Consider the following 56,879-nt stretch of genomic DNA (forward strand, 5'->3'; position numbering starts at 1 on the left):
GCCTGACGGACGAGGGGGCCCGCACCCACCGCAGGCTGACCGTGCGCACCGCCCGGATGAACCAGGTCTTCCTCGCCCCGCTGACCGCCGACGAGCGGACGGTGTTCTTCGACCTGATCCGGCGGGTGGCGGACGCGGCCGAGGACCTTCGCCACCCCGAGGAGCCCCTGGCGGCACCCCGCTGAGGGCCCTCGGGCAGGTCAGGAGGCCTTGGCGTACACCACCCACACCTGGCCCCGCGCGAAGTTCACCGGGGAGCCGTCACCGGTGGTGAACGCCGTGCCGTCCGTGGCCTTCGGGCGCTTCCAGTCCACGTCCCAGGCCCGGCCGTCGCGCAGGACGGTCGCCCTGCCGGAGCCCACCGTCTCGGTGTACGGCGAGTTGTTGCCGAGGAAGTCCCGGAAGCCGGACTCTCTGATCCTCACGTACTGCACGACCACGGTCGCCGCCGCCATCCGCGCACCGTCGGCCTCCGTGGCGGGGGCTCCGTCCATGCCGACCAGCCACCGGTCGCGGGCGTCGGACCAGGTGAAGGTGAAGCGGGCCGCCGGGTAGCGCACGGTCCGTGAGGCCGTCGCCGTGCCGCCGGCCGGGGCGGGGCCGTAGCGGAAGCCGGTGGTCAGGGCGGCCCGGCCCGGCGCCTCGGGCGCGATCCGCCCGGGCCGCAGATAGAGGTTGTGCGGGGCGGCGCGGTCGCTGCCCCGGTAGAACGCGTCCGGGGCGTCGGAGGGCGTCACAGGGCGCAGCGGCGCCTCGTCGATCAGCGGCAGGAGCTTCTTCTGCGCGCCGGAGAAGACCAGCGTGGGCCGGTGGAACTGGCGCAGCAGCTCCAGGTCGGACTCGCGGGCGCTGCGCACCGGTCCCACGGTCTCCGGCACCCGCGTCGCGTACACCGCCATCAGCCGGCTCAACCCGCCCTCGACCTGCTCCACGTACACCACGTCCGCGGCGCCGACGCCCGTGTGCGGACGGGCGGAGCCCGCGTTGTCGAGCTTGACGGCGAGCGGGGAGGGACCGGCCCCCGAGGGCGAGGACCCCCGCTCCGAGGCGCTCGACGATCCCCGTCCGTCGTCGGGGGTGCCGCTGCCGCTCGTACACCCCGCCGCCAGGGCGGCCGTCACCGTGACGGCCAGCAGCGTCGCCGTCGTCGCGGCGCGCCGTCCGCGCCACCGTCGTCCCATGCCCACCGTCGCCACCGCGCCCCTGTCCTCGACGTGTCTTGATTGTGCGCTTATCTGACCATCTACGGCCAGAGTCGATCGTTTGGACGGGGCGGTGTCCCGGCCGCGTCCGTCGATCGGCGCAAAGGTTCAGCGCGGGGCGCTCGGGTACCCGGCCCCTGCCGACCGATGGACGCGCACGCCGACGGAGGGAGCGCGAAGCGATGAGGGCTGTGACCTGGCAGGGCAAGCGGGACGTGCGGGTGGAGAACGTGCCCGATCCGACCATCCAGGAACCCACCGACGCGATCATCCGCATCACCTCCAGTGGCCTGTGCGGATCCGACCTGCACCTGTACGAGGTGCTCACGCCGTTCATGACCCCAGGCGACATCCTCGGTCATGAACCCATGGGCATCGTCGAGGAGGTCGGCGCCGCCGTCCCGGACCTCCAGGTCGGGGACCGGGTCGTCGTCCCGTTCCAGATCGCCTGCGGCAACTGCTGGATGTGCCTGACCGGCCTGCCCACCCAGTGCGAGACCACGCAGGTCACCGGCGAGGGCATGGGCGCGGCCCTGTTCGGCTACACCCGCCTGTACGGCGCGGTGCCCGGCGCCCAGGCCGAGTACCTGCGCGTCCCGCAGGCCCAGTACGGCCCGATCAAGGTCCCCGAGGGCCCGCCCGACGACCGGTTCGTGTACCTCTCCGACGTGCTGCCCACCGCCTGGCAGGCCGTGGCCTACGCCGACGTCCCCCAGGGCGGCAGCATCGCCGTGCTGGGCCTCGGCCCGATCGGCGACATGGCCTGCCGGGTCGCCCAGGTCAAGGGCGCCGGGCGGGTGTTCGGCATCGACCTGGTCCCCGAGCGGCTGGCCCGGGCCAAGGCGCGCGGGGTGGAGACCTTCGACCTCAGGTCCTTCGAGGACGAGAAGGAACTCGTCGCCGCGATCCGCGACGAGACCGACGGCCGCGGCCCCGACGCCGTGATCGACGCCGTCGGCACCGAGGCCCACGGCAGCGCGGTGGCCCGCCTGGTGCAGAACACCGCCGCGCTGCTTCCGCGCAAGCTGAGCGGCCCGATGTCCGAGCGGTTCAGCGTCGACCGCCTCGCCGCCCTCTACACGGCCATCGACCTGGTGCGCCGCGGCGGCACCATCTCCCTGTCCGGCGTCTACGGCGGCATGGCCGACCCGATGCCGATGCTGACCCTGTTCGACAAGCAGGTCCAGATGCGGATGGGTCAGGCCAACGTGCGCCGCTGGAGCGACGACATCATCCCGTACCTGACCGACGAGGACCCGCTCGGTGTGGACGACTTCGCCACCCACCGCGTGCCCCTGTCCCAGGCGCCGCACGCGTACGAGATGTTCCAGCGCAAGCAGGACGGCGCGGTCAAGGTCCTGATGCAGCCCTGAGCGGGCCCGGGCACGGGGGCCGGGACGGCCCGAGCGGCGGCCCGGGGCCGCACGCGCCGGGATGGGCCGGGCGGCCCCGGCCTCACGCGCCGAGGATCTCCGCCAGGTCGTAGCGGACCGGCTCCTCCAGTTGCGCGTAGGTGCAGCTCTCGGGGGTCCGGTCCGGGCGCCAGCGGCGGAAACGGGCGGTGTGCCGGAAGCGCTGCCCGTTCTCCATGTGGTCGTACGCGACCTCGGCCACCCGCTCCGGCCTGAGCGGCACCCACGACAGGTCCTTCCGGCCCGACCAGCGGCTCGGTGCCCCCGGCAGCCGCGCCGACTCGTGGGCGGCCTCCTCGGACCAGGCCGCCCACGGATGCCCCGAGACGTCGTCCATGCGCAGCGGCTCCAGCTCCTCGACCAGCTCCGCCCGCCGCTTCATCGTGAAGGCCGCCGACACCCCCACGTGCTGCAGCGTGCCCCGGTCGTCGTACAGGCCGAGCAGCAACGAGCCCACGACCGGGCCGCTCTTGTGCAGCCGGTACCCGGCGACGACGACGTCCGCCGTCCGCTCGTGCTTGATCTTGAACATGGCCCGCTCGTCGGGGCGGTAGCGCCCGGCCGGCGGTTTGGCGACGACACCGTCCAGACCCGCTCCCTCGTACTGCTCGAACCACTGCCGCGCCACCTCGATGTCCGTCGTCGCCGGAGCCAGGTGCACCGGCGCCCTGACCCCGGACAGCGCCTCGGCCAGCCGCTCCCGCCGGCCGGTCAGCGGGGCGTTCATCAGCGACTCGTCCCCGAGGGCCAGCAGGTCGAACGCCACCAGGGAGGCCGGCGTCCGCTCGGCCAGGGTCCGCACCCGCGAGTCCGCCGGGTGGATCCGCTCGGTCAGCGCGTCGAAGTCCAGATGCCCCTCCCGCGCGATCACGATCTCCCCGTCCACCACGCACCGCTCGGGCAACCGCTCCCGCACGGCCGTCACGAGCTCGGGAAAGTACCTGGTCAGAGGCTTTCCGGTACGGCTGCCGAGCTCGACCTCGTCCCCGTCGCGGAACACGATGGCCCGGAACCCGTCCCACTTCGCCTCGTAGTGCATGCCCGCGGGGATCGCCGCCACGGACTTGGCGAGCATCGGCAGGACAGGGGGCATCACCGGCAGATCCATGGCTTGATTCTGCGCGCACCTCCGGCGATATGCCCGATGTGCGAGGTATGCGGGCTACGCCTACCGTGACGGACATGGGTGACGCGGTGGAACTGGAGGTGGACGGCCGGACCGTACGGCTGTCCAGTCCGGACAAGGTCTTCTTCCCCGAGCGCGGTTTCACCAAGCTGGACCTCGCCCGCTACTACATCGCCGTCGGCCCCGGCATCCTGCGCGCCCTGCGCGACCGGCCCACCACCCTGGAGCGCTACCCCGAGGGCGTGGCCGGCGAGAACTTCTTCCAGAAGCGGGCGCCGAAGAACATGCCCGACTGGATCCCGACCGCGCACATCACCTTCCCCAGCGGCCGCAGTGCCGACGAGATGTGCCCCACCGAGGTCGGCGCGGTGGTGTGGGCCGCCCAGTTCGGCACGCTCACCTTCCACCCCTGGCCGGTCCGCCGCGACGACGTCGACCGCCCCGACGAACTGCGCATCGACCTCGACCCGCAGCCCGGCACCGACTACGACGACGCCGCCCGCGCCGCCCACGAACTACGGGCCGTGCTGGACGAGTTCGGCGGACTGCGCGGCTTCCCCAAGACCTCCGGCGGCCGGGGCCTGCACGTGTTCGTGCCCATCGAGCCGCGCTGGACCTTCACCCAGGTCCGGCGCGCCGCCATCGCCGTCGGCCGGGAGATGGAACGGCGGATGCCCGAGCAGGTCACCATCAAGTGGTGGAAGGAGGAGCGCGGTGAGCGGATCTTCCTCGACTACAACCAGACGGCCCGCGACCGCACGATCGCCTCCGCCTACTCGGTGCGCCCCCGCCCGCACGCCCCCGTCTCCGCGCCCCTGCGCTGGGAGGAGGTCGGCGTCGCGCACCCGCAGGACTTCGACCTCGCGACCATGCCCGCGCGCTTCGCCGAACTCGGCGATGTGCACGCGGACATGGACGACCACCGCTATTCGCTGGAGGCCCTGCTCGACCTCGCCCGCCGTGACGAGCACGACCACGGTCTGGGCGACCTGCCGTACCCGCCCGAGTATCCGAAGATGCCGGGAGAGCCCAGACGGGTACAGCCGAGCAGGGCCCGCAAACAGGCGCCTCCTACAACTCCTTGATCCGGACGTCGCGGAACGAGACCACGTCCGTGGTGCCGTGGACCTGGAGCCCGATGTAGCCGGAGGCGAAGCGTCGCCCGTCCGTGCCCGGGTCGTCCGAGCGCGGGGGAGTGAACTCCTGGCCGCCGGTGTTGTCGAACTCGTTGATCAGCACGCCGTTGCGGAAGACCGAGTAGTGCTGGCCCTCCACCCGGATCTCGTAGTCGTTCCAGGTGCCCTTCTGCGTCACGCCCGCGCCGGCCAGGCCCACGCGGTCGAAACCGTAGACCGAGCCCGTCTTGTACATGTCGCCGTCGGGCCGGTCGAACACCTGCACCTCGTGCCCGTACTTGATGGCGACCCACTCCGGGCGCGACTCCTCCGGGTGGTCGTGGACCCAGGGGAAGCGGACGAAGACGCCCGAGTTGGTGTTGCCGGTGCCGGGCGCGTCGTCACGCCACTGCAGCTTCAGCGAGAAGTCGCCGTACTTGCGCTGCGGGAACCACAGCATGCCCATGCCCGGCGTGGTGGTGCTGGAGGTGATCGTCCCGTCCGGGTTCAGCCCGAACGAACCGCCGCCCACGTGCTGCCACTTGGCCAGGGACTCCGCGCTGCCGTCGAAGAGCGACCGGTAGCCTTCCGTCTGCCCCGGCTTGCCGATGCCCGACTGGCGGGCCGCCTTGCGGACGGCGTTGTACTCGCGCTGGTCGATCACGCCTTCCTTCAGCAGCGCGTCCAGGACGGACGTGACGTGCTTGAGGAACAGCGCGTGGGACGTCCACTCCTTCTCGTCCTCGATCAGCTCGCCGATCCGGCACCGGTTGTCGGTGACCCGGTTGCGCACCCCCGAGTCGACCGTGCCGACGAACACCGTCAGCCGCTCGTCGTACTCCGGGCAGTTCGGCGCCGGCACCCCGCCGGAGACGACCGTGAAGGTCACCGTGCGGGCCGCCGAGGTGTTGCCGGCCTTGTCGGTCGCCCGGTACGCCATGGTGTGCGCACCGGCCCGGTCCACCACGACCGGCGCCGAGTACGCCAGGTACGGTCCGCCGTCCAGCGAGTACTCGATCCGCTCGACGCCCGAACCGTGCGCGTCGGTCGCCGTGACGGTCACCCGGGCGCTGTTGACGTACGCCCCGTCGGAGTTCTTCGTGCCCTCCACGCTCACGCCCGTCACCGGCGGGGTCGTGTCCTGCGGCGGCGCCGCGACGACCGTGAACCGCACGTTCTTCTCCGCCGCCACGTTGCCCGCCTTGTCGGTGGCCCGGTAGCGGACGGTGTGCTCGCCCACCTGGTGCACCATCACGGGCGCCGTGTACGGCTGCCAGGCGCCGGAGCCGATGGCGTACTCGATCGTGTTGACCCCGGAGCCGGTGTCGGACGCGGAGACGGTGACCGTCGCCATGTCGACGTACGCCCCGTCCGCGTTCCGCTCGCCGGTCACCGTCGCCGAGGTCTCCGGCGCGGTGGTGTCGTCCGACTGCGGTGCCACGACCGTGAACGCGGTGCTCTTCTCGGCGGAGACGTTGCCCGCCTTGTCGAACGCCCGGTAGCGGACCGTGTGGTCACCGACCTGGTCGACCACGACCGGCGTGGTGTACGGCTGCCAGGCACCCGTGTCGCCGAGCGCGTACTCGATCCGGTCCAGACCCGAGCCGCCCTCGTCCGTGGCGTGCAGCGCCACGCTCGCGGAGCCGACGTACTGGCCCTGCGTGTTCTGCGTGCCGCTCACGTGCGCCGACGCCTCGGGCGCGGTGGTGTCCTCACCCGTGCCCTCGGTCACGGTGAGGATGCCCTGCATCTGGCCGTGGCCGGGGATGGTGCAGTGGTAGAAGTACCGGCCCGGTGTGAGCGTGACCTGGGCGGTGTGCTTGCCGCCCTGGGCGTCGTTGGGGTTGGCCAGGAGGTTGAGCTGCACGTCGCCGTTGAACTCGGGGTCGCTGGTCACGAACGTCAGCGTGTGCGGCATGCCCGTGGTGTTGCCGGTGGCCGCGCTGTTCTCGAAGACGATCGTGGCCTGGCCGGCGACCGCCGTCTTCGGCGCCGACAGGTACTTGTCGATGTCGTTGCCGGCCGTCCAGGTGAGCACCTGTTCGGCGGCCGGCGCCTGTGCCTGCCCGGCGGCGGGCATCGCCTGCACGCCGAGCATCACGAGCAGGGCGGCCAGCAGGGCGGCCCAGATTCTTCGGTGCCGGATCACTCGGTCCCCCTCGCCAGCTGACCGGCGGCCGGGGTCGGCCCGCCGCCCTTGTAGACGACCCGCCACAGGGCCGACTTGGAGTCGGAGGTGAAGAAGCCGCGCCCGTAGTCGAGGACGTACAGCGCGCCGTCCGGACCGAACTTCCAGTCCATCAGGTTCTTGATGCCGTCGTTGCCGATCGGCACGATCTTCTTCAGCGACTCCGAGTGCACCGGCAGGCCGCCGTCGCCTTGCGTCTTCGGGTCCATCAGCACCGCGTTGCGCGGCTGGTCGGCGTCGTAGAAGTCGCCGACGAACCACTTGCCGTCCCAGTAGGCCGGCCACTTGACGGTGCTGTCGGCCGCGACCGCGTCGGACCGATACACCGGCCCGTTCATCGCCGCCTGCCCGCCGCCCTTGAGCCAGGGCAGCCTGTATGTGGCCTCCTCCGGCTTGTACGACGGGATGCCGTTCGCGTCCCGCGGGTAGTCCGGCGCGCCGCCCGAGGGCGAGTACCAGATGTTGTTGCCGGTCACCGGCGGCAGGTTGACCAGGCCGTCGTTGTTCGGCGACTCGTTCTTCGGGTGGTCGCAGTCGTACCAGCCCAGCGGCTTGGACGGGTCCGGCAGGTTGCGGTCCCGGTAGGGCTGCTTGTTGCCCATGCAGTACGGCCAGCCGCGGTTGCCGGCCTTCGTGATGGCGGCGAACGTGTCGTACTTGGCCGGACCCCAGGTGGTCGAGGGCGAGCCCGCGTCCGGTCCCACCCAGCCCGCGTAGAGCACGTCGGTCGACTTGTCGACGAAGATGCGCGCCGGGTTGCGCACGCCCATCACATAGATCTCGCCGCGCGTCTTGCCGCCGCCCTCGTCGGTTTCCTTCCCGGTGAAGAGGTTGCCCTCGGGCAGCGTGTACGTGCCGTCCGGCTCCGGGTGGATGCGCAGGATCTTGCCGTTGAGGTTGTTGGTGTTGCCGGCGGTGCGGCGCGCGTCCGCGAAGGAGACGCCCTTGTAGTTCGGCTCCGGGTTGTTGCCGGAGTAACCGCCGCTGAAGCCGCTGGAGTTGTTGTCACCGGTGGCGATGTACAGGTTGCCCTTGGAGTCCCAGGCCAGCCCGCCGCCCGCGTGGCAGCAACTGTGGATCTGCACCGGCCACTTCAGCAGGACCTTCTCACTGGCGAGGTCCAGCTTGTTGGTGGCCTGGTCGAGCGTGAACCGGGAGACCCGCCGCTCCGCCATGCGCGTCTCGCGGTTGATCCGCTCGTGCGGCGTGTAGTGCAGGTACACCCACCCGTTCTGCGCGAACTTCGGGTCGAGTTCGATGCCGAGCAGGCCCTCCTCGACCTTGACCAGTTCGTCGCCGCCGCCCTTGTTGCCGAAGACGGTCAGCGCGCCGGCCAGGGTGACCTGCTTGGTCTTCGGGTCGTAGACGTGGATCTCGCCCTTGCCCTTGCCGATGTCGGGGTTGTTCCAGTCGGTGATCACCGGCTGCGAGGAGTCGGCCCCGCCGCGGCCGATGTAGAAGACGCGGCCGTCGGGTGCGGTGACCAGCCCGTGCGGCTCGCCGATCTGGTCGTTCTGCCCCGGCTGGTTGGGCTTGGTCAGCCGCTCCGCCGCGTAGTTGGCGTTGATGGCCGCCTTGCAGTCGGCCTGTTCCAGCCGGGTCGTCCACATCAGCGCGCCGCGCAGGTGGGCCCGGAAGTCGGTCTCGTCGTACGACGACACCGTGCCGCCCATGCCCGTGTAGAAGGAGCGGCCGCCGTCGTAGTCCCGGCACCAGCTGACCGGGTGGTCCCAGCCGTTGGCGCCCGCGCCCGGCTGGTACGTCGACTCCCGCACCCGGGCCACCGTGTGGACCTCACCGGAGGGGTTCTTCACCCAGTTCAGCCACTTGTCCGGGCGTTTCCACTGCACCGGCAGGTCCTTGGTCGCCGGGTGCCGGCGGTCGCCGACCTCCACGGTCGCCCGCTGCACGGCCGCGGGGCTCGACGCGGCCGGGCGGGCCCCGACCAGACCGGTGAACCAGTCCGAGTACGGTTCCGCGCGCGCCGCGTCGTGGATGCCGACGAACCCGCCGCCGGCCTCCATGTACGCCTCCAGGCCCGCCTCCTGCTCCGGGTCGAGGACGTCGCCCCCGCCGGTCAGGAACACGATCGCGTTGAAGCGGCCGAGCCTCGTGTCGTCGGTGAACACCGAGGCGTCGCCGGTGGCCTGCACCTTGAAGCGGCGGTTCGCCGGGCCGGTCAGCCCGATGTCCTCGATGGCCTCGATCGCGGCGTTCACGACCGGCGACTCCTCGCCGGCCGCGGAACCGTGGAAGACCAGCACCCGTACGTTGGCGCCGCCCGGCGGCGACTTGATCGACATCGTTGTCAGGGGTGGTTCCGGATAGGGACGCGCACTCGCGGCCGGTCCGGACAGCAGCCCGGCGGTCACGACGCCGGCGGCCACCGAGGCCGCCCAGACGCGTCTTTTCTTGCTCAGCCCTCGTAAGTGCATGGGCACCTCCTCGGTCACAGCAACACCGCCAAGGAAGCTAAACCCCTTTGCCCGTCCCGCCAATACCTATGACCGGGATGGCACCAACTTTGTCTTGAGTGTGGATAAACGGGAGCGCGACCGGTACCGTCTCACCGGTTCATCACAGGTACGCCTCCGTAAAAGCCTTACCAGGGTGGGGAGTTCCGCATGGACAGACGCAGCTTCAACCGGCGTGTGCTGCTGGGCGGCGCCGCCGTCGCGACATCGTTGTCCGTGGCGCCGGAGGCCATCAGCGCCGACGGACCGGCGAAGACGGCACCGGCCGGAGGCGAGGTGAAGCGCATCAGGATGTACGCCGAGAAGCTGGCGGACGGTCAGATGGGCTACGGCCTGGAGAAGGGCAAGGCCACCGTCCCCGGCCCGCTGATCGAACTCAACGAGGGCGACACCCTGCACGTCGAGTTCGAGAACACCATGGACGTGCCGGTGAGCCTGCACGTGCACGGTCTGGACTACGAGATCACCAGCGACGGCACGAAGATGAACCGCAGCCACGTCGAGCCGGGCGGCACCCGCACCTACACCTGGCGCACCCATGCCCCCGGCCGCCGCAAGGACGGCACCTGGCGGGCGGGCAGCGCCGGTTACTGGCACTACCACGACCATGTCGTCGGCACGGAGCATGGCACCGTCGGACTGCAGAAGGGCCTGTTCGGGCCGGTCATCGTCCGCCGCAAGGGCGACGTGCTGCCCGACCGCACGCACACGGTCGTCTTCAACGACATGCGCATCAACAACAAGGCGCCGCACTCCGGGCCGAACTTCGAGGCCACGGTGGGTGACCGGGTCGAGTTCATCGTGATCACCCACGGCGAGTTCTACCACACGTTCCACATGCACGGTCACCGCTGGGCGGACAACCGCACCGGCATGCTCACCGGCCCCGACGACCCGAGCCAGGTCATCGACAACAAGATCACCGGCCCGGCCGACTCCTTCGGCTTCCAGGTCATCGCGGGGGAGGGGGTCGGCGCCGGCGCCTGGATGTACCACTGCCACGTCCAGAGCCACTCCGACATGGGGATGGTGGGACTGTTCCTGGTGAAGAAGCCGGACGGGACCATCCCCGGCTACGACCCGCACGAGCACGAACACGCGGAGGCACCGGCGGGCGGGGGAGAGCACGCGGGACACGACCACTGACGGGCACGTGCCGCCGCGCGGGCGGAGGCGAGAGCGCTCTCACCCGGCGGCGCACCCGGGGCTATCCTGATCCGCAGCCGCAGGTGAGGAGCCCCGAAGTGACCGACACAGCGCCGCGTCCCACCCTGGAGGCCGTGGCCGCCCGGGCCGGTGTCTCGCGGGCCACCGTCTCCCGTGTGGTCAACGGCGGGGACGGCGTGCGGGACGTCCTCGTCGAGCGGGTCCGCAAAGCCGTCGAAGAACTCGGCTACGTACCCAACCAGGCCGCCCGCTCCCTGGTGACCCGGCGGCACGACGCGGTCGCCGTGGTCGTCGCCGAACCGGAGAGCCGCGTCTTCGCCGACCCGTTCTTCGCGCTCCAGCTGCGCGGCATCAGCAAGGAGCTCACGGCCCACGACAACCAGCTCGTGCTGCTCCTGACGGAGGGCCGCGACGACCACGCCCGCGTCGCCCGGTACCTCGCCGGCGGGCACGTCGACGGGGCGCTGGTGTTCTCCCTGCACCTGGACGATCCGCTGCCGGAGCTGATCCAGCGGGCCGGTGTGCCCACCGTCTTCGGCGGGCGGCCGGGCTGGAGCGGCGACCGGCGCGACGTGGTGTACGTCGACAGCGACAACCGCGGCGGCGCCCGCGACGCCGTCCGCCACCTGGCCGGCCTCGGCCGCAGCCGGATCGCGCACATCACCGGTGCCCTGGACCAGACCTCGGCGGTGGACCGGCTGGACGGCTACCGGGACGTCATGGCGGACGCCGACCCGCGGCTGATCGCCGAGGCCGACTTCACCCCGGCCGGGGGCGAGCGGGCGATGCGCGAGCTGCTCGGCCGCTGCCCGGACCTGGACGCGGTGTTCGCCGCGAACGACCTCATGGCCTCCGGCGCGCTGCGCGTCCTGCGCGAGTCCGGCCGCCGCGTCCCGGACGACGTGGCCGTCATCGGCTTCGACGACATGCAGCCCGTCGCCGAGCAGACCGACCCGCCCCTGACGACGGTCCGCCAGGACATCGAGGAGATGGGCCGCCTGATGGCCCGCCTCCTGCTGCACGGCCTGGACCCCGACCACCGCCGGGAGGACACCCCCGACACACCGTCCAGCGTGGTCCTGCCGACGACGCTGGTACGACGCGGATCGGCCTAGGCCCGCCCTCCGGGCGGGCGGAGGGGCTGTACGGTCACGGCCTGGCCTGCCCGACCCGGTCCTGTGGGGGCTCGCTGTGGATCACCGCGAAGCGGGCGCCGTAGGGGTCGGTGAGCTTGGCGAGGCGGCCGACCTCCGGCAGGTCCGTGGCGGGCATGCGCACGGTGCCGCCCCGCTCCCGGGCGACGGCGGCGACCGCGTCCGGGTCGGCGACCTCGAAGTACGGGAGCCAGTGGGGCTCCTGCTCGGCCGGGTCGTCGGCGAGGGCCACGACTCCGCCGAACATGGCGTCCTCGTCCTCCCCACCGGGGCCGAACGTGGTGTACGTGCCGCCGGGCATGTCGACGCCGTAGGTCTCCAGGCCGAGCACGGAGTGGTAGAAGGCGGCCGCGGCCGGGACGTCCGCCGTGTACAGCTCGGTCCAGCACAGCGTGCCGGGTTCCCCGACGACGTCCATGCCGCGGTTGCGTCCCGGCTGCCACAGGCCGAAGGTCACCCCGGCCCGGTCGGCGAGGATCGCCATCCGGCCCAGGTCCTGGACGTCCATGGGCCGCAGCTGTACCGAGCCGCGCGCCTGCCGGGCCGCCTCGGCCGTGGCCTCGGCGTCCGGCGCCTGGAAGTACACCGTCCAGGACGGCGGCCCCTGCTCCGGCGTGGTCTGCATGCCGCCGGCGACGGTCCGGCCGTCGAGCTGGAAGAGGCCGTACCCGCCGACCTCGGGCCCGCCCGGCTGGAACCGCCAGCCGAACAGGGCTTCGTAGAAGGCCGCCGCACCGTCGATGTCGGGGGTGCCGAGATCGATCCAGTTCGGAGCGCCGGTGACATAACGGGTGGTGAGCATCCTCGCCCTCCTCGCACAGGGGCCCGTTCGCCTGCTCTGCCGAGTCTCGCACCGCCGGCGTGCGGGCGTCGCGCCGCCGCGCGGCCGGAGGAATGCGCGCCGGTCCCGCGCGCCGCCGTGCACCGGCCGGTCCGGCGGGTGACGATCGACCCCGGCCGGAGGCCCCTGAACGCCGCGTTGATCGCGCGTTGATCGAACGTTTCGCACCGGCCGGAACGCTTCGGGACATGCACATCGACACGATCACCTCGCCCGAACTCGCCTGGCAGCAGGAAGCGTTGTGCGCGCAGACCGGGGCGGAGTTCTTCTTCCCCGAGCCCGGCAGTTCGGTGCGGGAGGCGAAGCGGATCTGCGGCCTGTGCCCGATCCGCACGGCCTGCCTGGAGTACGCACTCGACCACGACGAACGCTTCGGCGTCTGGGGCGGGATGTCGGAGAAGGAGCGACTGGAACTGCGCCGGGCGGCGCGCTAGCCGCACCGGCCGACGCGGTGCCCCCCCCGGGGGGGGGACCCTGCGTGAGGCCCCCGGCCGCTCGTGGCGGTCGGGGGCCTCACCGGGGTGTGCCGGTGCGGCCGTCAGGCGCCGGCCCGGGCCGCCATGCGGGCCTTGCGCGCGGCCAGCTTCTCGTCGAACTTGGTGGCCTCCGCGTCCAGGCCGCCCATGAACAGGCCGAGCTCCTCCTGCGCCTTGCGGCCCTCGGGGCCCAGGCCGTCGATCTCCATGACCTTCAGGAAGCGCAGCACGGGCTGCAGCACGTCGTCGTGGTGGATGCGCAGGTTGTAGACCTCGCCGATCGCCATCTGCGCGGCGGCGCGCTCGAAGCCGGGGATGCCGTGCCCGGGCATCCGGAAGTCGACGACCACGTCCCGGACGGCCTGCATGGTCAGGTCGGGGGCGAGCTCGAACGCAGCGCGCAGCAGGTTCCGGTAGAAGACCATGTGCAGGTTCTCGTCGGTCGCGATGCGGGCGAGCATGCGGTCGCAGACCGGGTCGCCGGACTGGTGGCCGGTGTTGCGGTGCGAGATGCGGGTGGCCAGCTCCTGGAACGCGACGTAGGCGATCGAGTGCAGCATCGAGTGACGGTTGTCCGACTCGAAGCCCTCGCTCATGTGGGACATCCGGAACTGCTCCAGCTTGTCCGGGTCGACGGCGCGCGAGGTGAGCAGGTAGTCGCGCATCACGATGCCGTGCCGGCCCTCCTCCGCGGTCCAGCGGTGCACCCAGGTGCCCCAGGCGCCGTCGCGGCCGAACAGGGAGGCGATCTCGTGGTGGTAGCTGGGCAGGTTGTCCTCGGTCAGCAGGTTGACGACCAGCGCGATGCGGCCGATCTCGGTGACCTTGGACTGCTCCTTCTCCCAGGCCTCGCCGTCCTCGAAGAGGCCGGGGAAGTTGCGCCCGTCGCTCCACGGCACGTACTCGTGCGGCATCCAGTCCTTGGCGACCTGCAGATGCCGGTTGAGTTCCTTCTCGACCACTTCCTCCAGTGCGTACAGCAGCTGAGCGTCGGACCAGGCGCCGGCGGGGCTGCCGAGGTGGGGAGTGGTGATCGTCATGGACTCTCCAGGGGGACATGCGTACGAGCGGTGAGCAGAACCTACGGCATCGTAGGCTACGTTTCCGTAGGTTACGAGGCCGTAGGTCAAGGGCGCCGTAAAGACCGCTGATCAGCGGGGTCGGCCCGCCGGGCCACGAGTGGGCGTGGACCCGCAGGTCGACGGCCGGACAGCGGTTGCGCCGGCTGCTCAGACGTACAGCTCCCGCAGCCGGACCGAGAGGCATGTCACACAGCCTTCGAGCTTCTCGAACTCGCTGATGTCCACGACGACCGGTTCGTACCCGAGGTCGGAGAAGAGCTCCGCGGTCTTCGGGGCGCTGGCCGCCATCAGCAGTTTGTCGCCGCCGAGCAGGACGACGTGGGCGCCGGCCTCCTCCGGGACGGGCAGGAAGCGTGCGAACAGCGACGGGGTGTCCATCTTCGGGATGTGGCCGATGACCGTCCCGTCGGGCAGCGCGGTGACCGCCGACTTCAGGTGCAGCACCTTGCTCACGGGCACGGCGACCACCCGGGCGCCGAGCGGCTCGAACGCGGCCCGCAGTTGCTGGACACCGGCCGCGTTGGTGCGTCCGCCGCGGCCCACGTACACGGTGTCGCCGATCTTCAGCACGTCCCCGCCGTCCAGCGTGCCCGGATCCCAGATCCAGTTCACCGAGCAGCCGAGGCCGGCGACGGCCTCCTCGACCCCGGCGGTCTCCGCGCGCCGGGAGTCGGCGCCCGGGCGGGCGATCAGCGCCACGTTCCGGTACATCACGACGGTGTCCTCGACGAACACCGAGTCGGGGCAGTCGTCGGCCGGGTCCACCTCGATGGTCTCCCAGCCGTGCGTGCGCAGGGCCTGCACGTACGCCTCCCACTGCTCGCCCGCGAGGTCGGCGTCGATCCCCTCCCGCTCGATGTGCGTCACCAGCCCTTCGGCGAGGCGCGGGCTGGGGCGGCGGACGAGGGCCTTCTTGCTGGGCACGAGCGTGACTCCGTTTGGGATGGGACGTGTCTGGACCACACCGACCGGGTTCCCGGGATCGACCGGACCCATCGGGCGTCGGCCGACCATCATGCAGGGCGAAGGGGACGGAGGACACCCCCCGGGGCCGGAGGGCGCGTGGCCGGGCCGGGCGCGGGGCTTCCCCGACACGCCGGGGGCCTGCGGCGGGACCGTCCGACCGCAGCCGTCCGGCCGTCCGCCCCTCTGCCGACCGGCCGCGACCGGGCCGGGCGACGAAGAGCGGCCTTCCGCGCCGGGGGAGGGCGGTGTACCGGGTGCGTGGTCGGGCCCTCCCGAACCGGGAGAAACTGCCCCGGTCCCGACCGCACTGGGCAAGGAACACCTCTACCCCGGTCGGCCTCCGGCCTGGTGGGCCTCCGGCCCGCTTGATCTGCGGCCCAGTTGGCCTCCGGCCCGGTGGCTCCCGGTTCGGGTGGTCACCGGCTCGCCTGCCCATCGATCTGGGGCTCTCCGCCCGGTTGGTCTGCGGCCTGCGCGGCAATGGTCTGGGTGGCCCTGGCTCGGGTGGTCACCGGCTCGCCTGCCCATCGGCCCGGGGCTCTCGCCCGGTTGGTCTGCGGCCCGCGCGGCAATGGCCTGGGCGGCCCCCGGCCCGGGCGGCCCCGGCTCCAGCGGTCACCGGCCCGAGTGACCCTCGGCCCGGGCGGATCGGCCCGGGCGGTCGCGGACCCGGCGGAGGGGCGGACCTGGTGGAGGGCAGGGTCCGGGCGGCGGTGCGGACCGGGGTGCCGGGTGCGCCGAGGCCCGCTTCGGTTCTCGGCGCACCGTCCGTCTCACCCGGTCGCCGACTCCAGGTCCACATCCCTCGGTTCGCGCCGCTGTGCCGGTGTCGTGTCGTTCCGCGTGTCCGGCCGGGCGTCGCGGCGCAGGCATTCGATCAGGTACGTGCCCGTGTCGGGGTCGCGGGTGACGCCATGGGTCTCGCTGGCGAAGCCGGGGAAGCGGCGGTCGAAGGACTCGAGCGCGGTGAGGTAGCGCAGCAGCGGGCCGTCCGCCGCGCCGGTGTTCTCGCCCGGCATGAGGACCGGGATGCCGGGCGGCGTGACGGTGACCATGGCGGCGGCGACCCGGTCGGCCGCCTCCGCGAGGGGGAGCCGTTCCGTGCCGCCGCGGATCAGCCGCTGGTAGCACTGCTGGGGCGGGGCGACCGGCTCCGGCAGCTGCTGGAAGGCGGTGTCCAGCAGGTCGACCAGCCGGGCCTCGCGCAGATGGTCGTGCATCTCCTGGCACAGGCCCCGCAGCGTCAGCCCCGCGTAGCGCCGGGGCCGCTCCGCCACGAGCGCCGGCAGCACCCGCTCGAGCGGGGTGTCACCGTCGTACAGGTCCTTGAAGTCCATCAGGGCGTCCAGCAGCGTGCCCCACTTGCCCTTGGTGATGCCCATCGAGAACAGCACCAGCGTGGTGTAGCTGTCGGTCTTCTCCACGACGATCCCGCGCGTGGCCAGATACGCGGTGAGCACCCGCGCGGGGATGCCCCACTCGGCCGTCTCACCGCTCGCGTCGATCCCCGGGCAGGTCAGGGTCACCTTGATCGGGTCGAGCATGCACCAGCCGTCGGTCAGACCGGGGAAGCCGTGCCAGTCGGCACCGGGTTCCAGCTGCCAGCACGACTGCTCCGTGCGCAGGAGCTCCGCCGGGGCCTCGTCGAAGGGCAGGCGTTCCCCGCTCGCCGGGTCGGTCACCTCGCCGGGCTGCCACACCCCGAAGAACCACGGGGGCCGGTCGCCCGCCGCCTCGATCCGCCGCCCGATGCGCACCATCTCCTGGCGGAACCGGACCGCCTCCGTCACCGCCTCGTCGAGGAGCCACCGCCCCTGCGGGCCGTCCATCATCGCCGTCGCCACGTCCAGCGAGGCGATCATCGGGTACAGCGGCGAGGTCGTGCCGTGCATCATCAGCGCCTCGTTGAACCGGTCGTGCTCCACCGGCGCCCGGGGCGCGGGCCTGACATGCACCATGGCGCTCTGCGACAGCGCCGCCAGCAGCTTGTGCGTCGACTGGGTCGCGAACACCGTCGGCCGGTCCGGGCCGGGGAAGGCCTCCGCGTCCACGGACATGCCGTAGCGCCCGGCGTAGAGGGGGTGGAAACGGGCGTAGGCGAACCACGCCTCGTCGAAGTGCAGCCGGGGCGTGCCGGCGGCGAAGGCCCGGGCCGCCGCCGGCGCGTCGTAACACAGGCCGTCGTACGTGGAGTTGGTGAACACCGCGTACTGGGCGCGCGTGGACACGGCGTCCGCGGTCAGCGGGTTCGCGGCGATCCGCGCGGCCAGCGACCGTGCCGCGAGCTCGCCCGGCGGCAGCGGCCCGGCGAGCCCGTAGCCGTTGCGCGTGGGGACCAGGTAGACCGGCCGGGCACCGGAGACCACCAGGCCGTGCAGGACCGACTTGTGGCAGTTGCGGTCCACCAGGGCGATCTCGTCGCGGGTCACGCTGAAGTGGCCGACCAGGCGGTTGCACGTGGAGTCGCCGTGCAGCACGAAGTAGGTGCGCTCGGAGCCGAAGACCCGCGCGGCGTTGCGCTCCGCCTCGCCGATCGGCCCGGTGTGCTCGAACAGCGAGCCGAGCTCCTCGACCGAGATCGACAGGTCGCTGCGCAGCAACCGTTCGCCGAAGTGGTCGTGGAACGCCCGGCCCACGGGCGACTTGAGGAAGGCGACGCCTCCCGAGTGGGCGGGCGTGTGCCACGAGTACTCGTGCGCGTCCTCGAAGCGGCGCAACGCCTTGAAGAACGGCGGGAGCAGGGCGTCCTGGTAGGCGCGCGCGGCGGTGGTGATCCGGCCCGCCAGGAACGCCGGCGTGTCCTCCAGCGGCCACACGTAGCCCACCACCGACTGCGACACCCACAGCGGCAGCTCCCGCAACCCCTCGTCGGCCATGGCGAGGAACACCGGCAGGTCCCGGAAGCGGTGGCCGATCCGCCGCAGCACCCCGGCCCCGCCCGGTTCACCCTGCTCCTCGGACGGCAGGTCCCAGGCGACCACCGCGGCGGCGAGACCCGCCTCGGTCCGCAGCACCGCCTCGGCGTCGGCGGCGCTCGCCGCCCACCGGACCTGTAAGCCACGGGCCCGGATCGCCTCGGCGATCCTCACCCACTGCCCCGCCGTGGCGCCCTCGTCCTGCGGACCCTCCGCCACCGCCATCACCACCGTGCCGTCGGCCATGCCGTTCCCCTTCCCGATGGCCCGCGCCACCCCCGTCCAGTGTTCGCGGAGCCCGCACGCATGATCGGCGGGCGAACAGTCAAACCACCCCATCGGCGTGCGGTGCGGGCGCCGGGTTGACGCGAGTCAACAGCTCTGCGCCCGGCATGCGATCGCAGTACCTGATCAACGGTTGTGCAGATCATTCACCTGGGCAGGGCCGTACCGATCTTCCGCCGGGTCGTTGATCCCAGTGCTCCGGCCAGGACGGCCGGCGACCATCCAGCGGAAGGAAACCGACACAGATGTACGGCACGCGGCGCATGGCGGTAGTGGCCTCGATCGTGGGGATGCTGATGGCCGTTCCGGCCGGCATGGCCACGGCCCAGGCCGGTGACGGCGACGCGGGGGCGGGCGGTGTGCTGTCCAACCTCTCCGGCCGCAACTCCTCCGGGCACGCCAACCTGTGCGGCACCGGCAAGGTGGCCCTGTTCAAGGAGCGCACCTGTGTGACCGAGGACGACGGCAGGGGCGGCGGCGACCAGGCGGGCCCCAGCGGCGGCGTCCTGTCCAACCTGCTCTTCGCCCGCAACGCCTCCGGCCACAGCAACAACTGCGGCAACGAGACGGTGGCGGTGTTCAGCAGGACCACCTGCGTCACCGCCGACCGCTCCGGCCGCTGAGCGGTCGCACCGGGAACACGAGAGGGGTCTCGATGTCGTCGACTTCCTTGTGCGTGGGCGTGGTCGCGCCTCTGACGGGCCGGCTGGCCCCTCTCGGATCCCCGTTGTCGTACGTCCTGCGCAGACTCGCCCCCCGTCTCGCGCACGTGCGCAACGGCGGGCGCCGCCACGACGTGACCGTCGTCGTGCGCGACAGCCGCTCGGACCCCGCGGCGGCCCGGCGGGCCGTGCACGACCTGGCCGGCGCCGACGGCGCGCACCTCGTGCTCACCATGGCCGGGACCCGGGTGCTGCCCGCGGTCACCGACGCCTGCGAGCAGCTCGGCGTCCCGTGCGTGTCGACGACCTTCCCATGGCAGGCGTACCTCCACGCCCGCGACGCCACGCCCGGGCACCGCTTCCGGTGGACGTACCACTTCGCCTGGGGGCTGGACGACATCGCCGCCGTCTTCGCCGACCTGTGGGAGCGCGTCGAAGGCCGCGGCGCCGTCGGGTGCCTGTGGAACGACGACCTCCAGGGCGCGCTGCTGCGGCACGAGCGGTACGGCTTCGCCCCGGTGACGTCCCCGCGCGGCCACACCCTGATCGACCTCGGCGCCTACCGGGAACCGGCCCCCGGCTTCGCCGCGCAGGTCGCCCGGCTGCGCGACCACGGCGCCGGCCTCGTCACCAGCGCCGCCACCGCCACCGACCTGGCCCTCTTCCACCGTCAGGCGCGGGCGGCGGGGGTGCCGCCGCGGCTGATCACCTGCTCACGCTGGCTGACCTACCCGCACACCCACACCACGCCCGCCCCCGACGTCCACGGCGAGCTCGGCGACGCGCGCGTCGCCACCCTCGTCTACTGGAGCCCGGACCACCCCTACCGCTCGGGCCTCGACGGCACCACGTGCGCCGAACTCGCCCGTGCCTACGAGCAGGACACCGGCGCCGCCTGGCTGCAGCCCCTGGGCCTGGCCCATGCGCTCCTGGAGACCGCCCACCACGCCCTCGCCGCCGCGGACGACCCCACCGACCGGGCGTCCGTCGCCGGCGCCCTCGCCGGCACGAGGCTCGACACCGTAGCAGGCACCCTGGACTGGACCCGGGGCCCGACGCCCAACATCGCCCTGCTGCCCCTCGTCGGCGGGCAGTGGCAGCCCGGCGCGCACGGACCGCGGCTCGCCGTCGTCGGCAACAGCGCCCACCCGGTCGTCCCGCTCACCGGGGAGCTCACGCCGGCACGCTGACACCCGGCCGCACGAACCGCCGCAGATGCTCCCCGGTGAACGATCCGTCCGCCTCCAGGAGCTGCCGCGGCGTCCCCTCGAACACCACCTGTCCGCCGTCCCGTCCGCCGTCCGGGCCGAGGTCGACGACCCAGTCGGCCCGGGCGACCACGTCCAGGTTGTGCTCGACGACGACGACCGTGTTGCCCGTGCCGACCAGCCGGTCCAGCAGACCGATCAGACCCTCCACGTCCGCCATGTGCAGACCGGTCGTCGGTTCGTCCAGCACGTAGACCGCTCCCGTCCGGTGCAGCCGCGTCGCCAGCTTGATGCGCTGCCGCTCACCCCCCGACAGCGTGGACAAGGGCTGGCCGAGCGTCAGATACGTCAGTCCGACGTCCCGCAGGGCGCGCAGCCGGCGTCGTACGGCCTCGTCCTCGAAGAAGCCGAGTGCCTGTTCGGCCGTCATCTGCAGGACGTGGGCGATCGACCTGCCCCGCACGGTGAGCCGCAGCACGTCCTCCTTGAAGCGCCTCCCCTCGCAGCCGTGGCAGGTCGTCGTCACCGGGTCCATGAAGGCCAGGTCGGTGGAGATGATGCCGCGGCCCTCGCAGGTGGGGCAGGCGCCGCCGGAATTGAAGCTGAACAGGCCCGCGTCGGCCCCCGTCTCGCGGGCGAAGATCTTGCGGACGGTGTCCATGATCCCCAGGTACGTCGCCGGCGTGGACCGGCCCGAGATGCCGATCGACGACTGGTCGACCACCACGGCCTCCGCGTGGGCCGCGGTGAACTCCGCGACCAGACTGCTCTTGCCCGAGCCGGCGACCCCGGTCACCGCCGTGAGCACACCCGTGGGGAACCGCACGGTCACGTCCCGGAGGTTGTGCCGGCCGGCGCCCTTGACCCACAGCGCGCCGGTGGCCCGCCGCGCCTCCTCCTTGACCGCCGGACGCCGGCTCAGGCAGCGCCCGGTGAGCGTGTCCGACGCGGCCAGCTCCTGCGGCGTCCCCTCGAACACCACCGTGCCGCCCCCGGTGCCGGCGCCCGGCCCCATGTCCACCACGTGGTCGGCCAGCGCGATGACGTCCGGGTCGTGCTCGACGACCAGCACGGTGTTGCCCTTGTCGCGCAGCCGCAGCAGCAGATCGCCGAGCCGGCCCACGTCCCGCGGGTGCAGCCCGACGCTCGGCTCGTCGAAGATGTAGGTCATCCCGGTGAGGCTGGAGCCGAGGTGGCGCACCGTCTTCAGCCGCTGCCCCTCCCCGCCGCTGAGCGTGGCGGTCTCGCGGTCCAGACTGAGGTAGCCGAGGCCGATCGCCTCGATCCGCTCCAGCGCCGCCACGGCCGCCCCGGCGATCGGCCCGGCCACCGGGTCGTCGATCTCCTTCAGCACGGTGATCAGGTCCGTGACCTGCATGCGCGTGCAGTCGGCGATGGACCGGCCGCCGATCCGGGTGGCGAGCGCCGCCGCGTTCAACCGCGCTCCCCGGCAGGCCGGGCAGACGTCCTCCACCAGGAACTCCCGGACGAGGTCGCGGGTCTTCTGGCTCATGGCCGACAGGTCCCGCTTCAGATACAGCCGCTCGAAGCGGTCGGCGAGACCCTCGTAGTCGGTGATCCAGGTGCCGCCGCTGCCGGTCACGGAGACCTGGCTGCCCGGCCGCCCGCGCATCAGGAACTCGCGCTCGGCGGCGGTGAACCGGCCCACGGGCTTGTCCGGGTCGAGGTCCGGGCTGTTGGTGTACGTCTGGCCCTGCCACGTCCCGGCAGCGAACGGCGGGAAGCGGACCGCCCCGTCGGCGAGCGAGCGGTCCGGGTCCAGGATGCGGTCCCAGTCGGGCCCCACGGTGCGGCCCAGCCCGTCGCACTCGGGGCACATGCCGGACGGGTCGTTGAACGAGTAGGCCGTGGCCGGCCCGGCGCTCGGCGTGCCGTGCCGGGAGAACAGGACGCGGATCACCGAGTAGACGTCCGTCATGGTGCCGACCGTCGACCGGGAGTGGCCGCCGACGGGCCGCTGGTCGACGACGATCGCGGGGGTGAGGTCCTCCAGGGCGTCCGCGTGCGGCCGCTCGAACTTGGGCAGCCGGTTGCGGAGGAACCAGGGATAGGTCTCGTTGAGCTGGCGCTGCGACTCCACCGCGATCGTGTCGAAGACGACCGACGACTTCCCCGATCCCGAAACGCCGGTGAACACGGTCAGCCGGCCTTTCGGGATGCGGAGAGTGACGTCCTTGAGGTTGTTCTCGCGGGCTCCGGTCAGGGTGATGAATGCGGGCATGCATCCGACGCTAGGCGGGATACCCGACAGCTTCTGGCGTGATTTCCTTCAGTTCTCCGTCCTCCAGCAGCAGCCAGCGGGTGATGCCGATCGACTCCAGGAACGGCAGGTCGTGGCTTGCCACGATCAGCGCCCCCTCGTACGACTCCAGGGCCGTGGTCAGCTGCCGCACGCTGGCCATGTCCAGGTTGTTGGTCGGCTCGTCCAGCAGGAGCAGCTGCGGCGCCGGCTCGGCCAGCATCAGGGCGGCCAGGGCCGCCCGGAAGCGTTCGCCGCCGGACAGCGTCGCCGCCTTCTGGTCGGCCCGGCCGCCCCGGAACAGGAAGCGGGCCAGGCGCGCCCGGATCCGGTTGTTGGTGGCACCCGGCGCGAACCGGGCCACGTTCTCGGCGACCGTCCGCTCCCCGTCCAGGACGTCGAGGCGCTGCGGCAGGAACCGCAGCGGGACGTGCGCCGTCACCTCGCCCGACTCCGCCGGCAGTTCCCCGGTGATCGTGCGCAGCAGGGTGGTCTTGCCCGCGCCGTTGCGCCCGATCAGCGCGACCCGCTCGGGACCGCGCAGGTCGAGCCCGCCCTTCACCCGGGCGCCGTACCGCAGCACGAGGTCCTGGAGGGTCAGCACGGTACGCCCCGGCGGCACGGCCGTGTACGGCAGGTCGACGCGGATCTCGTCGTCGTCCCGCACGGCCTCCACCGCCTCGTCGAGCCGCTCCCTGGCCTCGGCGAGCTTCTCCTCGTGCATGATGCGGTGCTTGCCGGCGGACTCCTGCGCCGCCCGCTTGCGCGCTCCCATGACGATCTTCGGCTCGCGTTTCTGGTCCCACATCTTCTGGCCGTACCGCTTGCGGCGGGCCAGTTTGACCTGCGCGTCGGTCAGTTCGCGCTTCTGCTTGCGGAAGTCGGCCTCGGCGACACGCACCATGCGCTCGGCCGCCTCCTGCTCGACCGCCAGGGCCTCCTCGTAGGCGGAGTGGTTCCCGCCGTACCAGGTGATCGCGCCGGAGCGCAGGTCGGCGATCTGGTCGACCAGGTCCAGCAGTTCCCGGTCGTGGCTGACCACGACCATGACGCCGGGCCAGGACCGCACGGCCTCGTACAGCCGCCGGCGGGCGTACAGGTCGAGGTTGTTGGTCGGCTCGTCCAGCAGCAGCACGTCGGGCCGGCGCAGCAGCAGCGCGGCCAGCCGCAGCAGGACGGACTCGCCGCCCGACACCTCGCCGACGGTGCGGTCCAGCCCGATGTGCCCGAGGCCGAGTTCACCGAGCGTGGCCAGGGCGCGCTCCTCGACGTCCCAGTCGTCGCCGACGGTCTCGAAGTGCTCCTCGGCCACGTCGCCCGCCTCGATGGCGTGCAGCGCGGCCCGCCGGCCGGCGATCCCGAGCGCCTCGTCGACCCGCAGGGCGGTGTCGAGCGTGACGTTCTGCGGCAGGTAGCCGACCTCGCCGGTGACACGGACGGTGCCGTCGGCCGGTGCGAGGTCACCGGCGATCAGCTTCAGGAGGGTCGATTTCCCCGACCCGTTGACACCGACCAGGCCGGTCCGTCCGGGCCCGAACGCGACGTCCAGGTCCTCGAAGACGGGAGTGCCGTCCGGCCAGGTGAACGACAGGGAGGTGACAGTGATGGAAGTGGACATGGGGCCTCACTCGCGGTTGCTCGGAGCAGTCAGGGGCAAACGCGTGTCGAGACACCTGCGACCAGGGAGGAGAGTCCACGGGCATGAGAAGAGCCCTGCACCGGGGGACGGCTCGAACGCCGAGGTCGCACGCAGCGCACACACCTCACGGGTGGGGCGCGGTGTCTCAGGACCTCAGACGAGCAACGTCCTTCTCCAATCGACGGCAACAGGACCGCTGTACACCGTAGGAAGGGGTACCGGGCCTGTCAACGCAATTGTCCGAAGCCGATCTCCCCGCCCCAGGAGGCCCCGTGTCCCACGGTTCGCTCACGCTGCCGGCCCGGCTGTCGCTGCTGGCCTGGGACACCGCGCGGCCTCCGGCGGGCGGCGCCACCCACCCGGCGGGGCCGGTGCGGGCCGGGGCCCTGGTCGACCTGGCCCGCCGCGGCCTGCTCACCGACGTGGACGGCATCGTCACGCCGGCCGACATGGACTCGCGCAGCGGTGACGCGGTCCTCGACGGGCTGCTGGAACTGGTCCACGAGTCGTGTCCGCACTCGTGGCGGACCTGGGTGACGCTGCGGGCGCGGGTGACCGCCGACGCCGTACGGGAGCAGCTCGTGGCCGGGGGATATCTGCGGGCGGAGAAGAGACGCGTCCTCGGTGTCTTCCCGTCCGTGGAGTACGCGCTGGAGCGCGCCGCCGCGGTGAAGGCGCTGCGGGAGGAGGCGCGGGAGGTCCTGCTCGGGCCGCTGCCGGCCGCGGGGATCGCCGAGCGGGACGCGGCCGTCGCCGTCCTGGCCGACGCCGCCGGCCTGCTCGGCGCGCACCCGGCTGAGCAGCGCGTCGAGGAGCTGACCGACCGGGCCGCTGCGTCGGTGCCCGGCCTCGCGGGGATCGTCCGCGAGGTGCGCGCGGCGGTGGCCGCGACCGCGCCGGTGCCGGCGTCCCTCTGACCGCCCGGTCCACGTCCCTGTAGCCTTCGGGCCGGCCGGTGGGCCGGGGCGGCCGGCCGAGTGACCGGCCTGTGCACCGGAACGACCTCGCCTCCGCCTTCCACGCCGGGCTCCGCTCGTCCTGCCCCACGTCCGGGACACCGTCAGCGCCCGGCTCGTGGACGGGGCCGCAGCCGCCGGCACGCTGGTCGACGGCGAGGCCGACGCCCTGCCGGAAGCAGCGGGTCGGCGCTCAGCAGGCGTCGCGCATCAGCTCCGCGAGGTCGTGGTCCAGGTCCAGTTGCAGGTGCTCCAGGCCGACGGGCACGAGCTCGCCCGTCGCCTCCAGGAACGTGCGGATCTCGCTCGACCGGACGTGCACCACGGCGGTGCCCTCGGGGGCGTGGAACTCCAGTACCGTGCGGTCGTAGCCGTAGGGCCGCACCCGGACGTCGCCGTGCCCCTCGGGGGCCTGCATCCCGGCGGTGAGCAGCTCACGGGAGAACGTCCAGCACACCTCGACGCCCTCCAGCGTCGCCGGGGCCGGGAAGGTCATGCGCACGGCGAACGGGTCGCGCCGGTCGTAGTGCAGCGTCGCGGGAATGCTCGGCATACGCGGCGCGGCGGCGACGAGGCGGGCCTCCACGGGCTGCTCGATGACGATGGACAACGCCTTGCTCCCTTGTGACGGCGGGACGGACACGTCCGGGCGGATGAGGCCGGGCATGGGAAGAGACGACGGAATCGGCCATTCCGTGCACTCGCGATGCGAGTGACCTCTGTCACCGCGTTTCATGCACGGGAGTGACCGGGCTCTCCTCGTGTGCCCCGAAGGGCACGGCTGACGCCTCCCCGCACACCGGTCGTGGACCCGAGGCCGTCTGGACGGCGCCCGGGCGGTGGGCTAGCTTCCCCGGCCATGAGGCGCATGGGGAGCACGCGACGGGCGGGACGGACAGGCCGGACAGGGCGGACGGGACGCGGAACGATCGCGGTCACGGCGTGCGCGGCGGCACTGGCCGCCCTGACCGCCGGGCCCGCGGGGGCGCACGAACCGGAGCACCGGGCACCGCACTGGGAACTCAAGGACACCGGCACCCCGGACGTGCGGTACCGCGGTCTGGCCGCCGTCGGCCGGAACACCGCCTGGGCCGCCGGCACCGCCGGCACCGTGCTGCGCACCACCGACGGCGGAGCGACCTGGCGGAACGTATCGCCGCCCGGCGCGGGGGAGTTGCAGTTCCGGGACGTCGAGGCCTTCGACGCGCGCCGGGCCGTCGTCCTGGCCATCGGCGAGGGCGAGGCGTCGCGCGTCTACCGCACCGACGACGGCGGAGCGACCTGGACGGAGTCCTTCCGCAACACCGAGCCGAAGGCCTTCTACGACTGCCTCGCCTTCTTCGACCACCGCCACGGCCTGGCCCTGAGCGACCCGGTCGACGGGAAGTTCCGCATCCTGTCGACCGGCGACGGCGGACGGACCTGGCGGGTGCTGCCGGACCGGGGCATGCCGCCCGCGCAGGACGGCGAGGCCGGGTTCGCCGCCAGTGGCCAGTGCCTGGTCACCTCCGGGCCGAAGGACGTCTGGCTCGCCACCGGCGGGGCCGCGGACGCGCGCGTGCTGCACTCCGCCGACCGGGGACACACCTGGAAGGCCACCACCATGCCCCTGCCCGCGGGCGATCCGGCTCGCGGGGTCTTCGCACTGGCCTTCCGCGACCGGGCCCACGGCCTCGCCGTCGGCGGCGACTTCCGGCCCGAGCAGCCCTCACCGCACGCCGCCGCACGCACGTCCGACGGCGGCCGCACCTGGCGCCCCGCGACCGCGCCGCCCACCGCCTACCGCTCCGGCGTCGCCTGGCTCCCGCACAGCCGCACCGCCGCCCTCGCCGTCGGCCCGACCGGCACCGACCTCACCACGGACGCCGGCCGCACCTGGCGGACGGTCGACACGGGCTCCTACGACACCGTCGACTGCGCCCCGAACCACGGCTGCTGGGCCGCCGGCGAGCAGGGACGGGTGGCCCGCCTGGAGCACTGAGCGCGCGCTGTGCGGTGAGGATGGGCAGTGTGGGTACTCGTTCACCGGACGTGAAAGGAAGTGAGCGAGAATGCCACGCGGTTCGAGCTCCAAGCGGGAGCGCCAGTACGAGCACATCAAGGAGAGCGCGAAGGACCGGGGCGAGAGCACCGGCCGCGCCAAGGAGATCGCCGCACGGACGGTGAACAAGGAACGCGCCCGCTCCGGCGAGTCGAAGACGGCCAGCCGCACCTCCACGAAGGACATGTCGTCCGGAAAGCGCGGCGGGCAGCGGTCGGGACAGGGCTCCCAGGGCCCGACCTACGACCAGCTGTACCAGGAGGCCAAGCGCAAGGGCGTCGAGGGCCGTTCCAGCATGAACAAGAGTCAGTTGCAGCGCGCCCTGGGCAAGTGAGGCGCACGCTCCACGAGGCCGGCGGGACCCCCTGACCCCGCCGGCCTCGGCGCGGCCCGTAGGCTCGGGGCACCATGACGACCGTACGCATCCCCGAGGACTGGCCCGCCACCGAGGAGCAGGCCCGTGCCGTGCAGGACGCCCTGCGCGAGCGGGTCGTCCTCGACGAGCCGGGTCCGCCGCCCGGGACCGGCCGGGTGACCGGTGTCGACGTCGCCTACGACGACGCGCGCGACGTCGTCGCGGCGGCCGCGGTCGTCCTGGACGCGGCGAGCCTCGACGTCGTCGCCGAGGCCACAGCGGTGGGCCGGATCTCCTTCCCCTACGTGCCCGGACTGCTCGCCTTCCGTGAGATCCCCACGGTCCTGGCCGCCCTCGGCGCGCTGCCCTGCGAGCCCGGCCTGGTGGTCTGCGACGGTTACGGCCTCGCCCACCCGCGCCGCTTCGGCCTGGCCTGCCACCTCGGCGTCCTGACGGGCCTGCCCACGATCGGCGTCGCCAAGAACCCGTTCACCTTCACCTTCGACGACCCGGACACCCCGCGCGGCAGCACCTCGGCGCTGTTCGCCGGCTCCGAGGAGGTCGGCCGCGCCCTGCGCACCCGGGACGGGGTCAAACCGGTGTTCGTCTCGGCGGGCCACCGCGTGACCCTGGCCAACGCGTGCGCCCACACCCTCGCCCTCACGCCCGCGTACCGCCTCCCGGAGACCACCCGCAGGGCGGACGCGCTGTGCCGCGAGGCGCTGCGCAAGGCCTACGCGGACTGATCCTCCACCCGCCAGCGGCCCACTTCGCGGTGGTCCGAGTCGTAGACCGCCGACCCGTCGCCCGGGGCCAGTCGGTAGTGGCGCAGGTTGCCGGCCCAGTACCTGAGGATCCGGCCCAGTTCGCCTGCCGGGTCCCGCTCCGACGCCGGGTCGTCCAGGGACACTTCAAGAAGGAATCTCATGCCTTCAAGGGTTTCATTGAACTCCTTGTCGGCACTTTCCCCGCGCTCACCGGCAGGCGAACAGGGGAAAGCCTCAAGCCGGGGGAGAGGGGCGGAGCGGAAGGGGGGGCCGGAACTGAGTACCGGCTCTGAGTACCCGTACGGATGCCGGGCCGGCGACCGCTCGGCAGGCTGGGGCGCATGACGACGCACCGCGCCCCCAAGCCAGTTGCCGGCCCGACCCAGACCGTCGAGCGGGCCGTCACCATCGGACTGATCCTCGCCGTGCTGGCGGGACTCGGCTGGATAGCCGGGATGATCTACACCATCGCCGAGTGGCCGCTGTAGGCCACCCGGCGCCTCCTCAGCGCACCGACGCCACGCGGAAGCGGATGCCCGCCGCCCGCAGCCGCTCGACGAGCGCGTCGCCCATGGCGACCGCCGTGGTGACCTGGCCGGCCGTCCGCGGCAGTTCGTCGAAGGCCAGGCACAGCGCCGACTCGGCCAGCATCTTCGCCGTCTCGCCGTAGCCCGGATCGCCGCCCGAGACCTCCGTGTACACCCGCCGGCCGCCGCCCTCGCCCACGAAACGCACGGAGAACCAGCTCCTGGCCCGCTTCTCCGGGCCCGGCCCGTCCCCCGGCTTCAGCCGGTCCGACAGCCAGCGCCGCGCGGGGGGCACCTGGGCCGCCGCGACCAGCGCGCCGACCGCCGCGACCCCGCCCACCGCCACCGGCAGCCGCCGGACGGCCGCGTACTGGCGATAGCGGAAGTCGGGTCCGTACCTCTCCAGCGCCGCCGCCGAACGCCGCACGATCTGCGGGTCGATGGTCGGCATCGGCAGCGCCCACGCGCCCACCTCCGCGGCGAACCGCGGCGCGCCCAGCGGCGCCGACGCCCGCCGGCCCACCAGCCGCGGCTCGTGCCGCCGCCGGTCCCGCGCGGCCGCCGCCATCTGCCGCTGCCGCGCGAACTGGCCCAGCGCGGAGGCGAAGGTACCGCCCGAGAAGGTCGCGTCGGCCGTCACGAAGCCCTCGACGCTCAGCGGCACACCCTCCGGCAGCTGCCCCACGGTGAAGTACACGCCCAGGTCGTGCGGGATGGAGTCGAACCCGGCGGCGTGCACCAGCCGGGCCCCGGTCTCGCGCGCGCGGGCGTCGTGCCGGACGTACGTCCGGTCCACGAACTCCGGTTCGCCGCACAGGTCCAGATAGTCCGTCCCGGCGTCCGCGCAGGCGGCGACGAGATCCTCGCCGTAGGTGACGTACGGGCCGACCGTCGTGGCCACCACACGCGCCTGTTCGGCGAGGGAGCGCAGGGAGGCCGGGTCGGACACGTCCGCCCGCACCACGCCGATTTCCGCGCCGGCGGGCAGCCGTTCCCGCAGCCGCGCCAGCTTCTCCTCGCTGCGGCCGGCGATCGCCCAGCGCAGTCCCTCGGGCGCGTGACCGGCCAGGTACTCGGCGGTGAGCGTGCCGGCGAAACTGGTGGCTCCGAAGAGCACGATGTCGTACGGACGGTCCGTCCTGTTTTGCATGCCCATGACACCCCTCGGTCGTGCAGCCCGTGCCGCTGTCGGTGGCCGAGGCTAGCGTGAGCGGTGCGGAGCCCGACGACGAGCCCGGAGGAACGCGATGGCCGTGCCCAGGAATGCCCTGAAGAAGTGGGAGAAAGTGCACGCGTTCGCCCTGGGGCTGCCGGGCGCCGTCGAGGAGTTCCCGTGGGGCGAGTCGGTCGCGAAGGTCGACAAGAAGGTCTTCGTCTTCCTGGGCGTGCGGGACGGCAGCCACCCCCTCGGAGTGACGGTGAAGCTCACGGACGGGACGGCGCACGCCCATGCGCTCGCCTGCCCCGGCGCCGGGCCCGCCGGGTACGGCCTGGGCAAGGCGGGCTGGGTGAGCGTCCCTTTGGAGGCGCCGGGCGCCCCGGCCGCGGAACTCCTGTGCGACTGGGTGGAGGAGAGCTACCGGGTGATCGCACCGAAGCGGCTCATAGCGGAGCTGGACGGAGGCTGACCCGTACGGCACATTGCTAAGCGCTTGCTCGTTCGGCTCTTGTGCGGAGTGGAACGTGTTCTTAGCATCGCTGGTGTTACATCATTTGTGTCACAGCACTGGGGGCTGGATGACCACGGCAAGGACGCCGGTGCACGGCCCGCTCGCAGGGGTGCGGGTGGTCGAGCTGGCCGGGATCGGTCCCGGCCCGTTCGCCGCCATGCTGCTCGCCGACCTCGGGGCCGAGGTGGTGCGCGTGGACCGGCCCGGCGGCCCCGGGCTCGCCATCGACCCGGCGTACGACGTCACCAACCGCAACAAGCGCTCGGTGGTCGTCGACCTGAAGGCCCCGGACGGCCCGAACCAGGTCCTCGACCTGGCCGCCCGCGCCGACATCCTGGTCGAGGGCTACCGCCCGGGCGTCGCCGAGCGCCTCGGCGTCGGGCCCGGGGACTGCCACGCCCGCAACCCGCGCCTGGTCTACGGCCGGATGACCGGCTGGGGCCAGGACGGCCCGCTCGCCCCGCGCGCCGGGCACGACATCGCCTACATCGCCCCCACCGGCGCCCTCGGCCTGATCGGCCGCCCCGACGAGCCGCCGCCGGTCCCCGCCAACCTGCTCGGCGACTACGCGGGCGGCTCCCTCTACCTCGTCGTCGGCGTTCTCGCCGCCCTCCACCACGCCCGGGCGACCGGCACCGGGCAGGTCGTGGACGCCGCCGTCGTCGACGGCACCGCCCACCTGGCCACGATGATCCACGGCATGCTCGCCGCCGGCGGCTGGCAGGACCGCCGCGGCGCCAACCTGCTGGACGGCGGCTGCCCCTACTACGGCACGTACGAGACGGCCGACGGCCGGTACATGGCCGTCGGCGCCCTGGAGCCGCAGTTCTACGAGGAGTTCCTCGCCCTGCTCGGGGTCGAGGGCCAGGACGCCGCCCGCACGGACGTCGCCCGCTGGCAGGACCTGCGCGCGGCGGTCGCCGCCCGCTTCAAGAGCCGCACCAGGGACGAGTGGACGGCCGTCTTCGACGGCACCGACGCGTGCGTGGCGCCGGTGCTGTCACTGCGCGAGGCACCCCACCACCCGCACCTGGCCGCCCGCGGCACCTTCACCGACCACGGCGGCATCACCCAGCCCGCCCCGGCCCCACGCTTCTCCGCGACCCCGACCACCGTCCGCAGCGGCCCGGCCCGGCCCGGCGCCGACACGGCGGACGTCGCCCGGGAGTGGGACGTTCCCGGGCTGCTCCCAGCGTCCCGAAACCCTCAGTGAAAGGCCTCCTCGTGAGCACCGAAGCGTACGTGTACGACGCGATCCGCACCCCGCGCGGACGCGGCAAGGCCAATGGCGCCCTGCACGGCACCAAGCCCATCGACCTGGTCGTCGGACTCATCCACGAGATCCGCGCCCGCTTCCCGGACCTCGACCCGGCCGCCGTCGACGACATCGTCCTCGGCGTCGTCGGCCCGGTCGGCGACCAGGGCTCCGACATCGCGCGGATCGCCGCGATCGCGGCCGGGCTGCCCGACACCGTCGCGGGCGTCCAGGAGAACCGCTTCTGTGCCTCGGGCCTGGAGGCCGTCAACCTGGCCGCCGCGAAGGTCCGTTCCGGCTGGGAGGACCTCGTCCTCGCCGGGGGCGTCGAGTCGATGTCCCGCGTGCCGATGGCCTCCGACGGCGGCGCCTGGTTCAACGACCCGATGACCAACCTCCAGGTCAACTTCGTGCCGCAGGGCATCGGCGCCGACCTCATCGCCACCATCGAGGGCTTCTCCCGCCGGGACGTCGACGAGTACGCGGCGCTCTCCCAGGAGCGGGCCGCCACCGCCATGAAGGACGGCCGCTTCGACCGGTCCGTCGTCCCCGTGAAGGACCGCAGCGGTCTCGTCGTCCTCGACCACGACGAGTTCCCGCGCCCCGGCACCACCGCCGACTCCCTCGCCAAGCTGAAGCCGTCCTTCGCGGACATCGGCGAACTCGGCGGCTTCGACGCCGTCGCGCTCCAGCAGTACCACTGGGTGGAGAGGATCGACCACGTCCACCACGCGGGCAACTCCTCCGGCATCGTCGACGGCGCCTCGCTCGTCGCGATCGGCTCCAGGGAGGTCGGCGAGCGCTACGGCCTCACGCCCCGCGCGCGGATCGTCTCCGCCGCCGTCTCCGGCTCCGAGCCCACGATCATGCTCACCGGCCCCGCCCCCGCCACCCGCAAGGCCCTCGCCAAGGCCGGACTGACCATCGACGACATCGACCTCGTCGAGATCAACGAGGCGTTCGCGGCGGTCGTGCTGCGCTTCGTGAAGGACATGGGCCTGTCCCTGGACAAGGTCAACGTCAACGGCGGCGCGATCGCGCTCGGCCACCCCCTCGGCGCCACCGGCGCGATGATCCTCGGCACCCTCGTCGACGAACTGGAGCGCCAGGACAAGCGCTACGGCCTCGCCACGCTGTGCGTCGGCGGCGGCATGGGCGTCGCCACGATCGTCGAGCGCATCTGACCCCCTCCCGACGGATCACACGGAGCACCTCCACATGAGCACTGAGTCCACCACCATCCGCTGGGAACAGGACCGCACCGGCCTCGTCACCCTGGTCCTCGACGACCCGAACCAGTCCGCGAACACCATGAACCAGGCGTTCCGCGACTCCCTCGCCGCCGTCACCGACCGGCTGGAGGCCGAGAAGGACACCATCCGGGGCGTCATCATCACCTCCGCCAAGAAGACCTTCTTCGCCGGCGGCGACCTGCGCGACCTGATCCGCGTCACCCCCGAGACGGCCCAGGAGCTGTTCGACGGCGGCATGGCGATCAAGCGGAACCTGCGCCGCATCGAGACCCTCGGCAAGCCCGTCGTCGCCGCCCTCAACGGCGCGGCCCTGGGCGGCGGTTACGAGATCGCCCTGGCCTGCCACCACCGGATCGCCCTGGACGCGCCCGGCTCGAAGATCGGCTGCCCCGAGGTCACCCTCGGCCTGCTGCCCGGAGGCGGCGGCGTCGTCCGCACGGTCCGCCTGCTGGGCATCGCCGACGCCCTGCTGAAGGTCCTCCTCCAGGGCACCCAGTACAGCCCGCGCCGCGCCCTCGACAACGGCCTCGTCGACGAGGTCGCCGACACGCACGACGAACTTCTCGCCAAGGCGAAGGCGTTCATCGACGCCCACCCCGAGTCGCAGCAGCCCTGGGACCGGCCGGGCTACAAGATCCCCGGCGGCACCCCGGCCAACCCCAGGTTCGCGGCCAACCTGCCCGCCTTCCCGGCCACCCTGCGCAAGCAGACCAACGGGGCCCCCTACCCCGCCCCGCGCAACATCCTCGCCGCGGCCGTCGAGGGCGCCCAGGTCGACTTCGAGACCGCACAGGTCATCGAGGCCCGCTACTTCGTCGAACTGGCCGCGGGCCAGACCTCGAAGAACATGATCCAGGCGTTCTTCTTCGACCTCCAGGCCGTCAACTCCGGTGCCAACCGCCCCAAGGGCGTCGAGCCCCGCAAGGCCCGCAAGGTCGCCGTCCTCGGCGCCGGCATGATGGGCGCGGGCATCGCCTACTCCTGTGCCCGCGCCGGCATCGACGTCGTGCTGAAGGACGTGTCCCTGGAGGCGGCCCTCAAGGGCAAGGGCTACTCCGAGAAGCTGTGCGCCAAGGCCGTCGCCAAGGGCCGGACCACCCAGGAGAAGGCCGACGCGCTGCTCGCCCGCATCACGCCCACCGCCGAGGTCCAGGACCTGGCCGGCTGCGACGCGGTCATCGAGGCCGTCTTCGAGGACACCTCCCTCAAGCACAAGGTGTTCCAGGAGATCCAGCACGTCGTCGCCCCCGACGCGCTGCTGTGCTCCAACACCTCCACCCTGCCCATCACCGCCCTCGCCGAAGGCGTCGAGCGGCAGGCCGACTTCATCGGACTGCACTTCTTCTCGCCGGTCGACAAGATGCCGCTGGTCGAGATCATCAAGGGCGAGCGCACCGGCGAGGAGGCACTGGCCCGCGCCTTCGACCTGGTCCGGCAGATCAACAAGACGCCGATCGTCGTCAACGACTCGCGCGGCTTCTTCACCTCCCGCGTCATCGGCCACTTCATCAACGAAGGCGTGGCCATGGTCGGCGAGGGCATCGAGCCCGCGTCGGTCGAACAGGCCGCCGCGCAGGCCGGCTACCCGGCCAAGGTCCTGTCGCTGATGGACGAACTGACGCTGACCCTGCCCCGCAAGATCCGGGCCGAGACGAAGCGGGCGGTCGAGGAGGCCGGCGGCACCTGGACGCCCCACCCCGCCGAGGCCGTCATCGACCGCATGGTCGACGAGTTCGGCCGCACCGGTCGCAGCGGCGGTGCCGGCTTCTACGACTACGACGAGGACGGCAGGCGCGCCCGCCTCTGGCCGGGACTGCGCGAGCACTTCACCCGGCCCGGTCACCGCATCCCGTTCGAGGACATGCAGGAACGCATGCTCTTCGCCGAGGCACTGGACACCGTCCGGCTGCTGGAGGAGGGCGTCCTGACCTCCGTCGCCGACGCCAACATCGGCTCCATCTTCGGCATCGGCTTCCCGGGCTGGACCGGCGGCGTGCTGCAGTACATCAACGGCTACGACGGCGGCGCCGGGACAGGGGTCGGACTGCCCGGCTTCGTGGACCGCGCGCGGGAACTCGCCGAGCGCTACGGCGACCGGTTCACCCCGCCCGCCCTGCTCGTCGAGAAGGCGGAGAAGGGGGAGCGCTTCAGCGACTAGTCCGCGAGCGGCCCGTCTGCAGGGTGGGTCAGCCACTCGCCCAGCTCTTCCTTGAGCGAGCGCTGGAACGCGGTGAGCAGCGCCTGCACCACCAGGGGGTGCATGTGCGCCGACAGGGACCGCACGTCCCGCGCGTCGCGCTCGGCGACCTCGCCGCGGAAGAGCTGGGAGAGTTCCCGGGCCGCGGCGCGCGCGTGTTCGAGGAGGACCTTGCGCGCCGCGAAGATCGCCTCCGCCGAGAGGGGCACGTCCAGCAGCCCGGCACCCAGCCGGAGCAGGCCGAGGTCGGCCTCGTACCCGTCGTCGGCGGGCCGGATGACGCCCATCGCGACGAGCCGCTCGACGTCCTCCTCGTCCAGCGGCCGCCCGGCCCGCCGCGCCAGCTCCTCGCGCGTGACCGTCTCGACGGCGTCCGGCGCCCAGGACGCCACCACCGCCCGGTGGACGGCCAGGTCGTGCGCGCTCAGGTCCGCGGGCAGCTGCCGCAGGTAGCGCTCGATGCCGGCCAGCGTCATGCCCTGCCGCTGCAGTTCCTCGATCAGCGCCAGCCGGTCCAGGTGGTCGCGCCCGTAGTGCCCCACGCGCCGGGGACCGAGCACCGGCGGTGGCAGCAGGCCCTTGGTGCCGTAGAAGCGGACCGTGCGCACCGTGACACCGGCCCGGGCGGCCAGCTCGTCGATGGTGAGGATCGGCTCCCCGGCGTCGGTCGTCATGTGCAGCAGTATCGCTGTCTCACCGGTGCTGTGACACCCGTGACGGTGAACGTGAAGGCGGTGTGAGAAGTAGCGCTGTGTGACGTGTGCCATCGCGTGAGCCGCGCGGCGTGGGGGAAGGTGGCCCCTTGGTCTGTGCCCTGACAGAGGGCGCAGACCTTATGTACGTCCGGAAGCCGAGCGTGACCCGCTCGGGCGCACCAGAGAGTGGATCCACCGTGAGCAAGGACGCCGTGAACACGGCTGCGGCCACGCCGCGTACCGATGCGGCCCAGGTGCCCGCGGACGCGGGCGACGCCGGCTACAGCAAGGACCTCAAGGCCCGGCACGTCAACATGATCGCCATCGGCGGGGCCATCGGCACCGGCCTCTTCCTCGGCGCCGGCGGCCGTCTGCACAACGCCGGCCCCGCGCTGGCGATCGCCTACCTGGTCTGCGGCGTCTTCGCCTTCTTCGTCGTGCGGGCGCTCGGCGAGCTCGTCCTGTACCGCCCCTCCTCGGGCTCCTTCGTCTCCTACGCGCGCGAGTTCCTCGGCGAGAAGGGCGCCTACGTCGCCGGCTGGATGTACTTCCTGAACTGGTCGACCACCGGCATCGCCGACATCACCGCGATCGCGCTGTACACGCACTACTGGAGCCTGTTCACCGACATCCCGCAGTGGGTGCTCGCGCTGATCGCCCTCGCCGTGGTGCTCGCCGTGAACCTGATCTCGGTGAAGATCTTCGGCGAGATGGAGTTCTGGTTCGCGATCATCAAGGTCGCGACGCTGGTCGGCTTCATGCTCATCGGCATCTTCCTGCTCGCCACGCAGCACGAGGTGGGCGGGCACACCCCGGGCCTGAGCGTGATCACCGACAACGGCGGCGTCCTCCCGCACGGCGTGATGCCCGTCGTCCTCGTGATGCAGGGCGTGATCTTCGCCTATGCCGCGCTGGAGCTCGTCGGTGTCGCGGCGGGCGAGACGGCCGAGCCGGAGAAGGTCGTCCCGCGCGCGGTGAACTCGATCATGTGGCGCGTCGGCCTGTTCTACGTCGGCTCGGTCGTCCTGCTGGCGCTGCTGCTGCCCGGGTCGGTCTACTCGGCCGACCAGAGCCCCTTCGTCACGGTCCTGTCGAAGATCGGCGTCCCGGCCGCGGGCGACGTGATGAACCTGGTGGTCCTGACCGCCGCCATGTCGTCCCTCAACTCCGGCCTGTACTCCACGGGCCGCATCCTGCGCTCGATGGCGATGGCCGGCTCGGCGCCGAAGTTCACCGCCCGTATGAACCGCAGCCAGGTCCCCTACGGCGGCATCCTGCTGACCTGCGGAGTCTGTGTGCTCGGCGTCGGCCTGAACTTCCTCGTCCCGGCCCAGGCCTTCGAGATCGTGCTGAACGTCGCCTCCCTCGGCATCATCAGCACGTGGGTGATCATCATGATCTGCCACCTGGTCTTCGTCCGCCGCGCCAAGGCGGGTTTGATCACCCGCCCCACCTTCCGCCTCTTCGGCAGCCCCGTCACGGAGATCGCCACGATCGCCTTCCTGCTGGCCTGCCTGGCCATGATGTGGAACGACCCGGAGGTCGGCCGCAAGACCCTCCTGCTCATCCCGCTGATCGCGATCATGCTGGTGGCGGGCTGGTACGGCGTCCGCCGCCGGGTGTCCCGGACGGCCGACCAGGAGCTGTCCCGGCTGACGAAGTAGCGGCACGGGGCCACTGTCAGTGGTGCCGTCCACGGTGGCGTCATGTCGGAGATCGCGTATGTCCGCGGTGACGCCACCGCTCCGTCGGTGAAGGGCGTCAAGATCATCGCCCACGTCTGCAACGACGCCGGGGGCTGGGGCAAGGGCTTCGTCCTCGCGGTCTCACGCCGCCGGCCGGGGCCCGAGGCGGCCTACCGGGCCTGGCACCGCGGCCGGGCGGAGAACGACTTCGGTCTGGGCGCGGCGCAGTTCGTGCAGGTGGATGAGTACGTGTGGGTGGCGAACATGATCGGCCGGCACGGAACCAGGACCGGCAGCAAGGGGGGTCCCCGTGCGGTATGAGGCGATCGACCGGGCCCTGGCGGCCGTCGCGGGGAAAGCCCGCGAACTCGGCGCCTCCGTGCACATGCCCCGGATCGGCTGCGGTCTCGCCGGCGGCAAATGGTCCCGGGTCGAGCCGATCGTCGAGGAGCGGCTGGTGCGCCAGGGCATACCGGTGACGGTGTACGACCACGGGCAGTGAGGACACGGGCGGGGCTCAGCCCTCGCCGCCGAAGGCCCCGGCCAGGCAGTCGGCGAGGCGTCGGGCGAGGGTGCCGTCGGGGTCCAGACGCGGGTTGAAGATCGCCACGCCGAGGCCCACCGCCGTGCCGGAGGCGAGGGCCGTGCGCAGGATCGTCTCCAGCTCCTGCCAGGTCAGGCCGTCCGGCTGGCGGTAGTCCACGGCCGGCATCAGGGCGTCGTCCAGGACGTCGACGTCCAGATGCACCCAGAACCCGGCGCCCGCGCCGCCGCTCAGCAGCCCGACCGCCCGCCGGACCGCCTCGGCCGCCCCCAGGGCGCGTACGGTGTCCAGCTCCATCGCGTGCAGCGCGTCCGGCAGCGGCTGCATCCCGAACGCCGCGGACTCCTCCGCGTCCCGGAAGCCCAGGGCGACGACGTCCCCGTCGCGCACGAGCGGGCCGCGGCCCTCCAGGTCGGCCAGGACCCGCGGTCCGCGCCCGGTGGCCAGGGCGAGTTCCATCGAGGCCACCTCACCGGCCGGCTCGGCCTCCGGCTGGTAGAAGTCCGTGTGCCCGTCGAGGAACAGCAGCCCGTGCCGGTCCCGGCGACGCAGCGCGAGCAGGTTGCCCAGCAGCACGCTGCAGTCGCCGCCCAGCACGAGCGGGAACCGGCCGCCGTCGAGGACGGCGCCCACGGCGTCGGCCAGCGCCGCCGAGTACGCCGCGATGCCGTCCGGGTTCAGCAGTCCGGTCTGCGCGTCCCGCTCCGGGTCGTACGGCGGCGGCTCGACCCGGCCCACGGTCCTGGCGCCGAGCGCGTCGGCGAGACCGGCGCCGAGCAGCGCGGACGCCAGGTCCTCGACCCCCGTCGGACGCAGCCCGAGCACGGACGGTGCCTCGATGATCGCCGCGTTCCGCACGCCCGCACCTCCGTCGGCCGCCCTCGTGTCACACCGCCGGGCCGATACGCCCGGTGCGTATGGGCCCACCGTAGACCGCGGGGCGGGACGCGGCGCGTCAGTGCCGGTGCCCGGCGCCCTCCGCGCGGCCGCCGTGCTCGTGCACCCCGTTGGTCGCCGCGATGCGCTTCCAGGACTTCGGCTGCGGCACCGCCTTGGCCGCCTTCGCGACCGCCGCGGCCCGGGCGGCCGGCACCCCCGGCTTGGACGGCTGGAACAGCCACGTGTCGAAGAGCGCGGCCAGCGGCTTGCCGGACACCTCCTCGGCGTAGCGCCGGAAGTCGGCGACGGACGCGTTGCCGTGCGCGTACTTCTGCGGCCAGCCCTTCAGGATCGTGAAGAACGCCTCGTCGCCGATGGCGTTGCGCAGCGCCTGCACGGCGAGGGCGCCCCGGTCGTAGACCGCGATGTCGAACTGGTCGTCCGGGCCGGGGTCCCCGGGCCGCACCGTCCAGAACGGGTCGTCGGCCGGGTGCGAGGCGTACACGTAGTCGGCGAGCTCCTGCGCGGTGCCCTCCCCCTCGTGCTCGGACCACAGCCACTGCGCGTACCGGGCGAAGCCCTCGTTGATCCAGATGTCCTTCCAGCCCTTGAGGGACACCACGTCCCCGTACCACTGGTGGGCCAGCTCGTGCACGACGAGGGACACGTTCGACCCGTTCGCGAACTGCCGGGGGCTGTAGAACGGCCGGGTCTGGGTCTCCAGCGCGTACCCGGTGTTCGTGTTCGGGACGTACCCGCCGAGCGCGTTGTACGGGTACGGCCCGAAGTACCCGCTCAGCCAGTCCACGATCTCGCCGCTGCGCTCGATGCTCGCGCGGGCCGCGCCGGCGTGGTCGCCCAGGTCCTTGCTGTAGGCGTTGACGACCGGGATGCCGCTGTCGGTCGTTCCGGTGGTGAGGTCGAACTTTCCTACGGCGAGCGTCGCGAGGTACGTGGCCTGCGGCTTGTTGGAACGCCAGTTCCAGCGCGTCCAGCCGAGCCGTGAACTGGTCGACTGGAGCGTGCCGTTGGAGATGGCCTGGGTGCCGTCCGGGACCAGCACGGACACGTCGTAGGTGGCCTTGTCGAGGGGGTGGTCGTTGCTCGGGAACCACCAGGCGGCCGCCTCCGGCTCGTTGGCCGCGACACCGCCGTCCGGGGTGCGGTGCCAGCTGGTGAAGCCGTAGGCCCGCTTCGACGACGGCACGCCGTGGTAGCGCACGACGACCGTGACGGCCGTGCCCTTGGCCAGCGGGGTCTTCGGCGTGACCTCCAGCTCGTGCTCGCCGGAGGTCGTGAACGAGGCCTTGGCCCCGTTGACGCGCACCTCGTCGACGTCCAGCAGGAAGTCGAGGTTGAAGCGCGACAGGTCCTGGGTGGTGCGGGCCACGAGGGTGGCCGTGCCCTCCAGTTCGTCGGTCTCCGGCTGGTACTTCAGCCGGAGGTCGTAGTGGGAGACGTCGTATCCGCCGTTGCCGTAGGCCGGGTAGTAGGGGTCGCCGATACCCGGCGCGCCGGGGGAGTGGGGAGCGGCCGATGCCGGGATCGCCAGCAGGAGAACGGCCGCTGCCAGGGCTCCCGGCACGATGATTCTGCGGTGCACGCAAGGCTCCAAGTCGTAGGTCCCGAAGTCTGTCCGGAGCCTATTGACTCCCTGTGCCACTGGTCATGTCCATGGCCTCCCTTGTCACACGATCGCCATTCGGCCGACATGCGACACCCGCCCCGCCGGCCGCTTGCGGACACGCCGATCCGTCAGCGGCCCTCTTCTGAACAGGAGTTCACCGATGTACCGTCCGGCGCATGCCGAAACGCACGCGCTTCACGACCTGGAGACCGCTCGCGACGGCGGCCACGGCCGCCCTGATGGCCACACTGCTCACCCCGGCGGCCGCACAGGCGGCCCCGCGCGGCAGCGAACCCGTCCACTCCTACGAGAACGCCATCCGCGAGGCCGTCTGGGTGGACACCGGACTCGACGGTGACGGCGACGGAAAGAGCGACCGGGTCGCCGTCGACATCGTCCGCCCCCGCGAACCCGCCGCCCGGGGCCGCAAGGTCCCCGTCATCATGGACGCCAGCCCGTACTACTCCTGCTGCGGGCGCGGCAACGAGAGCCAGAAGAAGACGTACGACGGGCACGGCGACGTCGTGCAGATGCCGCTGTTCTACGACAACTACTTCGTCCCGCGCGGCTACGCCGTGGTCGGTGTCGACCTGGCCGGAACCAATCGCTCGGACGGCTGCGTCGACGTCGGCGGCCGCTCCGACGTCCGGTCGGCCAAGGCCGTCGTCGACTGGCTCAACGGCCGCGCCAAGGCCTACACCACCCGCACCGGCACCACCCGCGCCGAGGCCGGCTGGACCAACGGCCGCACGGGCATGATCGGCAAGAGCTGGGACGGCACCATCGCCAACGGCGTGGCCGCCACCGGTGTCGAGGGCCTGGAGACCATCGTCCCGATCAGCGCCATCTCCTCCTGGTACGACTACTACTTCCAGCAGGGCGCCCCGCTGTACGACTCCGGCCCCGACTGGCTCTCGAACTACGTCAACAGCCCCGACGCCCGCGCCAAGTGCGGTGCCGTGCAGCGCAAGCTCGTCGACGGCGCCCCGCGCAGCGGCGACCTGAGCCCGCTGTGGGCCGAGCGCGACTACGTGAAGGCCGCGCGCAAGGTCAGGGCCAGCGTCTTCCTCGTCCACGGCATGCAGGACCTCAACGTCCGCATGAAGCACGTCGGCCAGTGGTGGGACGCCCTCGCGAAGAACGGCGTCGACCGCAAGATCTGGCTCTCGCAGACCGGCCACGTCGACCCCTTCGACTTCCGGCGCACGACATGGGTCGAGACCCTGCACCGCTGGTTCGACCACGAACTCATGGGCTACGACAACGGCATCGACCGCGAGCCCATGGCCGACATCGAACGCGCGCCCGACCGGTGGACCACCTCCCGGACCTGGCCGCCGAGCGGCACCCGCGCCGCCACCCTGCGCCCCGGCCCGGGCACCCAGGACGGCGTCGGCACCCTCGGCCTGCACCGCCGCCACGGCACCGGGACCGTCACCGACGACCCCGCGCTGAGCGAGACCGACTGGGCCGCGAGCATCGACAAGCCGACACCGGAGAAGGCCGGCTTCGTCACCGGGCCGCTCACCCGCGACCTGCGCCTGTCCGGCTCCTCCGCGGTCACCGTCACCGCGACGCCCTCCACCCCGACGGCCCACCTCTCCGCCGTCCTCGTGGACATCGGCCCCGCGACCATCCGCGACTACGCCGACCCGGGCGAGGGCATCACCACGCTCACCGACCGCACCTGCTGGGGCGCGAGCACCACCGGCGACAGCGCCTGCTTCAAGGAGACGAAGGCGAAGACCGCCGACGTCGACTACACGATCGTCAGCCGTGGCTGGGCCGACCTGGGCAACCACGCCTCCGAGACCAAGGGCGCCCCGCTCACCCCGGGCAAGCGGTACACGATCACCCTCGACCTGGCGGCCACCGACCACGTCGTGCCGAAGGGCCACCGCCTGGCGCTGATCGTGGCCGGCACCGACAAGGACCTCATCGACCCTCCCGCCGACCGGCCGACCCTGAAGCTCGACCTCGCCCGCACCTCGGCACGCGTGCCGTTCGCCGGCGGCGCCACCGCCTTCGCCCGCGCCACCGCGGGTGCCACGTCCGCCGTGCCCGGCGCCTCCCTCCTGGACGGCGTACGGGAGCCGCGCACCACTCACCGTGTCCCGGGGGGAACCCAGTGATCCGCGTCCGCGTCCGCGCCCTGACCCTGACCGCCGCGGCGCTCGCCGCGTCCCTGGTCGCCGTCCCGGCCGAGGCGACCACCACGGACGCACCGCCGCGCACCGGCTTCGAACAGACGAACGGCGCCCGCTGGACCACCCAGCCCGAGGAGCAGGACTTCCTCCGGGCCGTGGACCGGTCGAGCAGCCGGGTGTCGGTGTCCCGCTTCGGCACGACCGAACAGGGCCGCCCCCTCCAACTCGTCAGGATCGGCACCCGGCCCAGTCCGAACAAGGTGCTGCTCGTCTGCAGCCAGCACGGCGACGAGCCCTCCGGCCGCGAGGCCTGCCTCACCACGATCCGCGACCTCGCGTACGCCCGGGACAGCCGCACCCGGCGCTTCCTGGACCGCACCACGGTCCTCGTCGTGCCCACCGCCAACCCCGACGGCCGGGCCGCCGACACGCGCGGCAACGCCGACGGCGTCGACATCAACCGCGACCACCTCGCCCTGAAGACCGCCGAGGGCCGCGCCCTGGCCGCCGTCCTGCGCGACCAGCGCCCCGACCTCGTCTACGACCTGCACGAGTACGGCGCCACACCGCCGTACTACGACAAGGCCCTGTTCGACCTCTGGCCGCGCAACCTCAACACGCACGACGCGGTCCACGACGAGGCGCGCACCCTGTCCGAGGCGTACGTGCGGCCCGCCGCGCAGCGCGCCGGGCACTCGACCGGCACCTACGGGATCTGGACCGACCCGGACACGGGCGAGCCGATCCGGCAGGTCGCCGGGGACGGGCAGGAGCGCATCCTGCGCAACATGTCCGGGGTGAAGCACTCCGTGGGCCTGCTCATCGAGAGCCGGGTGGACCCGCTCACCGACGCCGAGAAGGCGGACGAGGCGCTGAACAACCGGCGCCGGGTGACCTCCCAGCTGGCCGCCCTGAAGGGCCTGTTCGGCTACACCGACGAGCGCCGCGGCCGGATCGAGGCGGCCACGGGCCGGGCCCGTCTCACCGGATACGCCGACAGCGGCCCGGTCTACGTCGGCGGCGCGGACAACGAGCCTCCCGGACCGTCCGACATCATCCCCGACCCGCCCTGCGGGTACCGGCTCACGGCCGCCCAGTACGCGGAGGTGGGCGACGAACTGGCCCTGCACGGCGTGCGCGTGCGCGAGGACGCCGAGGGCGTCCTCGTCCCCGTGCGCCAGTCCCTGCGGGCCCTCGTCCCCCTGCTGCTGGACGACCGGGCCGAGTACCACCTCACAGAAGGTTCACGCGAAACCGCGTGCTGAGAGGGTGAAAATCCGCCACACGTGGTAGCAGCGTTACGGAGGAACCGATTCTCCGCGCTGTTTCGATGAGAGGTGCCGCCTGTGACGCAAGAACGACCAAGGGACAAGGACTCCCACGAGGGAGCCGCGCTGCCGGGGTCGGAAGCGGGACTGCCCGGCCGGGACCGGCCGCAGACCGACCGCATCGTCTTCGGCGTCACGGCGGTGCTCACCCTGGCCTTCGTGGTCTGGGGCGCCGCGGCGACCGACTCGCTCGAGGACGTCTCCACCAGCATGCTCAGCGGCCTGATGCACAACGGCGGCTGGGCGTTCATGCTGGCCGCCTCCGGCTTCGTCGTCTTCGCGCTCTGGCTCGCGATCAGCCGCTACGGCCGCATCCACCTGGGCGCCGAGGGCGAGGAGCCGGAGTTCCGCACGGTCTCCTGGGTCGCCATGATGTTCAGCGCAGGCATGGGCATCGGCCTGATGTTCTACGGCGTGAGCGAGCCGCTGTCGCACTACGGCACGCCCCCGCCGGGCTCCGACCCGGCCGACTCCGGCGAACGCATGGAGACGGCCATGGCGACCACCCTGTTCCACTGGACGCTCCACCCCTGGGCGATCTACGCCGTGGTGGGTCTGGCCATCGCCTACAGCACCTTCCGCAGGCGCCGGCGGCAGACCATCAGCGCCGTGTTCACCCCGCTCATCGGCAGGAAGAACGCGAACGGCGCCGCCGGCCGGGTCATCGACATCCTCGCGATCGTCGCGACCGTCTTCGGCTCCGCCGCCTCCCTCGGGCTCGGCGCGCTGCAGATCGGCTCCGGCGTTCAGGAGCTGGACTGGATGGACAAGGTGAGCACCGGGCTGCTCGTCGCGATCATCGCGGTGCTGACCCTGGCCTTCGTCGCGTCCGCGGTGTCGGGCGTGGAGAAGGGCATCCAGTGGCTGTCCAACACCAACATGGTGCTGGCACTGGTGCTCGCCCTGTTCGTGTTCGTGGCCGGGCCGACCATCATCGTCCTGGACCTGCTGCCCACCTCCGTCTTCGCCTACCTCGGCGACCTGCCCCAGCTGGCCGGGCGCACGGAGGCCAGCGGCGGCGAGGGCGTCGCCGACTGGCTGGGCAGCTGGACCGTCTTCTACTGGGCGTGGTGGATCTCCTGGACGCCCTTCGTCGGCATGTTCATCGCCCGGATCAGCCGGGGCCGGACCATCCGCCAGTTCGTCGGCGGGGTCATCCTCGTGCCCAGCACGGTCAGCCTGATCTGGTTCGCGATCTTCGGCGGTTCGGCGATGAAGATGCAGGAGCAGGGGCGGCTGGGCAAGGAGACGACCCCGGAGGGCCAGCTCTTCGACGTGCTCCAGCAGTTCCCGATCGCCACCGCGACCAGCCTGCTCGTGATGATCCTGGTCGGCATCTTCTTCGTCTCGGGCGCGGACGCGGCCTCGATCGTCATGGGCACGCTGTCGCAGAAGGGCGCGCTCGAACCGGGCCGTCTGGTCGTCGTGTTCTGGGGTGTGGTCACCGGCGCGGTCGCCGCGATCATGCTGATGGTCGGCAGTGGGCAGGGCGACGCCCTGACGGGTCTGCAGAACCTCACGATCCTCGCGGCGGCGCCGTTCGTCGTCGTGATGACCTTCATGTGCGTCGCGCTCATGCGCGACCTGCGCCGCGACCCGGTGATCGTGCGCGAGCAGATGGGGTCCGAGGCCGTCGAACAGGCCGTCATCGAGGGCCACAAGAAGTACGACGGCGAGTTCGAGTTCCGCGTCGGGCCGGGCCGCGGTCCGGACGTCGAGGGCGACCCGATCGGCAAGCACTGACCGAGCGGCGCCGACCGCAGGCACCAGGGCGCCCCGGGCTTGCCGCCCGGGGCGCCCGGCCGTTCCGCGCGCTTGCTCGAGCCGGTGACCGTCCCTCCTCAGGCAGTGACAGCCCTTCAGCCGGTGACAGCCGCTTCTCCGCCGGTGACCAGCCGCGCCGCCTCCTGCGCACACCCCCACGCCACGGTGACGCCCGCGCCGCCGTGGCCGTAGTTGTGCACCAGGAGCCGGCCGTCCGGCAGGGCGTCGCGCTCCAGGCGGACCGCCGGGCGGGTGGGCCGCAGCCCCACCCGGTGCTCCAGCACCTTCGCCCCGGCGACCTCCGGCCGGAGCTCCGCGCAGCGCGCGACGATCGCCTCGGCCGTCGCCGGGTCGGGCTCCAGGGACCAGGCGTCCTCCTCCGCGGTGCCGCCGAGGATCAGTCCGCCCGGCTGCGGGAACAGGTAGGCGTACTGTCCGGCCGCATCACGGGAGACCAGCCACGTGTCGATCCCGGGGTTCTCCACGACGACCAGCTGCCCGCGCACCGGCCGCACGGACGGATCCGGCACCAGCTCCCGCGCCGCGAGGCCCGTGCAGTTCACCACGACCGGCGCGTCGGCCTCCGCCAGCGAGGACACCGCCCGCGCCTCGACCACCCCGCCCGCCGCGGCCAACCGCTCCCGCAGCCACGCCAGATGGGCCGGCATGTCGATCAGCGGCAGCCGCGCGCGCACGCCCCGCCCGGCGTACTCCCCGGGTGTGGCCGCCCGCAGCCCCGGCACCCGTGCCGCCAGCCACCCGGCCACCTCGTCGAGCCCGGTCTCGCCCAGTACCCCTTCGACCATGCGTACGCCGGCCTGCCCGGGCCGCCGCGCCAGCTCCGCGTACACCTCCAGCGACCGCAGGCCCCAGGTACGCGCCAGTGCGGCCGGCTCGATCCGGTAGGGCCACCACAGCGCACCGGCAACGGCGGAGGTGGTCGCCTCGGCGGCGTCCTTCGTCCACACCCGGACCCGCCGCCCGCCCTCGGCCAGGACCACCGCGGTCGTCAGCCCGACGACCCCGCCTCCGACCACCACGATCTCGTCACTCGGTTCGTCTGCCATGGCCGGACCGTAGCGGATGTGTCATGCCGTGCTCACATCACGCCCCGTGTGGGGATACTCACCCCATGTGCGCCGAGTACGCCCAGTACACGACCTTCGGCCTGGCACCCGCGATGCGGGCCGGCGGAGTCCTCAACGACGGTGGCTACCAGGTCCACCGGGACTTCCTGGACTTCATCGTCGACGGACGCCCGCTCCTCTTCCAGCTCTCCGACCTCGACGCGGTCTCCCCGCTCGCCTCCGACGTCCCACCCGCCATCTTCACCGCCCAGGTCCGCAGCCTGCTCCTGGAGAGCCCGGCCCCGCTGCCCGGGGACCGGTACGTCGTCTACGGCTGCCCCGAGTGCGAGGACCTGGCCTGCGGCGCCGTCACCGCGGTCATCCGCCGGGACGGCGAGGACGTCATCTGGCGGGACTTCGCCTGGCAGACCGGCGAACACGCCGACCTCGAACGCAACGGCTACCACGGCATCGGCCCGTTCCGCTTCCGCGGCGGCGAGTACCGAACGGCCCTGGCCGCCCTCCTGGACGGCTCCGCCCCGGACCCCCGCCGCCGCGTCCTGCTGATCGGCGCCCGGGTCTCCGTCCTGTCCCGGCTCGCCGCCGCACTGCGCACCATCGGCGTGGGCGCCGACCTCGCCCACGACGCCGACGGCGTGCCCGCCGACGAACTGCGCGGCTACGGCGCCGTCGCCTACGGCCCGGACACGGCCGAACGGGAACGGGCCGCCGTGCGCCGCGCCTTCGAACGGGCCCGGGTCCCGGTCGCCCACGTCGACGGCCTCGCCCCGGTGGTCCCGGTCCTCGTCGCCCAGATCGAGCACGCCCTGGACCGCAGTCCCGCCGGACAGCGCCGCCTGACCGCTCTGACCGCCGACGGCACCGGCGCGGACGTCGAGGTCACCTCCACCTGCCGGCTCACCCTGACCGCCCACCGCATCGACCGGCTCTCGCGCGTCCACACCCACGACCTGTTCGACGGCGTCCTGGAACCGGGCCGGCACCGCCTCGCCCTGGATCCGAAGGCGCTGAAGGGGCGGTCCTTCCTCGTCGCCCGCACCACCGGAAGCGTCCTGGCCACGGCCGTGACCCACGGAGCGGCCCACTAGGATCGGCCCTCTGATGACTGCCACCCTCGTCGCCAAGAACCTCGCCGCCGGCCACGGCGACCGCGCCCTGTTCACCGGGCTCGACCTCGTCGTCGCGCCCGGCGACGTCATCGGCCTGGTCGGCGCCAACGGCGCGGGCAAGTCCACCCTGCTCCGGCTGCTCGCCGGCCTCACCGCACCCGAGCAGGGCGAACTGCGCCTGTCCCCGCCGGCCGCCACCGTCGGCCACCTGCCGCAGGAGCCCGACCGCCGCCCCGGCGAGACCGTCCGGGCCTTCCTGGCCCGCCGCACGGGCGTCGCCGAGGCCCAGCGGCTCATGGACGAGGCGACGCAGGCCCTGGTCGACGGGGCGCCCGGTGCCGACGACGCCTACGCCACGAGCCTGGAGCGCTGGCTCGGCCTCGGCGGTGCCGACCTCGACGAGCGCGCCGAGGAGGTCGCCGGCTCCCTCGGCCTCGCCATCGACCTGGACCAGCCGATGACCTCCCTGTCCGGCGGCCAGGCCGCCCGCGCCTCACTCGCCTCCCTCCTGCTGTCCCGCTACGACGTCTTCCTGCTGGACGAGCCGACCAACGACCTCGACCTGGACGGCCTGGAGCGACTCGAACGCTTCGTCGCCGGCCTGCGCGCCGGCACGGTGGTCGTCAGCCACGACCGCGAGTTCCTCACCCGCACGGTCACCAAGGTCCTCGAACTCGACCTCGCCCAGGGTGAGATCAACCTCTACGGCGGTGGTTACGCGGCCTACCTGGAGGAGCGGGACGTCGCCCGGCGGCACGCGCGCGACGAGTACGAGGAGTACGCCGACAAGAAGGCGGCCCTCCAGGACCGCGCGCAGACCCAGCGCTCCTGGATGGACAAGGGCGTGAAGAACGCGCGCCGCAAGGCGGGCAACGACAACGACAAGATCGGCCGCAAGTTCCGCAGCGAGGCCAGCGAGAAACAGGCCGCGAAGGCCCGCCAGACCCAGCGCATGATCGAGCGCCTGGACGTTGTCGAGGAGCCCCGCAAGGAGTGGGAGCTGCGCATGGAGATCGCGTCGGCCCCCCGCTCGGGCGCCGTCGTCGCCACCCTGCGGGACGCCGAGGTGCGCCGCGGCGGCTTCGTCCTCGGCCCGGTGTCCCTCCAGATCGACTGGGCCGACCGGGTCGCGGTGACCGGTGCGAACGGCGCGGGCAAGTCCACGCTGCTCGCCGCCCTGCTCGGCCGCGTCCCGCTGGACGCCGGACACGCCGCGCTCGGCGCGGGCGTCCTGCTGGGCGAGGTCGACCAGGCCCGCAAGCTGTTCCACGGCGAGGAGACCCTGCTCGACGCGTTCCGCACGGCCGTCCCGGACACCGAACCGGTCGAGGTCCGCACCCTCCTGGCCAAGTTCGGCCTCAAGACCGGCCACGTACTGCGCCCCGCGGCCACCCTCTCCCCGGGCGAGCGCACCCGGGCCGCCCTCGCCCTGCTCCAGGGCCGGGGCGTCAACCTCCTGGTCCTCGACGAGCCCACCAACCACTTGGACCTGCCGGCCATCGAGCAACTGGAGTCGGCCCTCGACGCCTACGAGGGCACCCTCCTGCTGGTCACCCACGACCGCCGCATGCTGGACGCCGTGCACGTCACCCGCCGTCTGGAGGTCGCGGACGGCAAGGTGACCGAGCGCTAGGCGGCCGCCAGACGCCTCGCCAGGGAGGGGTAGCCGACGACGAACCCCTCCTCGTCGAACTCCAGGTCGCTGCGGAAGTCACCGGAGGCGTACCGGACCCGCCCGGGCGCGAGGTGCGTGTACGTCTGCCGCGACGGCCGCACCGACAGGTCCGGCACCGAGACCCAGGCCATCAGGAGCTCCAGCTCGCCCGCACCCCGGTGCAGCCCGTGCCGCAGCACGGGCAGGGTGTTGGTCAGCGGGCACAGCCCGAGATCGCAGTCGAGGGCTCCGTCGACGTCCGCGAGCCGCTCGCCGTCCACGGTCCAGCCGCCCCCGCCGTCGTGCCGCAGATCGAGCGTGCGGGTGCCGCCGGCGGAGTCGACCGTCACCCGCAGCCGCCGCGTGACGAACCCGTCGCCCGTGTCCAGGTCGTACGTGACCCAGTAGGGCTCCGGCTCCGTCCCGACGGCTCGCCCACGCGCCCGCAGCACGCCGTCCCGCACCTGGACCCAGGCGGTCTCGACCCCGTGGCTCGCGGATACTTCCCAGGTGAGGACGCGTGCGGCAGACATGAAGCCAGTCTAGATCCGCCCCTGCCAGGGGCGCGGGGCTGCGGTCGAGGTGCCGCTGCCGCCGCGCGGGCGCGACCGGCCACCACGGACGCGCGGATCACCACGGCATCCCGGGCGAAGCGCTCAGCGACGGCCGTTCTTGGGATCGACCAGACCGGCCCGGCGCAGAGCGTCGGCCATCGCGCTGTTCGCCGGCGCGGGCGCCTGACGCGACCCGCCACCCTGGCCCCCACGACCGCCGCCCTGGCCACCGCCCTGACCGCCGCGGCCGCCACCGCCCTGCCGCTGCTGCGGCGGTCGCCCGCCCCGCTGACGGCGCTCACGCTCGCCCGAGCCGCCGCCCTGGCCGCCCTGCGGGGCCGCCTCGTCGTCCAGGCGCAGCGTCAGCGAGATCCGCTTGCGCGGGATGTCGACGTCGAGGACCTTCACCTTGACGATGTCGCCGGGCTTGACGACGTCCCGCGGGTCCTTGACGAACGTCTTCGACATCGCGGACACGTGCACCAGGCCGTCCTGGTGGACACCGACGTCGACGAACGCCCCGAAGGCGGCCACGTTGGTCACGACGCCCTCCAGGACCATCCCGGACGCCAGGTCGGAGATCTTCTCGACGCCCTCCTTGAAGACGGCCGTCTTGAACGCCGGACGCGGGTCGCGGCCCGGCTTCTCCAGCTCCTTGAGGATGTCGGTCACCGTCGGCAGACCGAACGACTCGTCGACGAAGTCCTGCGGACGCAGCGAGCGCAGCACGGCCGTGTTGCCGATGAGCCCGGCGACCTCCTGGCCGGCCGTCTTCACCATCCGCCGGACCACCGGGTAGGCCTCCGGGTGCACGCTGGAGGCGTCCAGCGGGTCGGTGCCGCCGCGGATCCGCAGGAAGCCCGCGCACTGCTCGTAGGCCTTCGGGCCGAGCCGCGCCACCTTCTTCAGCTCGCCACGGGACGTGAACGGCCCGTTCTGGTCGCGGTGCGCCACGATGTTCTCGGCGAGGCCGGAGGTGATGCCGGAGACCCGGGCGAGCAGCGGCGCCGAGGCCGTGTTGACGTCCACGCCCACGCCGTTCACACAGTCCTCCACGACCGCGTCCAGCGAGCGCGAGAGCTTCACCTCGGACAGGTCGTGCTGGTACTGGCCGACGCCGATCGACTTGGGGTCGATCTTCACCAGCTCGGCGAGCGGGTCCTGGAGCCGGCGGGCGATGGACACGGCGCCGCGCAGCGACACGTCCATGTCGGGCAGCTCCTGCGAGGCGAACGCGGACGCCGAGTACACCGACGCGCCGGCCTCGGAGACCATCACCTTCGTGAGGTTCAGCTCCGGATGCCTGGCGATCAGTTCACCGGCGAGCTTGTCCGTCTCGCGCGAGGCGGTGCCGTTGCCGATGGCGATCAGCTCGACCGCGTGCTCCTTCGCCAGCCGGGCCAGCCGGGCGATGGCCTCGTCCCACCGGTTGGCCGGGACGTGCGGGTGGATGACGTCCGTGGCGACGACCTTGCCGGTCGCGTCCACCACGGCGACCTTCACACCGGTACGGAAGCCGGGGTCCAGGCCGAGCGTCGCACGGGTGCCCGCGGGGGCGGCGAGCAGCAGGTCGCGCAGGTTCGCCGCGAAGACCCGTACCGCCTCGTCCTCGGCGGCCGTGCGCAGCCGCAGTCTGAGGTCGATGCCCAGGTGGACGAGGATGCGGGTGCGCCACGCCCAGCGGACCGTGTCCGTCAGCCACTTGTCGGCCGGGCGGCCCCGGTCGGCGATCCCGAACCGGTGTGCGACGATCCCCTCGTACGACGACGGGCCGTCGGTCGGCTCCTCGGGCTCCAGGACGAGGTCGAGGACCTCCTCCTTCTCGCCGCGCAGCATCGCCAGGACGCGGTGCGAGGGCAGCTCCGTGAACGGTTCGGCGAAGTCGAAGTAGTCGGCGAACTTCGCGCCCGCCTCCTCCTTGCCCTCCCGCACCCTGGCGGCCAGCCGGCCGCGCACCCACATGCGTTCGCGCAGCTCGCCGATGAGGTCGGCGTCCTCGGCGAACCGCTCGGTGAGGATCGCCCGGGCGCCGTCGAGGGCGGCCTGCGGGTCCGCCACGCCCTTGTCCGCGTCGACGAACGCGGCGGCCGCGGCGAGGGGCTCGACGGCCGGGTCACCGAGCAGCCCGTCCGCCAGCGGCTCCAGACCCGCCTCGCGCGCGATCTGCGCCTTGGTGCGCCGCTTGGGCTTGTACGGCAGGTAGATGTCCTCCAGGCGCGCCTTGGTCTCGGCGCCCCGGATCCGGGCCTGGAGTTCGTCGGTGAGCTTGCCCTGCTCGCGCACCGAGTCCAGGATGGCGGCCCGCCGCTCCTCCAGCTCCCGCAGGTAGCGCAGCCGCTCCTCGATCGTGCGCAGCTGCGCGTCGTCGAGCATCTCGGTCGCTTCCTTGCGGTAGCGAGCGATGAAGGGCACCGTGGAACCGCCGTCGAGCAGTTCCACGGCGGCCCTGACCTGCCGCTCCCGTACGCCGAGCTCCTCGGCGATCCTGCCTTCGATGGACACTGCGCTGATGGACCCGCTGGACCCGGGTGTCGTCACGATCCCGTACCGCCTTCTCCGCTGAGGTTGCGCGGCAATTGTGGCAGGTGACACCGACACCCGGGGATCAGGGCGGCACGCGGCGGGCCGGCGCCGGCGGTCAGGCCCTGCGGCTGCGGGTGGAGGACGAGGCCCCGCCGAAGAGCCGGGCCAGGGCCCGGAAGGGCAGCGTCACGACGGTGGCGATCGCCCCGCCGATCTGGCGCAGCACGTCTGCGATAGCACGGAACACGAAATTCCCCTTTCTCCACTCCCGGCCGCGCCGGCCGGTGCAGAGCGGGTACCGCGCAGACGCCTCACCATGCGTCACGACCGAACACCCGTGCCCGGCACGGTCCGAGGGCGTGAGCGGAGCGGGCCTCCGCCGAGCCCTCAGCGCTTGCCGATCAGGTCCGCCGGGAACGCCCCCGCCAGAACCGCGGCCCGTGCGAATCCTCCGCCCAGCTCGGTCAGCCGGGCCACGCCCTCCGGGCCCAGGTGCTCGTACGGGGCCCGGTCGAGGCGGTCCGTCTCCTGCTCGATCCCGGCGCGCAGGGCACTGCCCTGCTCGGTGAGCTCCCCGTCCCCGTCCAGCAGCCCGCGCTCGCGCAGCCGGTCCGACGCCGCGTCCCAGTCCTCGCGGCTCCAGCCCCGGGTGCCGAACACCCACTTCGGCGTCATGCCCTTGCCCGTCGCCGTATGGGTCACCAGGGCCTCGAGTCCGTCCAGGCCCGCGGACATCAGAGCGGCCAGGTGCCCGTCGCCCCGGTGCTCGCGCAGCAGGGTCGCCGCGTGCCAGTACCTCAGGTGCGGCTCCTCGGGGACGGGCAGGTCGGCGTGGGCGGCGTACAGCGGCCGCGCCTCGCGCGTACAGGCCTCGGCGGCCCGCAGGGCGAGCCGGGCGGCCTCCGCCATCTCCGCCGACGCCAGGGCCTCCTCGCCGAGCAGCCGGCGCAGGGTCGCGTCCACCGCACGCACGCGTGCGGCCAGCACCTGCCCGGGTGTGACGGCCTCCCACACCGCGGGCACGTGCCGGGCGACGAGCTCGTACTTGTAGTTGTAGAAGGCGGCGGCCACCGGCCCGGCCCCGACCGGCCCGAACGCGGCGGCCCGTACGGCGAAGTTCACGGCGCGCGGGTCGCTGACCCCGGCGGCGCCCAGCTCCCGCCCGAGGTCCGGCGAGAAGTAGTGCGTCGCGTGCAGGGAGTTGAGCACGTTGTGGCAGCGTCGGCCGGCGCGCGGCTCCAGGGCGGCAGTCGTCATGCCGCGCAGGTTACCAACCGCTTGGTATGACCTCCACGGCCATGTCCCGCATGGCAGGAAAGGTGGGGGACTCGTCATTGCGGCCACGCACCGCGCCCGCGCACCATCGACGGCATGGCCCAGCGCACGGTTCTCGCCGTCCTGTACGACGGTGTGCAGAGTCTCGACGTCACCGGACCGGTGGAGGTCTTCGCCGGCGCGGAACTGCTCGCCCCGGGCACGTACCGGATCCGCACCGCCTCCCTGGACGGCGCGCCCGTGCGCACCACCAGCGGACTGGCCCTCGTTCCCGACACGTCCCTGTCCGATGCGCCGGACCCGGACGTCCTGCTGGTCCCCGGCGGGACGGGCGGCCTGCGGCCGGACGCGCGGCTGGTCGACTGGGTGCGCGAGCGCGGGCCGCGTGCCGGGCGGCTGGTCTCCGTGTGCACCGGCGCGACCGTGCTCGCGGCGGCCGGGCTGCTGGACGGCCGGCGCGCCACGACCCACTGGGCGTACTGCGACCGGCTCGCCCGCGACCACCCGGCCGTGCAGGTCGACCCCGACCCGGTCTACGTCCGCGACGGGCATGTCGCCACCTCGGCCGGTGTCACCGCCGGCATCGACCTCGCGCTAGCCCTGGTCGAGGAGGACCTGGGCCGGGACGCGGCCCTCACCATCGCCCGGCACCTCGTGGTCTTCCTGCGCCGGCCGGGGAACCAGGCCCAGTTCAGCGCCCAGCTCGCGGCCCAGACCGCCCGGCGCGAGCCCCTGCGCGAGGTGCAGCGCCACATCGCCGAGCGCCCGGACGACGACCTCTCCGTCGCGTCCCTCGCCGCCCGGGCGCGCCTCTCGCCCCGCCACTTCGCCCGTGCCTTCCGCGCAGAGACCGGCATGACGCCCGGCCGCTACGTGGACCGCGTCCGCCTCGAACACGCCCGCCGCCTCCTGGAGGACACCCCGGACGGCATCGAGGAGATCTCCCGCACCAGCGGCTACGGCACGCCGGAGGCCATGCGCCGCGCCTTCGTCAAGGCACTGGGCACACCCCCGGCGGAGTACCGCCGCCGCTTCCGCCCGGTGACCACGCCCTGAGACCGGGACACCCCGGGATGCCCCCTCCCAGGGGCGGACCCGCAGCCGCACACAACGACGCACACTTCGACGAAAGGGCCCCATGCAGATCGCCATCGTCCTCCACGACCGCTTCACCGCCCTCGACGCCGTCGGCCCGTACGAGACCCTGGGGCGGCTCCCGGGGGCGGAGACCGTCTTCGTCGCCGAGGAGGCCGGACCCGTGCGCAGCGACACGGGCAGCCTCGCGCTCATCGCCGACCGGGCCCTGGCCGACGTGCCGAGCCCCGACATCGTCGTCGTGCCCGGCGGCCCCGGCCCGCTCCCGCTGGCGGCGGACGGGCCCCTGCTCTCCTGGCTGCGCGCCGTCGACGCCGGCAGCACCTGGACCACGTCCGTGTGCACCGGCTCCCTGCTGCTCGCCGCCGCCGGACTCCTGCGGGGCCGCCGGGCGACGTCCCACTGGCTGGCCCTGGAGGAGCTCGCCCGGCACGGCGCCGAACCGACGGGGGAGCGGGTCGTCACCGACGGCAAGTACGTCACCGCCGCCGGCGTCTCCGCCGGCATCGACATGGGACTGACCCTGCTCGGCCGGATCGCCGGCGACGACCACGCGCGGATCGTCCAGCTCGCCACCGAGTACGACCCGCAGCCGCCCTATGACGCCGGATCACCCGAGAAGGCGCCCGCGCACCTCGTCGACCTGGTCCGCACCCACGCCGGGCTCATCCTGACGTAGGCACGCTCCAGCCGAACCGCGGCTGCCTGCGCTCCAGGAACGCGGCGACCCCCTCCGCGGTGTCGCCGCTCGCGCCCGCCTGCCCCGCCCAGTGCGCGTCCCGGTCGGTGCGGCCGTCCGCGAACTCCTTGGCCGCCGCCTGCGTCAGCTGCGAACGGGACACCAGGACGCGGGCGAACTCGGCCACCCGCTTGCCGAGTCCGCCCGCGGGCAGCACCTCGTCCACGAGGCCGGTGCGCAGCGCCCGCTCGGTGTCGATCAGTTCCCCGGAGAACAACAGGTACTTGGCCGTGGCGGGCCCCACCAGGGACACCAGCCGCCTGGTCGAGGACGAGGGGTACACGATGCCGAGCTTCGCGGGCGTCACGCCGAACAGCGCGCCCTCCTCGGCGAACCGCAGATCACAGGCCGCCGCCAGTTGCGCGCCGCCGCCCACGCAGTGCCCGCGGACCGCCGCGAGCGTCGGTTTGGGGAACGCCGCCAGTGCCTCCTCGGCCCGCACGGCCAGCCCCTGTGCCTCCTGAGGCGACTGCCGCAGCGTGGAGATGTCGGCCCCGGCGCAGAACGTCCCGCCCTCCCCGGTCAGCACCAGCACCCGCACCGCCGGATCGCCCGCGAGCTCCCCGAGCAGCGGTGGCAGCGCACGCCACATCGCGGCGGTCATGGCGTTGCGCTTGTCCGGGTGGCTGATGACGACCGTCGCGACCGACTCGGTCACGCTGTGGTGCAGCTGCGGATCCATGCGCCGGATGCTATCCGGAGGCCAAACCCGTACAACCCGAATAGTTCGCCGAGACGGCACAACAGGGACAGGACCAGTCCCACAACTGACCGTGTCATACGCCAACGGTCAGAAGTGCTCGATACGTGCTGACTTCTGGTCAGCCCCACGGTCCGGAGCGCATCGTTACCAACACTCGGAGTGTGGCGACAATCGAGCGCGAGGGTGGCGACCGGACGATGGACGACGACGGGCGCGGGTTCGGCCCACGCCCACAGGGCGGCGCGGCGCCCCTCGGTCCCGGACCGGTGGATCCGCT

48 protein-coding genes and 1 pseudogene (2 of these 49 only partly in view) are annotated in these 56,879 nt (G+C 72.7%); 27 read left to right on the forward strand and 22 right to left on the reverse strand.

What is annotated here, in order from left to right; translation table 11 throughout:
- On the forward strand, positions 1-185 hold the final stretch of the coding sequence (locus tag ACIGAQ_RS03855) for a MarR family transcriptional regulator (RefSeq protein ID WP_362279128.1). The gene continues 280 nt to the left of window position 1, outside the view; the window shows 185 of its 465 coding nt (coding positions 281-465); its start codon lies beyond the left edge, outside the window; its stop codon occupies positions 183-185.
- Between the two features lie 15 nt (positions 186-200).
- On the opposite strand, the gene ACIGAQ_RS03860 is transcribed toward ACIGAQ_RS03855, so the two are convergent.
- A complete protein-coding gene (locus ACIGAQ_RS03860; protein WP_399778925.1) occupies positions 201-1,181 on the reverse strand; it encodes a DUF3048 domain-containing protein in 981 nt (326 codons plus the stop codon).
- A gap of 203 nt (positions 1,182-1,384) precedes the next feature.
- Here ACIGAQ_RS03860 and ACIGAQ_RS03865 point away from each other — a divergent pair, with 203 nt between their 5' ends.
- On the forward strand, positions 1,385-2,575 hold the full coding sequence (locus ACIGAQ_RS03865) for a zinc-dependent alcohol dehydrogenase (RefSeq protein ID WP_399778926.1): 1,191 nt from the start codon (positions 1,385-1,387) through the stop codon (positions 2,573-2,575).
- Positions 2,576-2,657: 82 nt separating this feature from the next.
- Here the strand turns inward: ACIGAQ_RS03865 and ACIGAQ_RS03870 are convergent, their stop codons facing one another.
- On the reverse strand, positions 2,658-3,722 hold the full coding sequence (locus tag ACIGAQ_RS03870; RefSeq protein ID WP_399778928.1) for an ATP-dependent DNA ligase: 1,065 nt from the start codon (positions 3,720-3,722) through the stop codon (positions 2,658-2,660).
- Between the two features lie 74 nt (positions 3,723-3,796).
- Here ACIGAQ_RS03870 and ligD point away from each other — a divergent pair, with 74 nt between their 5' ends.
- Positions 3,797-4,825 carry a non-homologous end-joining DNA ligase gene (gene ligD, locus ACIGAQ_RS03875; protein WP_362279124.1) on the forward strand — a complete coding sequence of 343 codons (1,029 nt, stop codon included), beginning with the start codon at positions 3,797-3,799 and terminating at the stop codon, positions 4,823-4,825.
- Here ligD and ACIGAQ_RS03880 read toward each other — a convergent pair.
- Positions 4,812-6,953: an OmpL47-type beta-barrel domain-containing protein gene (locus ACIGAQ_RS03880; protein ID WP_399780659.1), complete on the reverse strand. Its 2,142-nt coding sequence runs from the start codon at positions 6,951-6,953 to the stop codon at positions 4,812-4,814. The two genes, ligD and ACIGAQ_RS03880, sit on opposite strands and share 14 nt — an antisense overlap.
- Positions 6,954-7,000: 47 nt before the next feature.
- Positions 7,001-9,478, reverse strand: a complete 2,478-nt coding sequence (locus ACIGAQ_RS03885; protein WP_399778931.1) for a ThuA domain-containing protein — start codon at positions 9,476-9,478, stop codon at positions 7,001-7,003.
- Positions 9,479-9,667: 189 nt separating this feature from the next.
- Here ACIGAQ_RS03885 and ACIGAQ_RS03890 point away from each other — a divergent pair, with 189 nt between their 5' ends.
- Positions 9,668-10,663: a multicopper oxidase domain-containing protein gene (locus ACIGAQ_RS03890; protein WP_399778933.1), complete on the forward strand. Its 996-nt coding sequence runs from the start codon at positions 9,668-9,670 to the stop codon at positions 10,661-10,663.
- A 98-nt stretch (positions 10,664-10,761) separates the two neighbouring features.
- On the forward strand, positions 10,762-11,799 hold the full coding sequence (locus ACIGAQ_RS03895; RefSeq protein WP_311681170.1) for a LacI family DNA-binding transcriptional regulator: 1,038 nt from the start codon (positions 10,762-10,764) through the stop codon (positions 11,797-11,799).
- Between the two features lie 34 nt (positions 11,800-11,833).
- On the opposite strand, the gene ACIGAQ_RS03900 is transcribed toward ACIGAQ_RS03895, so the two are convergent.
- Positions 11,834-12,640, reverse strand: coding sequence for a VOC family protein (locus tag ACIGAQ_RS03900; protein ID WP_362279121.1), 807 nt, complete (start codon positions 12,638-12,640; stop codon positions 11,834-11,836).
- A 227-nt stretch (positions 12,641-12,867) separates the two neighbouring features.
- On the opposite strand from ACIGAQ_RS03900, the gene ACIGAQ_RS03905 reads away from it, so the two are divergent.
- Positions 12,868-13,113 carry a WhiB family transcriptional regulator gene (locus ACIGAQ_RS03905; protein WP_311687222.1) on the forward strand — a complete coding sequence of 82 codons (246 nt, stop codon included), beginning with the start codon at positions 12,868-12,870 and terminating at the stop codon, positions 13,111-13,113.
- A 104-nt stretch (positions 13,114-13,217) separates the two neighbouring features.
- On the opposite strand, the gene ACIGAQ_RS03910 is transcribed toward ACIGAQ_RS03905, so the two are convergent.
- From ACIGAQ_RS03910 to ACIGAQ_RS03920, 3 genes are all read right to left on the reverse strand, one after another.
- Entirely contained in the window at positions 13,218-14,195 is a 978-nt protein-coding gene (locus ACIGAQ_RS03910; RefSeq protein ID WP_362279120.1) for an acyl-ACP desaturase, read from the reverse strand.
- Positions 14,196-14,384: 189 nt separating this feature from the next.
- The gene (gene ddaH, locus ACIGAQ_RS03915) at positions 14,385-15,161 is read right to left on the reverse strand and encodes a dimethylargininase (RefSeq protein WP_311687218.1); all 777 of its coding nucleotides are present in this window, start codon (positions 15,159-15,161) and stop codon (positions 14,385-14,387) included.
- A gap of 815 nt (positions 15,162-15,976) precedes the next feature.
- On the reverse strand, positions 15,977-18,364 hold the full coding sequence (locus tag ACIGAQ_RS03920) for an Orn/Lys/Arg decarboxylase N-terminal domain-containing protein (protein ID WP_399778937.1): 2,388 nt from the start codon (positions 18,362-18,364) through the stop codon (positions 15,977-15,979).
- Positions 18,365-18,648: 284 nt separating this feature from the next.
- Between ACIGAQ_RS03920 and ACIGAQ_RS03925 the strand changes: the two genes are divergently transcribed.
- Positions 18,649-19,026, forward strand: coding sequence for a hypothetical protein (locus tag ACIGAQ_RS03925; protein ID WP_311687214.1), 378 nt, complete (start codon positions 18,649-18,651; stop codon positions 19,024-19,026).
- A 32-nt stretch (positions 19,027-19,058) separates the two neighbouring features.
- Entirely contained in the window at positions 19,059-20,255 is a 1,197-nt protein-coding gene (locus ACIGAQ_RS03930; protein WP_362279118.1) for an ABC transporter substrate-binding protein, read from the forward strand.
- On the opposite strand, the gene ACIGAQ_RS03935 is transcribed toward ACIGAQ_RS03930, so the two are convergent.
- Together ACIGAQ_RS03935 and ACIGAQ_RS03940 are read right to left on the reverse strand one after the other, a co-directional pair.
- Positions 20,239-22,515, reverse strand: coding sequence for an ATP-binding cassette domain-containing protein (locus ACIGAQ_RS03935; protein WP_399778939.1), 2,277 nt, complete (start codon positions 22,513-22,515; stop codon positions 20,239-20,241). The two genes, ACIGAQ_RS03930 and ACIGAQ_RS03935, sit on opposite strands and share 17 nt — an antisense overlap.
- Positions 22,516-22,525: 10 nt before the next feature.
- A complete protein-coding gene (locus ACIGAQ_RS03940; protein ID WP_311687208.1) occupies positions 22,526-24,151 on the reverse strand; it encodes an ABC-F family ATP-binding cassette domain-containing protein in 1,626 nt (541 codons plus the stop codon).
- Positions 24,152-24,444: 293 nt separating this feature from the next.
- Between ACIGAQ_RS03940 and ACIGAQ_RS03945 the strand changes: the two genes are divergently transcribed.
- Positions 24,445-25,089 (forward strand): GPP34 family phosphoprotein, encoded by a 645-nt coding sequence (locus tag ACIGAQ_RS03945; protein ID WP_399778941.1) that lies wholly within the window; start codon positions 24,445-24,447, stop codon positions 25,087-25,089.
- A gap of 232 nt (positions 25,090-25,321) precedes the next feature.
- Here ACIGAQ_RS03945 and ACIGAQ_RS03950 read toward each other — a convergent pair whose 3' ends face one another.
- On the reverse strand, positions 25,322-25,738 hold the full coding sequence (locus tag ACIGAQ_RS03950) for an SsgA family sporulation/cell division regulator (RefSeq protein ID WP_311687246.1): 417 nt from the start codon (positions 25,736-25,738) through the stop codon (positions 25,322-25,324).
- A gap of 258 nt (positions 25,739-25,996) precedes the next feature.
- Between ACIGAQ_RS03950 and ACIGAQ_RS03955 the strand changes: the two genes are divergently transcribed.
- The 3 genes from ACIGAQ_RS03955 to ACIGAQ_RS03965 all read left to right on the forward strand — a co-directional run bounded on the left by ACIGAQ_RS03955 (position 25,997) and on the right by ACIGAQ_RS03965 (position 28,270).
- A complete protein-coding gene (locus tag ACIGAQ_RS03955) occupies positions 25,997-27,109 on the forward strand; it encodes a WD40/YVTN/BNR-like repeat-containing protein (protein ID WP_399778943.1) in 1,113 nt (370 codons plus the stop codon).
- Between the two features lie 70 nt (positions 27,110-27,179).
- Positions 27,180-27,503 (forward strand): hypothetical protein, encoded by a 324-nt coding sequence (locus ACIGAQ_RS03960; protein WP_062930312.1) that lies wholly within the window; start codon positions 27,180-27,182, stop codon positions 27,501-27,503.
- A gap of 74 nt (positions 27,504-27,577) precedes the next feature.
- Positions 27,578-28,270, forward strand: coding sequence for an endonuclease V (locus ACIGAQ_RS03965; protein WP_399778945.1), 693 nt, complete (start codon positions 27,578-27,580; stop codon positions 28,268-28,270).
- Here the strand turns inward: ACIGAQ_RS03965 and ACIGAQ_RS03970 are convergent.
- Positions 28,258-28,452, reverse strand: coding sequence for a hypothetical protein (locus ACIGAQ_RS03970; protein WP_311687198.1), 195 nt, complete (start codon positions 28,450-28,452; stop codon positions 28,258-28,260). The genes ACIGAQ_RS03965 and ACIGAQ_RS03970 overlap by 13 nt on opposite strands.
- 180 nt (positions 28,453-28,632) lie before the next feature.
- On the opposite strand from ACIGAQ_RS03970, the gene mmpA reads away from it, so the two are divergent.
- Positions 28,633-28,779 (forward strand): morphogenic membrane protein MmpA, encoded by a 147-nt coding sequence (gene mmpA / locus ACIGAQ_RS03975; protein ID WP_010042861.1) that lies wholly within the window; start codon positions 28,633-28,635, stop codon positions 28,777-28,779.
- 16 nt (positions 28,780-28,795) lie between these two features.
- Here mmpA and ACIGAQ_RS03980 read toward each other — a convergent pair whose 3' ends face one another.
- Positions 28,796-29,974, reverse strand: a complete 1,179-nt coding sequence (locus ACIGAQ_RS03980; RefSeq protein WP_399778947.1) for a saccharopine dehydrogenase family protein — start codon at positions 29,972-29,974, stop codon at positions 28,796-28,798.
- Between the two features lie 91 nt (positions 29,975-30,065).
- On the opposite strand from ACIGAQ_RS03980, the gene ACIGAQ_RS03985 reads away from it, so the two are divergent.
- The 4 genes from ACIGAQ_RS03985 (at position 30,066) to ACIGAQ_RS04000 (ending at position 35,154) form a co-directional block, all read left to right on the forward strand.
- On the forward strand, positions 30,066-30,446 hold the full coding sequence (locus ACIGAQ_RS03985; protein WP_399778949.1) for an MmcQ/YjbR family DNA-binding protein: 381 nt from the start codon (positions 30,066-30,068) through the stop codon (positions 30,444-30,446).
- Positions 30,447-30,555: 109 nt separating this feature from the next.
- On the forward strand, positions 30,556-31,701 hold the full coding sequence (locus ACIGAQ_RS03990) for a CaiB/BaiF CoA transferase family protein (protein WP_399778951.1): 1,146 nt from the start codon (positions 30,556-30,558) through the stop codon (positions 31,699-31,701).
- An 11-nt stretch (positions 31,702-31,712) separates the two neighbouring features.
- On the forward strand, positions 31,713-32,927 hold the full coding sequence (locus ACIGAQ_RS03995) for an acetyl-CoA C-acetyltransferase (protein WP_399778953.1): 1,215 nt from the start codon (positions 31,713-31,715) through the stop codon (positions 32,925-32,927).
- A gap of 34 nt (positions 32,928-32,961) precedes the next feature.
- Positions 32,962-35,154 (forward strand): 3-hydroxyacyl-CoA dehydrogenase NAD-binding domain-containing protein, encoded by a 2,193-nt coding sequence (locus tag ACIGAQ_RS04000; protein ID WP_399778955.1) that lies wholly within the window; start codon positions 32,962-32,964, stop codon positions 35,152-35,154.
- Here the strand turns inward: ACIGAQ_RS04000 and ACIGAQ_RS04005 are convergent.
- On the reverse strand, positions 35,151-35,867 hold the full coding sequence (locus tag ACIGAQ_RS04005) for a MerR family transcriptional regulator (RefSeq protein WP_399778957.1): 717 nt from the start codon (positions 35,865-35,867) through the stop codon (positions 35,151-35,153). The genes ACIGAQ_RS04000 and ACIGAQ_RS04005 overlap by 4 nt on opposite strands.
- 218 nt (positions 35,868-36,085) lie before the next feature.
- On the opposite strand from ACIGAQ_RS04005, the gene ACIGAQ_RS04010 reads away from it, so the two are divergent.
- Both ACIGAQ_RS04010 and ACIGAQ_RS04015 read left to right on the forward strand, forming a co-directional pair.
- Positions 36,086-37,552, forward strand: coding sequence for an amino acid permease (locus ACIGAQ_RS04010; protein WP_399778959.1), 1,467 nt, complete (start codon positions 36,086-36,088; stop codon positions 37,550-37,552).
- A 42-nt stretch (positions 37,553-37,594) separates the two neighbouring features.
- Positions 37,595-38,075, forward strand: a pseudogene (locus tag ACIGAQ_RS04015) (macro domain-containing protein).
- Between the two features lie 15 nt (positions 38,076-38,090).
- On the opposite strand, the gene ACIGAQ_RS04020 reads toward ACIGAQ_RS04015, so the two are convergent.
- The gene (locus tag ACIGAQ_RS04020; protein WP_399778961.1) at positions 38,091-38,975 is read right to left on the reverse strand and encodes an arginase family protein; all 885 of its coding nucleotides are present in this window, start codon (positions 38,973-38,975) and stop codon (positions 38,091-38,093) included.
- A gap of 97 nt (positions 38,976-39,072) precedes the next feature.
- Positions 39,073-40,599: a M1 family metallopeptidase gene (locus ACIGAQ_RS04025; RefSeq protein ID WP_399778963.1), complete on the reverse strand. Its 1,527-nt coding sequence runs from the start codon at positions 40,597-40,599 to the stop codon at positions 39,073-39,075.
- A gap of 200 nt (positions 40,600-40,799) precedes the next feature.
- On the opposite strand from ACIGAQ_RS04025, the gene ACIGAQ_RS04030 reads away from it, so the two are divergent.
- The 3 genes from ACIGAQ_RS04030 to ACIGAQ_RS04040 all read left to right on the forward strand — a co-directional run bounded on the left by ACIGAQ_RS04030 (position 40,800) and on the right by ACIGAQ_RS04040 (position 45,841).
- Positions 40,800-42,755: a Xaa-Pro dipeptidyl-peptidase gene (locus ACIGAQ_RS04030; protein WP_399778966.1), complete on the forward strand. Its 1,956-nt coding sequence runs from the start codon at positions 40,800-40,802 to the stop codon at positions 42,753-42,755.
- Positions 42,752-44,035, forward strand: coding sequence for a M14 family metallocarboxypeptidase (locus tag ACIGAQ_RS04035; protein WP_399778968.1), 1,284 nt, complete (start codon positions 42,752-42,754; stop codon positions 44,033-44,035). The genes ACIGAQ_RS04030 and ACIGAQ_RS04035 overlap by 4 nt, the downstream gene beginning before the upstream one ends.
- Before the next feature lie 81 nt (positions 44,036-44,116).
- Entirely contained in the window at positions 44,117-45,841 is a 1,725-nt protein-coding gene (locus tag ACIGAQ_RS04040; protein ID WP_399778970.1) for a BCCT family transporter, read from the forward strand.
- 116 nt (positions 45,842-45,957) lie between these two features.
- On the opposite strand, the gene ACIGAQ_RS04045 is transcribed toward ACIGAQ_RS04040, so the two are convergent.
- Complete coding sequence (locus tag ACIGAQ_RS04045; protein WP_399778972.1) at positions 45,958-46,929, reverse strand: NAD(P)/FAD-dependent oxidoreductase; 972 nt, start codon at positions 46,927-46,929, stop codon at positions 45,958-45,960.
- 65 nt (positions 46,930-46,994) lie between these two features.
- Here ACIGAQ_RS04045 and ACIGAQ_RS04050 point away from each other — a divergent pair, with 65 nt between their 5' ends.
- A complete protein-coding gene (locus ACIGAQ_RS04050) occupies positions 46,995-48,038 on the forward strand; it encodes an oxidoreductase (RefSeq protein WP_311687166.1) in 1,044 nt (347 codons plus the stop codon).
- 13 nt (positions 48,039-48,051) lie between these two features.
- A complete protein-coding gene (locus ACIGAQ_RS04055; protein WP_399778974.1) occupies positions 48,052-49,692 on the forward strand; it encodes an ABC-F family ATP-binding cassette domain-containing protein in 1,641 nt (546 codons plus the stop codon).
- On the opposite strand, the gene ACIGAQ_RS04060 is transcribed toward ACIGAQ_RS04055, so the two are convergent.
- The 4 genes from ACIGAQ_RS04060 to ACIGAQ_RS04075 form a co-directional block, all read right to left on the reverse strand.
- Positions 49,689-50,246 (reverse strand): putative glycolipid-binding domain-containing protein, encoded by a 558-nt coding sequence (locus ACIGAQ_RS04060; RefSeq protein ID WP_399778976.1) that lies wholly within the window; start codon positions 50,244-50,246, stop codon positions 49,689-49,691. The genes ACIGAQ_RS04055 and ACIGAQ_RS04060 overlap by 4 nt on opposite strands.
- Positions 50,247-50,369: 123 nt before the next feature.
- Positions 50,370-52,805: a Tex family protein gene (locus ACIGAQ_RS04065; protein WP_362282930.1), complete on the reverse strand. Its 2,436-nt coding sequence runs from the start codon at positions 52,803-52,805 to the stop codon at positions 50,370-50,372.
- A gap of 100 nt (positions 52,806-52,905) precedes the next feature.
- Entirely contained in the window at positions 52,906-53,037 is a 132-nt protein-coding gene (locus tag ACIGAQ_RS04070) for an LPFR motif small protein (RefSeq protein ID WP_252100478.1), read from the reverse strand.
- 140 nt (positions 53,038-53,177) lie between these two features.
- Entirely contained in the window at positions 53,178-54,047 is an 870-nt protein-coding gene (locus ACIGAQ_RS04075) for a hypothetical protein (RefSeq protein ID WP_362282927.1), read from the reverse strand.
- A gap of 114 nt (positions 54,048-54,161) precedes the next feature.
- Here ACIGAQ_RS04075 and ACIGAQ_RS04080 point away from each other — a divergent pair, with 114 nt between their 5' ends.
- Both ACIGAQ_RS04080 and ACIGAQ_RS04085 read left to right on the forward strand, forming a co-directional pair.
- On the forward strand, positions 54,162-55,121 hold the full coding sequence (locus ACIGAQ_RS04080) for a GlxA family transcriptional regulator (protein ID WP_399778979.1): 960 nt from the start codon (positions 54,162-54,164) through the stop codon (positions 55,119-55,121).
- A gap of 82 nt (positions 55,122-55,203) precedes the next feature.
- Positions 55,204-55,839: a DJ-1/PfpI family protein gene (locus ACIGAQ_RS04085; protein WP_311687154.1), complete on the forward strand. Its 636-nt coding sequence runs from the start codon at positions 55,204-55,206 to the stop codon at positions 55,837-55,839.
- On the opposite strand, the gene ACIGAQ_RS04090 is transcribed toward ACIGAQ_RS04085, so the two are convergent.
- Positions 55,826-56,581: an enoyl-CoA hydratase/isomerase family protein gene (locus tag ACIGAQ_RS04090; RefSeq protein ID WP_399778981.1), complete on the reverse strand. Its 756-nt coding sequence runs from the start codon at positions 56,579-56,581 to the stop codon at positions 55,826-55,828. The two genes, ACIGAQ_RS04085 and ACIGAQ_RS04090, sit on opposite strands and share 14 nt — an antisense overlap.
- Positions 56,582-56,799: 218 nt before the next feature.
- On the opposite strand from ACIGAQ_RS04090, the gene ACIGAQ_RS04095 reads away from it, so the two are divergent.
- Positions 56,800-56,879: the 5' end (the start) of an ATP-binding protein gene (locus ACIGAQ_RS04095; protein ID WP_311687245.1), read on the forward strand. Its footprint extends 427 nt past the window's final position; the window shows 80 of its 507 coding nt (coding positions 1-80); the start codon lies at positions 56,800-56,802; its stop codon lies off the right edge, out of view.

Source organism: Streptomyces sp. NPDC085932 (genome assembly GCF_044540525.1).
Taxonomy (GTDB): domain Bacteria; phylum Actinomycetota; class Actinomycetes; order Streptomycetales; family Streptomycetaceae; genus Streptomyces; species Streptomyces levis.

Coding starts and splice junctions, on each gene's coding strand:
- ACIGAQ_RS03860 (WP_399778925.1), bottom strand. CDS start 1,181: ATGGGACGACGGTGGCGCGGACGGCGCGCCGCGACGACGGCGACGCTG.
- ACIGAQ_RS03865 (WP_399778926.1), top strand. CDS start 1,385: ATGAGGGCTGTGACCTGGCAGGGCAAGCGGGACGTGCGGGTGGAGAAC.
- ACIGAQ_RS03870 (WP_399778928.1), bottom strand. CDS start 3,722: ATGGATCTGCCGGTGATGCCCCCTGTCCTGCCGATGCTCGCCAAGTCC.
- ligD (WP_362279124.1), top strand. CDS start 3,797: ATGGGTGACGCGGTGGAACTGGAGGTGGACGGCCGGACCGTACGGCTG.
- ACIGAQ_RS03880 (WP_399780659.1), bottom strand. CDS start 6,953: ATGCTCGGCGTGCAGGCGATGCCCGCCGCCGGGCAGGCACAGGCGCCG.
- ACIGAQ_RS03885 (WP_399778931.1), bottom strand. CDS start 9,478: ATGCACTTACGAGGGCTGAGCAAGAAAAGACGCGTCTGGGCGGCCTCG.
- ACIGAQ_RS03890 (WP_399778933.1), top strand. CDS start 9,668: ATGGACAGACGCAGCTTCAACCGGCGTGTGCTGCTGGGCGGCGCCGCC.
- ACIGAQ_RS03900 (WP_362279121.1), bottom strand. CDS start 12,640: ATGCTCACCACCCGTTATGTCACCGGCGCTCCGAACTGGATCGATCTC.
- ACIGAQ_RS03905 (WP_311687222.1), top strand. CDS start 12,868: ATGCACATCGACACGATCACCTCGCCCGAACTCGCCTGGCAGCAGGAA.
- ACIGAQ_RS03910 (WP_362279120.1), bottom strand. CDS start 14,195: ATGACGATCACCACTCCCCACCTCGGCAGCCCCGCCGGCGCCTGGTCC.
- ACIGAQ_RS03920 (WP_399778937.1), bottom strand. CDS start 18,364: ATGGCCGACGGCACGGTGGTGATGGCGGTGGCGGAGGGTCCGCAGGAC.
- ACIGAQ_RS03925 (WP_311687214.1), top strand. CDS start 18,649: ATGTACGGCACGCGGCGCATGGCGGTAGTGGCCTCGATCGTGGGGATG.
- ACIGAQ_RS03930 (WP_362279118.1), top strand. CDS start 19,059: ATGTCGTCGACTTCCTTGTGCGTGGGCGTGGTCGCGCCTCTGACGGGC.
- ACIGAQ_RS03935 (WP_399778939.1), bottom strand. CDS start 22,515: ATGCCCGCATTCATCACCCTGACCGGAGCCCGCGAGAACAACCTCAAG.
- ACIGAQ_RS03940 (WP_311687208.1), bottom strand. CDS start 24,151: ATGTCCACTTCCATCACTGTCACCTCCCTGTCGTTCACCTGGCCGGAC.
- ACIGAQ_RS03955 (WP_399778943.1), top strand. CDS start 25,997: ATGGGGAGCACGCGACGGGCGGGACGGACAGGCCGGACAGGGCGGACG.
- ACIGAQ_RS03960 (WP_062930312.1), top strand. CDS start 27,180: ATGCCACGCGGTTCGAGCTCCAAGCGGGAGCGCCAGTACGAGCACATC.
- ACIGAQ_RS03965 (WP_399778945.1), top strand. CDS start 27,578: ATGACGACCGTACGCATCCCCGAGGACTGGCCCGCCACCGAGGAGCAG.
- ACIGAQ_RS03970 (WP_311687198.1), bottom strand. CDS start 28,452: ATGAGATTCCTTCTTGAAGTGTCCCTGGACGACCCGGCGTCGGAGCGG.
- mmpA (WP_010042861.1), top strand. CDS start 28,633: ATGACGACGCACCGCGCCCCCAAGCCAGTTGCCGGCCCGACCCAGACC.
- ACIGAQ_RS03980 (WP_399778947.1), bottom strand. CDS start 29,974: ATGGGCATGCAAAACAGGACGGACCGTCCGTACGACATCGTGCTCTTC.
- ACIGAQ_RS03985 (WP_399778949.1), top strand. CDS start 30,066: ATGGCCGTGCCCAGGAATGCCCTGAAGAAGTGGGAGAAAGTGCACGCG.
- ACIGAQ_RS03990 (WP_399778951.1), top strand. CDS start 30,556: ATGACCACGGCAAGGACGCCGGTGCACGGCCCGCTCGCAGGGGTGCGG.
- ACIGAQ_RS04000 (WP_399778955.1), top strand. CDS start 32,962: ATGAGCACTGAGTCCACCACCATCCGCTGGGAACAGGACCGCACCGGC.
- ACIGAQ_RS04005 (WP_399778957.1), bottom strand. CDS start 35,867: ATGACGACCGACGCCGGGGAGCCGATCCTCACCATCGACGAGCTGGCC.
- ACIGAQ_RS04030 (WP_399778966.1), top strand. CDS start 40,800: ATGCCGAAACGCACGCGCTTCACGACCTGGAGACCGCTCGCGACGGCG.
- ACIGAQ_RS04045 (WP_399778972.1), bottom strand. CDS start 46,929: ATGGCAGACGAACCGAGTGACGAGATCGTGGTGGTCGGAGGCGGGGTC.
- ACIGAQ_RS04050 (WP_311687166.1), top strand. CDS start 46,995: ATGTGCGCCGAGTACGCCCAGTACACGACCTTCGGCCTGGCACCCGCG.
- ACIGAQ_RS04055 (WP_399778974.1), top strand. CDS start 48,052: ATGACTGCCACCCTCGTCGCCAAGAACCTCGCCGCCGGCCACGGCGAC.
- ACIGAQ_RS04060 (WP_399778976.1), bottom strand. CDS start 50,246: ATGTCTGCCGCACGCGTCCTCACCTGGGAAGTATCCGCGAGCCACGGG.
- ACIGAQ_RS04075 (WP_362282927.1), bottom strand. CDS start 54,047: ATGACGACTGCCGCCCTGGAGCCGCGCGCCGGCCGACGCTGCCACAAC.
- ACIGAQ_RS04080 (WP_399778979.1), top strand. CDS start 54,162: ATGGCCCAGCGCACGGTTCTCGCCGTCCTGTACGACGGTGTGCAGAGT.
- ACIGAQ_RS04085 (WP_311687154.1), top strand. CDS start 55,204: ATGCAGATCGCCATCGTCCTCCACGACCGCTTCACCGCCCTCGACGCC.
- ACIGAQ_RS04090 (WP_399778981.1), bottom strand. CDS start 56,581: ATGGATCCGCAGCTGCACCACAGCGTGACCGAGTCGGTCGCGACGGTC.